Raw genomic sequence first — 56,178 nt, 5'->3', positions numbered from 1 at the left:
ACAAACCCAACGATTCAACAGTCCCCACCAGCCGACTTATGAATCAACTCTTAGGCCGCGCCTTCGCCAAGATAGCGTGCCCAGGAGGGGTCCAACTCCTTGACCGTCGACAGCAATCGCCAGTGCTGGCCGGTCGGTGGCAGCGGCGCGCGGCGCAATACCCAGCCGAGCTCGGCGAGCAGGCGGTCGCCCTTGCGGTGGTTGCATGCCGAGCAGCAGGCGACGCAGTTCTCCCACGAGTGGTCGCCACCGCGGCTGCGCGGTACCACGTGGTCGACGGTGTCGGCCTTCGCTCCGCAGTAGGCGCAGCAGAACCGGTCGCGGTGCATTAATGCGGCCCGGGTCATAGGGACCCGGGCCCGGTAGGGAACTCGCACATAGGTGCGTAGCTGAATCACCGACGGCACAACGATCGACCTGGTCGCCGAGTGGATCAGGGGTCCAGCCGGATCGTCGTGCACCACGTCGGCCTTACCGCAGATCAACATGACGATCGCGCGGCGCAGTGGCAATGCGGTGAGCGGCTCATACGTGGAATTCAGCAGCAGCACCCGCCGGCGATTCCAGATCGATGCGCTTTCGAGGCGGGCGGGCGGGTGAGTCTCGACGCTATGCAGGCATGACGCGGCTGCGGGCCCGGTTACGCCTGCCGCGGCACCGGAACTGCGGTGGCTGCGGCGTTTCTTGCGCTGCGCCATAAATCCTCCGCGGACAGTCCACCATGATTTGCTGCTGACTGCACGCCAATTGCCTCGCGCGCGCCGTGTCGATCCGGTGAACACCTAGGAACTCTCAGCGGTGGCCCACAATGGAAGACGATGGATCAAACAACGGAATCGTTCTATGACGCGATCGGCGGCGCCGATACCTTCCACGCCATCGTCTCGCGCTTTTACCAGCAAGTGGCCGACGACGAAATACTGCGTCCCCTGTACCCCGAGGAGGACCTGACGGGCGCCGAAGTGCGGTTACGCATGTTCCTGGAGCAGTACTGGGGCGGCCCGCGAACGTATTCGGACCAGCGCGGCCATCCCCGGCTGCGGATGCGACACGTCCCCTTTCGGATCACCCCAATCGAGCGCGACGCCTGGTTGCGGTGCATGCACACCGCGGTAGCCTCGATCGACGCTCAAACCCTTGACGACGAACACCGCCGCACGCTGCTCAACTATCTCGAAATGGCCGCCCACTCCCTCGTCAACTCCGCGTTTTGATGGGTGATCAAGGGGCGCAGCCCGGCTCGTGGTGGCAGTCCGCGGTCTTCTACCAGGTTTATCCGCGGTCGTTCGCCGACAGCAACGGTGATGGTGTGGGTGACCTGGACGGCCTGGCGGCGCGGCTGGACCACCTGGTCCGTCTCGGCATCGACGCCATCTGGATCAATCCGGTCACCGTCTCGCCGATGGCCGATCACGGGTACGACGTGGCAGATCCTCGCGACATCGACCCACTGTTCGGCGGAATGGCCGCCTTCGAGCGGCTCATCGCGGCCGCGCACCGGCGAGGCATCAAGGTCACCATGGATGTGGTGCCCAATCACACCAGTTCGGCGCACCCCTGGTTTCAGGCGGCGCTGGCGGCCGGGCCGGGCACCGAGGCACGCGACCGCTATTTCTTTCGCGACGGCCGCGGCCCCGGCGGGCTACTGCCGCCGAACAACTGGGAATCGGTGTTCGGCGGGCCGGCCTGGACGCGGGTGGCCGAACCCGACGGCAGCCCCGGCCAGTGGTATCTGCACCTCTTCGATGCCGAACAGCCCGACCTGAATTGGGACAACACCGAAGTCTTCGACGACTTCGAGAAGACGCTGCGGTTCTGGCTGGAACGCGGCGTGGACGGCTTCCGCATCGACGTGGCGCACGGCATGGCCAAGCCGCCGGGGCTACCGGACAGCCACGACATGAGCGAGGTCTTGCGCCACACCGACGATGACCCGCGCTTCAACCGCCCGCACGTGCATGCGATACACCGCGACATCCGGGCGGTGATCGACGACTATCCCGGGGCGGTAACCGTCGGGGAGGTGTGGGTGACCGACAACGCCCGCTGGGCCGAATACGTGCGGCCCGACGAACTGCATCTGGGCTTCAACTTCCGGTTGGCCCGCACCGATTTCGATGCCGCCGAAATCCACGACGCCGTACAGAACTCCCTGGAAGCCGCGGCACTGGAAGACGCCACCCCGACCTGGACGCTGGCCAACCACGATGTCGGCCGGGAAGTGACCCGCTACGGCGACGGTGAAGTCGGCCTACGCCGGGCGCGGGCCATGGCGATGCTGATGCTGGCCCTGCCCGGTGCGGTGTTCATCTACAACGGCCAAGAGCTCGGATTGCCCGACGTAGACCTGCCCGACGAGGTGCTGCAGGACCCCACCTGGGAACGCTCCGGACATACCGAACGCGGCCGTGACCGGTGCCGGGTTCCGCTCCCGTGGTCCGGCGATACTCCCCCGTTCGGGTTCTCCACCTGTGCTCAGACCTGGTTACCGATGCCCGCTGACTGGAAGGCGCTGACCGTCGAGAAGCAGCTCGACGACCCCGACTCGATGCTGACCTTCTTCCGGCGTGCACTCCGATTACGCAGGGAGCGTGCGGAGTTCGATGGCAGCGAGATCGATTGGCTGTCCGCGAACGACGACGCCCTGATTTTTCGGCGTGGCGGTGGCGGGTTGGTTTGCGCGCTGAACGCGGGCCTACGACCTATGGCGCTGCCGGCAGGTGAGCTGCTCTTGGCCAGCGATCCGTTGACCAACGGCAATTTGGCGCCAGACAGCGCGGCCTGGCTGGTGCCTCAGCGCAACACCAGCCCCAGCTGACCGCGCCGGCGGTACACCGAGCCGTAGCGTGCGTCGACCCGTAACCACGCCGGCAGAATCCGAATGCGGATCATCTCGTCGGTGGCGATCTCCTCAGCCGACTGAGGCACGAAACCCATTGCGGTCAAGGCGAATACGCAACGCATGGGCAGCCCTACAGTGATGTCGGCGGAACTGACCTCGATGACCTCCTGGTCGAGCAATGAAACGGGCGGACCATGCGAACCGGTGTGTTCCTTTGCCAGCTGCGCGCCGCGCTGCGCCAGGTCGACGACCACGCCGGCCGGCACGTCGTCGAGGTGGGTGAAGCCTGATTCCGGCGGCAAGGCGCCACGCCACGCCGAGTCCATCGAGTAGCCGGGATCGATGAAACCCGAACTGTCCATTGCGGCCAGCCCCCGCGCCAGCGCGTCCGCCCCGACCGACATGTCGCCGGGACGCACGCTGCCAGCCACCACTCGGCTGGCCAGCACATCGAAACCCGTTGCCACCCAGGCCGTCAGCAATCCGTCCGAACGCCGGCGGAGCCGGATGATGGCCGAATCGTCCAGCCGCACAGCATGATCCACGAATGTGGCCAGATCTTTGCGGTGGGCCGGATCCCCCAGCCACAAACCGCGCTCGGCTACCGAATCCACCGCTGCAAATACTCCCGGTGGTGTGACGACAAGCGCACCAGTCGCTGCTCCTCGATATGTACCGCGGCCAACTGCGATTCGGCGATGACGGCCGGTTTGGAGTCCGGATCGGCGTTCACCGAACGCACTTCGTAGCCGAGGGTGAAGTCCACCGCCCGCAGCCGCTTGGTCCACATCGTGACCTGCAGCGGAGAATCGGCCAGCCGTAACTGGTCCTTGTAGGTGACCCGGACGTCGGCGATCAGCAGGCCGATGGTGGTGATGTCCGCACCGAACGGCTCTCTGAGGAACGGGACACGCGCCTCTTCGAGGATGGTGACCATGGTGGCGTGGTTGACGTGCTGGTACATGTCGATGTCGGACCAGCGCACCGGCACTGCCGCGACGAACCCGTTGCTCACCCTGACGATCCCCGTCCGCTGGTCCGCGTCATCCGGCGGATCTGGCGGGCGGCCACCGACAACGTCGCGAGATCCATTGTGCCGCTTTCCCGGATCTCGTTGAGGGTTCGGCGGGCCCGCTCCACCCGGGATGCGCTGATGTGTTCCCACTCGGCGATCTTCTGCTCGCCACTCTCGTCAGGCTCGCCGACGGCCAGCACGTCGAAACACAGCGACCGTAACGATGCGTAGATGTCGTCCCGAATTGCCAGGCGCGCCAGGGAATGCCAGCGGTCGGTGCGGGCGAGCCCGGACACCGCGGTCAGCAGCGCGTCGGTGCCGAGTCGATCCATCAACGCGAAATACGTGTCGGCCACTTCGGCGGTGTCGATCTCGGTGATGTCGGCGACGTCGATGATGTCGAGCAGGCTATAGCGGTAGAGCCCGGCCGCGACCCGGTAGGCCAAATCCTCCGGTGCGCCCTGCGAAATGAATTCTCCGGCTTCCTTTTCCACGATCGCCTTGTCGTCACCGCGCAACCACTCCGACATGCGCGGCGTCAGCGCCTTGACCTTCGCGGCGAATCGGTTGATCTCGGCGCCGACGGCCAGCGGCTGCGGACGATAGTTGAGCAGCCAGCGTCCGGCGCGGTCGATCAGCCGCCGGGTGTCCAGGGTCAACCGGTCCGATAGCGCGACCGGCAGATTCTGCGCGCGGATCCGCCGCCAGATATGACCCACACCGAAGATGGCGTCGGTCGCGGCATACGTGCGCACCGCGTCAATCGGCCGGACACCGACATCCTCGGCGATCCGGAAGGCGTAGCTGATGCCGCCGGTGTCCACCAGATCATTGATCAGCATGGTGGTGACGATCTCGCGACGCAGCTGGTGGGAACGGATTTCCGGAGTGAACCGATCGCGCAGTGGCTTGGGGAAGTATTGCGGCAGCCGGGACGCGAAGACGTCCTGATCGGGCAGCTCCGTCTTCAACACTTCTTCTTTGAGGGCCAGCTTCACGTGTGCCATCAAAGTCGCCAACTCCGGCGAGGTGAGCCCGATGCCGATCTCGGAGCGCCGCAGGATCTCTTTTTCCGACGGCAGGGCTTCCAGTTCGCGGTTGACTCCGCGCTCGGCCACCAGGTATTTGATCTGGTCGGCGTGCACCGGCAGCAGGCTGGCGGCGTTGGCGCGGCTGGTGCCCATCAGGTCGTTCTGGTCTTCGTTGTCGGTGAGCACCAGCTGCGCGACCTCGTCGGTCATCGACTCCAGCAGCGCACTGCGCTCCTCGACCTTGACCTTGCCGGCGGTGACCAGCGAGTCGATCAGAATCTTGATGTTGACCTCGTGGTCAGAGCAGTCCACGCCGGCGGAGTTGTCCATGGCGTCGGTGTTGATCCGGCCGCCCGACAGGTCGAATTCCACCCGGCCCAGCGCGGTGACTCCCAGATTGCCGCCTTCGCCGATGACCTTGGCGCGCACCTGGTTTGCGTTGACCCGCACCGGATCGTTGGCCCGGTCCCCCACATCGGCGTCCGATTCGGATTCGGCCTTGATGTATGTGCCGATGCCACCGTTGAACAGCAGATCCACCGGCGCCTGCAGAATCGCGCGCATCAGGTTGGGCGGCGACATTTCCTCGGCCTCGCCGTCGATGCGCAGCGCGGCCCGCACCTGCTCGCTGATGGGAATGGCCTTGTGCTCGCGGCTGTAGACGCCGCCGCCGGCACTGATCAGCGATTTGTCGTAGTCGTCCCAACTGGACCGGGGCAGCTCGAACATCCGCCGGCGCTCGTCCCAGGAAACCGCGGCATCGGGATTCGGGTCGAGGAAGATGTGCCGGTGATCGAACGCGGCGATAAGCCTGATGTGTTTGCTCAGCAACATGCCGTTGCCGAATACGTCGCCGCTCATATCGCCGACACCCACGACGGTGAAATCCTCGGTCTGGGTGTCGACCCCGATCTCGCGGAAGTGCCGCTTGACGGCCTCCCAGGCACCCTTGGCGGTGATTCCCATGGCCTTGTGGTCGTAGCCCACCGATCCGCCGGAGGCGAAAGCGTCACCCAGCCAGAACCCGTAGGACTTGGCGACGTCGTTGGCGATGTCGGAGAACGTGGCGGTGCCCTTGTCCGCGGCAACCACCAGATAGGCGTCGTCGCCGTCACGACGCAGCACTTCCGGTGGTGGGGTGACCTTTCCGGTCGCCTTGTCGACGTTGTCGGTGACGTCGAGCAAGCCGGAGATGAACAGCTGATAGCAGGCGACGCCTTCGGCGCGGGTGGCCTCGCGGTCGGCGCCCGGGTCGCCGGTGGGCAGCGGCGGCCGCTTGACGACGAAGCCGCCCTTGGCGCCCACCGGCACGATGACGGCGTTCTTGACCGCTTGCGCCTTGACCAGACCGAGGATCTCGGTGCGGAAATCGTCGCGGCGATCCGACCAGCGCAAGCCGCCGCGTGCCACCGGACCGAATCTGAGGTGCACGCCTTCGACTCGCGGGGAGTACACGAAGATTTCGAACTTGGGCCGCGGCAGCGGCAACTCGTCGATCAGCTGCGCGTTGAGTTTGACCACTAAGGCATCGCGGCTCCGCGCCGAATCTTTGCGCGTCACAAAGTAATTGGTGCGCAACGTGGCCTGAACCAGGGAAGCGAAGGCACGCAGGATGCGGTCGGTGTCCAAGCTCACCAGGGCATCGATGTCGGCCGCGACGGCCGCTGCGGCCGCTTGGGCGTCACGGCTGACCGGTGAACCCGCCGGCCGCGGATCGAAGAGCGCTTCGAACAGCGTGACCAGTGACCGTGCGGTGGAGGCATGCTCGTTGAGCACCGATTCGATGTAGGACTGGCTGTACGGAAAGCCCGCCTGCCGCAAGTACTTGGCGTAGGCGCGCAGCAGCACGACCTGCTGCCAGTTCAGGCCGGCGCGCATGACCAGCTCGTTGAACCGGTCCACCTCGACGCGGCCCTGCCAGATCGCGGTGACCGCGTCGGCGAATCGCTGCGCTCCCGCTTCGCGCTCGGCGTCGGTCTGGGCAAGCGGGATGGTGGGGTGGGGGGAGATCCTGAATTGGTAGATCCACACCGGCAGGCCGTCGGGGCGGTCGACTGTGAAGGGACGCTCTTCGAGCACCACGACGCCCATGCTTTGCAGCATCGGCAACAGTTGACTCAACGATGCGCTGCGGCCACCCAGGAACCAGGTGAGCTGCGCGACTCCTTGCTCGTCGCGCTCGGAGAACACCAGTTTGACCGAGTCATCGGTGAGTCCGTTGATGATCGCGATGTCGCCGACGGCATCGTCCGGGGTGACGGCCTGCTTGTAGGCCTCGGAGAACGCGGCCGCGTAGTGCTCGGCATCGGCGCGGCTGACCCTGCCACTGGCGGTGGCGCCGATCAGCCGGTCGGCCCAGGTTCGCGCGGCTTCGCTCAGGAGCCCCTGGATTCTTATCCGGTTGTCTTCGGAGATGTCGACCGGCGCCAAAGTCGTATCCTCGGTGGGCAGGCGCACCATGAAATGCATGAGAGCCCAAGGGGATTCACTGACCCGGGCGGTGAATTCCAGTCGCGTCCCGCCGAACTCGCGGACCAGGATGTCCTCGATCTGCAAGCGCACGGCCGTGGTGTAGCGATCGCGGGGCACATAGACCAGGCAGGAAACGAAGAATTGCAGCCGGTCGGCGCGCAGGAACAGCAGTGCGCGGCGTTGGGAGCCCAGATCGACCACGGCTTTGGCCATCGACAACAAGCGTTCGGCGCTCAGCGTGAAAAGCTCTGGGCGCGGGACGGTTTGAATGACGTCGAGCAGCAGCTGACCGGGGTGGCTGGGGTCACTGCCGGCCAATTCGAGTGCTTCCCGAACCCGGCGCGAGATCGCCGGGATTTCCAGGACATCGGCGTTCATCGCGGAAACGGTGAAGAGCCCGACGAAGCGGTGCTCGATGACGCTGTTGCCGCCGTCGAGGTATTCGCGCACCGCGATGGCATACGGGTAGGCGCCGTAGCGCAGGTAACTGCCCACCGCGGCCTGGGCCAACACCAGCAACTTGCCGTCGTCGGTCAGCCGGGGACGGGTGCCGGAGCGCGCGCGCAACACACCCAACCCGCTCGAGCCGTCGCCCAGGACCAGACCGTTTTGGACCCGGCAGGGCTGGTAGCCCAGCAGCAGGAAGTTACCGTTGCCCAGCCAGCGCAGCAACGCGGCGACTTCCTGCCGGTCGGGCGCCGAGTAGTGGCCGTCGGGATCGTTGTCGATTTCTGCGGCCAAATCGGCCAAGGTGTCGATCATCGTTCCCGCGTCGGTGGCGACCCGCTGGACGTCGGCCAACACTTTGGGCAGCAACCGTTCGACCTCGGCAAGGGCCTTGCTGTCGACCGACGGTGAGAGCTGGACGTCTATCCAGGCCTCGCCGGCGTAGGGCGATGATTTGTCGGCTTTGCGTTCGACGCGCAGCAATTCGCCGTCCGGGTCGCGCTGGACATCGAACACCGGAGTCATGATCGCTGTGTAGTCCACGCCGAGCCGATGCAGCAGCACCGTGACCGAATCCAGCAGCATGCTGCCGTGGTCGGTCACCACCTGCAGCGAGGGCCCGCATCCCGTCGCGTCGTCGGGCCGGTAGATGCACACACAGCTATCACCGGCCGGGCGGCAGCTGGCCAGCTGATAGTGCGCGCTGAGCTTGGCGGGCGTTACCAGGGATTCGGCTTTCGCGGGTCGAGCGCCGTCGCAGTCCGGGCCGCTACAACTGTCCAGGTAGGCCTGCGAGACCCAAGTGGGAATGTCGGAACTGTCGGCCAGCGTGGACCACGCCTCGACGTCCTGCTTTGCTCCGGGATCGATCGTCATGCGAACTGCTCCCAACTCACGACGGATACCAGCTCGGTGCTCATGATCGCTGTGGTCCCATTGCCCCGCTCCTCAGCGGCCGTTCCGGCCGCATCGTCGCGGCGCGTGCCCCAATTGCCCCGCTCCTCAGCGGCCGTTCCGGCCGCATCGTCGCGGCGCGTGCCGAACCTGACATTAGTCCCGTGTCAGCCTGCGATGGGTCACTCGGTGCGGACGCGCGGCTTCGATACCAAGCCGTTCCACTTTGTTCTCCTCATAGGCACCGAAATTGCCCTCGAACCAGAACCACTTCGCCTCGTTGTCGTCATCGCCCTCCCACGCCAGGATGTGCGTGCAAGTCCGGTCCAGGAACCAGCGGTCGTGCGAAATGACCACCGCGCAACCGGGGAAGTTAACCAGGGCATTCTCGAGCGAGCTCAGGGTCTCGACGTCCAGGTCGTTGGTCGGCTCGTCCAGCAGGATCAGGTTGCCGCCCTGCTTGAGCGTCAATGCGAGGTTCAGCCGGTTCCGTTCGCCACCGGACAGCACACCCGCCGGCTTCTGCTGGTCGGGCCCCTTGAACCCGAACGCCGACACGTACGCTCGCGACGGCACTTCGGTCTGTCCGACCTGGATGTAGTCCAGCCCGTCCGAGACGACCTCCCACACCGTCTTCTTCGGATCGATGCCGGCGCGGGTCTGGTCTACGTAACTCAGCTTCACCGTCTCGCCGACCTTGACCGTGCCGCTGTCCGGCGCCTCGAGGCCGACGATCGTTTTGAACAGCGTCGTCTTGCCGACGCCGTTGGGGCCGATGACGCCAACGATGCCGTTGCGGGGCAGGGTGAAGGACAGATCCTTGATCAGGGTGCGGCCTTCGAAGCCCTTGTCCAGGTGTTCAACCTCCACGACCACCGAGCCCAAGCGCGGCCCAACCGGAATCTGAATTTCCTCGAAGTCGAGCTTGCGCGACTTCTCCGCCTCGGCGGCCATCTCCTCATACCGCTGCAGCCTCGCCTTGCTCTTGGCCTGACGCGCTTTGGCGCCCGACCGAACCCAGGCCAGCTCGTCTTGCAACCGCTTCTGCAGCTTGGCGTCCTTGCGGCCCTGCACCGCGATCCGCTCGGCCTTTTTCTCCAGGTAGGTCGAGTAGTTGCCCTCGTATGGGTAGGCGCGGCCACGGTCGAGTTCCAGAATCCACTGCGCGACGTTATCCAGGAAGTAGCGGTCGTGGGTGACCGCAAGTATCGCCCCGGCGTAGCTGGCGAGATGCTGTTCGAGCCACTGCACGCTTTCGGCGTCCAGGTGGTTGGTCGGCTCGTCGAGCAGCAGCAAGTCGGGTTTGGACAGCAGCAGCTTGCACAAGGCAACCCGGCGACGCTCACCCCCGGACAAGTTGGTCACCGGCTCGTCGGGTGGCGGGCAGCGCAGTGCATCCATGGCCTGTTCCAGCTGCGAATCCAGGTCCCACGCGTCGGCGTGGTCCAGGTCCTCCTGCAGCCGGCCCATCTCCTCCATCAACTCGTCGGAGTAGTCGGTAGCCATCAACTCGGCGACCTCGTTGAAGCGGTCGAGCTTGACCTTGATGTCACCCATGCCCTCTTCGACGTTGCCCCGAACCGTCTTCTCCTCGTTGAGCGGCGGCTCCTGTTGCAGGATGCCGACGCTCGCTCCGTTGGCCAGGAAGGCGTCGCCGTTGTTCGGCTTGTCCAGACCGGCCATGATCCGCAAGACGCTCGACTTACCAGCCCCATTCGGGCCTACGACGCCGATCTTGGCTCCTGGGTAGAAGCTCAACGTGACATCGTCAAGGATCACCTTGTCGCCGTGCGCCTTGCGGACCTTCTTCATCGTGTAGATGAACTCAGCCATTGCGCGGTATTGCCTTTCTGGTCTATCGGAAATATTCCGCCGACCATCCTAGGCACCGGCCGGCAACGCTAGGCCGAGAGTGGCAACGCGGTGTAGCCGGCAGTGGGCTCGCCGGCCGTCGGATCCGGCTCCGAGTCAGCCCCGGCGGGCCCATCCTGGCCGGAGGTACCCTCCTCGGACAGCTCGGCTGTTACCGGCTGCGGCGCGTCCGACGGGTGGGGACCGGTGTAGCTCGGCTTCTCGATGCGCACGAACACCCGCGACAGATCCGGTCCGACTGAGATCGCACGCATCTCCAGCGACGAACGGCGGTTGCCGTCGCGGTCCTCGTATTCGCTGGTGTACACGTGGCCCGTGACGATCACCGGCGCGCCCTTGCTCAACGCCGCACCCACGCCGCCGACCAGCCGTCCCCAGCAGTTGACGGTGATGAACAGCGAGTTCCCCGGTTCCCATCCGCCGTCGGCGGTCCGGCGCCGCGAATTGCTGGCCACCCGAAACTTGATCAGATCCTGGTTGCCGACCGTGCGGCGCTGGGGGTCATTGACGATGTGACCGATGACGGTCAACGGCGTTTCAAACATTTGCTCAAGATTCCTTTCCCTGAATTGGCCCTCTGGCTTGCTGCCATTCAGCCCCGGGCCACTGACGAACCGACCCGGCGACGGGCCGTGGCGAGGCCAGGCTGTGGATAAAGGCGCGACTGTGGATAATCGCCGTGCTGCCGTACGCCCTACTGGGGTTGGCTTACTTCCCGCCCGTGACGCGCTCTGAACTCGCGAGCGACGAACTGATTGCGCGCAACTTTCCCGACGTAGTCGAAATCTCGCAGGATATCCCGCAATTCGTTGCGGAAGGCGGCGCGACGCTCGGCCAAGTCTGCGGCCGGCGCGATCAGATCCTGATCGACGACGACCTGGCGCGCGGTGGCGAACAGCAGTGTCGATACCGACTCGCTACTGCGGACCCGGCCCTGCGCCACATACTGGCGGCCGACCCCGAGCGCCAGATCCGTCAGCTCCTTTTGACCGATATCAGCCGGGGCATCACGCAGGACGTCGGCAACGATCTCATAGGCTTCGAAGAACACCCGCAACATCGCCCCGGACATCAACGGCCGCTTGGCGTACAGCATCGCGTCGATCTCGTCGCCACCGGCGGCAAGGCTTGTCTCCCAATCCTTTTGCCACGCCATCTCTTCGGCGATGTTTGCCCGGAAGGCCGCCGAATCGGCGAAATAGAAATCGAACTTGAGCAGATCGCGCAGCCGCATCGCCTGGTCCCAGAAGGCCGCCACATGATCGCCGTCGGTGTGGCGGGCGTGCGCCAGCGCGAGTTCGACGATGGAGGTCTCCAGGAACGCATGAATCACCGAGTTGCGATAGAACGCCGCGGCATGTTCATCGTCGGGAGCGATGTACCATACCGGCTCGCGCCCGCTGTCGACACGAGTGACCGGGTGAGCATTGGACAACGCATCCACCGCTGCGCGTACACCTTCGCGGGAGCGCAGCCGTAATGCACTGGTGGACACCGGGGTTTGCTTGCGGTCGAGATAGTCAAGGGAGTCCTGCAACGTGTGGTGCAACTGGCCCAGCGTCAACGCCAACCCACCCGTAGTGAGCAGCAACGCAGAAACCAAGCCCGTTGCCGTCACGGGTGTGGACTGTAGAATCCGCCACGCGACTTCGAACGACATCTTCTGCAGCGCAAGGCGTTTGGCATCCCGGTCCTGCGCCAACGGGCCTTGCGGCGGGCCAAGGTACTCGCGCATCGAAACCGCTTCGGGGAAGCGGACATAGATCTTGCCGTAGTTGCGTTCGCCTTGCGCTTTGATGAAGTTGTACAGCCAGCTGAACCCTTCGGGGGTTTTCTCGGCGCCCTGTGCATAGGCGGCGTACTCGGCGACCTCATGTAGCTGGTCGAAACAGATCGAGACACCTTGCAGCAAGATGTCGTCGCTACGGCCGTCCAGGTACGCATCGGCGACGTAGCTCATCAATCCGAGCTTGGGCGGCAACATCTTTCCGGTGCGTGAGCGGGTGCCTTCGATGGACCAGCTCAGGTTGAACCGCTTTTCGACGATATAGCCGACGTATTCCTTGAGTACGTATTTGTATAGCGGGTCGTCGCCGATGTTGCGCCGGATGAAGATAGTCCCCGACCGCCGCATCAGCGGTCCCATGACGCCGAATGACAGGTTGATGCCGCCGAACATGTGTACCGGCGGCAGCCTGTTCTCCTGCATCGCGACCGGCACCACCGCGCCGTCGATATAGGACCGGTGCGAGAACAGCAATACTGCCGGATGTGTTTCCAGCGCAGCGCGCATGGCCGCAACCTGGTACTCGTCGTAGTCGATCTCCGGATCGAATCCGCGGCTGAGCATCCGTCCCAGGACCGAGATTACGTCGACGGAGACCTGACTCCATCCGGTCGCCAGCTCGTCGAGCATCTTGCCGGCTTGTTCAACGGTGGCGTTGGGAATCTGTTTGAGGCCGGTACGAAATCGCGTTGATGCCAACATCTCCGGCTTCACCAGCCGAGGCGACTTGTATTGCGGTCCAAGAATCCGGTATTCGGCGCGTGCCAGCGCAAGCAACGCCCGACGGGTGACGAACTGGGCGAAATCGCGCGTGTTTTCCGCGACTGTAGTGTCGTGCCACTGTTGGCGAAGTTCGGACACCCAGGCCGACTCGCCGGCCACTACCCGAGCGCGCCGCGGGTCGGTGCGCAGGATGCGACGCTGCTGACGTTGGTTGGGGTGGTAGGGATCTCGCCCGGGTAGCAGCGCGGCGACCTTCTCTGCCCTGGAGCGGTCCGCCGGCGGCAACCAGAAAACCCGCACCGGCACAATCGAGCGATCCTCGCCCGACTCGAGCTGTTCGACCAACGCGGTCAACGCCGTCGGCGGTGCACTGCTCAGCGGCAGCTTCAATATGTCGAATTTCGACTCCGGATTGCGGGCGCGCTGCTGACCCAGCCAATCCATGATCAATTGCATCTCGACGGGAGTTTCCATGGACGCAAGGACCAGCGAGTCTTCGGCGGTGAGGACCGCGCTGGTATCGGCGGCCGGTTTGGTCACGACCGTCCTTGGGGCCTAGCAGTTTCGGTGGCATCTGCGCTGTTGACGACGGGCTGTTGCGCCGCACCGTCTTTGAGCGCCACCTGCGACTCGTTCGGATTCGCCACCGGCGCTGCCTTTTTCGCGGCCTTCTTCGCGACTTTCTTCGCGGGCGCCTTAGCGGCCGTCTTCTTGACGGCCTTCTTTGCCGGGCTCGCAGTCTTTTTCGCGGTGGCTTTCGACGCCGCCTTCGGCTGTGCTTTCTTAGCAGGGGATTTCGCTGCCCGTGCTCTACTCGCCGCTTTCTTCTCCGCGTACAGGTCGACTTCCGGCAACTCATCGACCGGCCAATCGCGCAGCGTGTCCAAATACAATTGGCGCACTTCGGCGATGCGATCCGGCAACGTCTCGAGGGTCCAGTCGTCGACCGAAATCGGCGGAAACACAGCCACATCCACGGTGCCGGGGTTGATCGTGGTCGAGTTTCGAGAGGCGACGATCTCGGCGTTACGGATCACGATGGGCACGATCGGAATCCCCACCGCCATCGCAATGCGGAAGGGCCCCTTCTTGAATGGGCCGACTTCGGTGGTGTCCAATCGAGTGCCTTCGGGCGCGATCACGATCGACAATCCGTTCTTGGCGCGCTCTTCGACGGTGTGCAGCGTCTCCACCGCGGCAACCGGATCGTCGCGATCTACGAACACGCCGTCGAGCACCTTGCCGAGCGTGCCCATGATCGGGTCGTTCTGCAGCTCCTTCTTGCCCACGCCAACCCAGTTGTCGCGCACCAACGCTCCGGCGATCACCGGGTCAACCTGGTTGCGGTGATTGAAAAGGAAGACGGCCGGACGCTGCGCGGTCAGATTCTCGCTGCCGATGACGTTCAGGTGCACTCCGCTGGTCGCCAGCAACAGCTGAGAGAACGTCGAGGTGAAGAAGTTCACGCCACGCCGGCGGCTGCCGGTCAGCACGCCGATCCCTACCGCACCGGCGGCGACGGGAAACATGGTGCTGAAGCCGGCCAGTGTGCGCAACTGCCGCCGCAGGCCCACGCCGCCACGGCTGTTGAACTTCAGGATCGGCCAGCCACGACGCTTGGCGACGGCGGCCATTTTGCCTTCGGGATTGGTCGGGCGCGGATTGCCGACCAGATACATCAGCGCGACGTCCTCATCCCCGTCGGCATAGAAGTAACTGTCCTTCAGGTCGATCCCATGTTCGGCCGCGAAGCGTTGTACCGCAGAGGCTTTGCCCGGCCCCCACAAGATCGGCTTGACGACACCACCGGTGAGCAACCCGTCTTCGTTGGTCTCGAACTTGTTGGTCAGCATGTTGGTGATGCCCAAGAAGCGCGCCACCGGCCCAACCTGAATGGTCAGCGCCGACGAGCTGAGCACGACCGTGTGGCCGCGAGCGACGTGCGCCCGCACCAACTCTCGCATCTCCGGGTAAATGCGGGACTCGATCCGCTGGGCAAACAGCCGCTCGCCGATCTCCTCCAAGTCGGTCAACAACCGTCCGCGCAGCGCCGAGGACGCCTTGCCGATCAGGTCCTCGAACTCGATGCGCCCAAGCGTGTGGTTCAGACCGGCCTGAACCATGCTGAGCAGCTCCCCCACGCCCATGTCCCGGCGCCGCAGCCGCTCCTGGGTGAGGATGACCGCCGTGAACCCCGCCACCAAGGTCCCGTCCAGGTCGAAGAACGCGCCGACCTTGGGCCCGGGTGGGCTGGCCATGATCTCGGCCACCGAACCGGGTAACCGCAGATCCATCGACGGCTTGGCGCGCTGCTCGTCAGCGGAGGTCATGAGCCCGACACCGATCGGGACGCCGAGTCATCCGACGTGAAGGAAGCCGGCACGGCACGCGGTGCCGGGTCACCGGCAAGTGCCAGGATTTCGTCGAAACCCTCCAGTAGACACCGGGCGAACAATTCATCGTTGCGCACCGAAGCCCGGTCGTAACGGACGGTGACGGTGCAGTAGCCGCCGCGCGAAATCAGCACGACCATCATCGCCACCCCGGGCAGTGGCCCAATTCCATACTGGCGCAATATCTTTGCACCCGCGATAAAGGTGTCTCCCGGATACACCGGAACGTTGCTGGCCTGCACGTCCGAGCCGATCACCGAGCCGCTGATGCCTTCGAGCACCGCAGTCGGCAAGACGCTCAGTACCGGCGCGATGGAGCCAATGACGTTCATGGCGGGCTCATCGCGGCGCTGTGTCATCTGGGCCCGGATCTTCTTCATCCGGGCCACCGGATCGACGGTGCCAATCGGTGCCGCCAGGTTCACGCCAGTGAACCGATTCCCGCCGGCGCCGTCGGCGTCGGCGCGCAGATTCACCGGCACCGCCATCGGCAGCGTGCTGATCGGCACGCCGAGCGCCTCGTGGTAACGACGCAGTGCGCCGCACAGGCCCGCGAGGTAAGCGTCGTTGATCGATCCACCGCCGGCCTTGGCCGCCTTGTGCAGCTCGGACAGCTTAATGTCGATGGCCTCGGTGCGGGTGGTCAGACTACGCCGGCGCAATAGCGGTGACGGCTCGGCCGCCCGATTCATCACTCGCATGCTCGACAGGGCGTAGCCCACGATCCCCGACACCGTCGCCGCCGGATCGAAAACCGCGCGTCCGGCCGCTGAAACCGCCCCGGACACCGCCCCCAGGACGCCGCCGACGATGGCGATCGGCAGGTGGTTAATGCCTTGGCGCATCAGGTCATTGGGCGACAGATCCTGCGGAATGGGTTGCGGCGGCGTCGGCCGCAGCGGTGGATCCCGCTCCAGGTCGTAGATCTCTGCGAACATCTCCACGCCGCCGACACCGTCGGTGACCGCGTGGCTGACGTGCAGGAGAGTGGCAGCCTTGCCGTCCGGCAGCCCCTCGACCAATGTGGCCGTCCAGAGCGGTCGGGATATGTCCAACGGTGACTGCAGGATCACCTCGGCGAGGTCGAATACTTCGCGCAGCGTGCCGGGTTCGGACACCCGTACCCGGCGGACGTGGAAGTCGAGATTGAAGTCCGGGTCCACCACCCAGCGCGGCGCCGCGGTCGGCAGCGTCGGCACGACGACCTTCTGCCGCAGCCGCAACACCTTGCGGGAGGCGTTTTCGAACCGGGTCCGGAAACGGTCCCAGTCCGGAGTGGTGTCGAGGAGTTCGAGCGCCATGATCCCCGAACGGGTCCTCGGATTCGCCTCGCCGCGGTGCATCAAATAATCGACCGGGCCAAGTTCGTCGGACAAGCCGACGCCGTCGGCAGACTCAGCCATGGTCATCACCCCGAGCACGACGCGCGAACCCTCTCACCGCCGATCAAGCCTCCTGACTCAGCCCCGACAAAGCAAACGCTCATAGACAATGCCCACCCAACGCTAGTCCCGTTGACGCGGTGGTGAAAGCCGAGCATGAGTGAGGATCGACTCAGTGCGGCACCAGCCGCGGGCCTACTCACGAAAGAGGTTGCCGGTCAATCCAGTTGGACTGACGCGGATGCGTTCTAGCTGGCCGGAGTCGCCGATAGCGCCAACGATTCCATCAGCCCGCGCCGCCCGTAGACCACACCGAGGAAGTCCGCGACCGCGTTGGCAGCCAGCCGTGAGCGCACGGTGGGAGTGATGTCGAATGCGTGGTGGGCGTTCGCCAGCTCGGCATAGGCGACGGTGGTGGCGCCGGCTCCGCGCAGCGCCGCACAGAACGCTCGCGCCTGGCCGCTGGGGACCAGCTGGTCCTTCTCGCCGTGCAGCACGAAGAACGGCGGGGCTTCGCTGTGCGCGTATGAAATCGGCGACGCCGCGGTGAACCGTTCCGGGTCCTCGGCGTAGCGGGCCTTCATCACGAACTGCTCAAGGAAGGGCAGCATCATCTCGTGCATGTTCTCGAAGTCGGTGAAGTCATAGACGCCGTAGTAAGGCGCGACGGCCTGCACGGTGGTGTCGGCCTGTTCGAAGCCGGGCTGAAACTGTGGATCGTTGGGGGTCAGAGCCGCCAGGGACGCCAGGTGTGCCCCCGCTGATCCGCCGGTGATCGCGATGAAATCGGAGTCGCCGCCGTAGTCGCCGATGTTCTCGCGGACCCACGCGATCGCCCTCTTGACGTCGATGATGTGGGCCGGGAAGGCGCAGCGCGGGCTCTTGCTGTAGTTGATGGACACGCAGATCCAGCCGAGTTCCACCATCCGGCTCATCAGCGTGTAGGCCTGGGGACGCTTTCCGTTGACCGACCATGCGCCGCCTGGGACCTGGATGAGCACCGGTGCACGACAGCCGGGAGCCAGATCGGGACGCCGCCAGATGTCGAGCAGGTTGGCCTGACCACGCGGCCCATAGGAGATGTCGGAAGTATGTGCGGCATACCGGCGGTGCGGCCCGGACGGCAATAGGCCGCCCCGACGCATGACGGCCGCCGGGTCGCCGGTCGGGTGACTTACGGCGTCGCGGAAGTCAGATCCGAACGACTCCTCGAGCGCGGCAGTGAGTGCGTGATCGGCGCGCTGGGCGGCCCAATTGGTGGCAACTCGGTGCAGCGACGGCGGGGATACGCGGGACAAGGCGTGGCCGGTCACAACGTGCGGGGGAAATTCCGTCGCCAACCAACCGGCGACCCAACCCAGGGCAAACGGCGAACCGCGGAGCAGCAGGGCGCCGGCCCTGGCCGTATCTCTGGCGTCGGCCGCCAACTGGGCACCTTGCCGCAGCGCGTGGGCACCAGCCCGCGAACACCGCGAAGTCACACTGGCCATGCACATTACAAAGCCCACCCCTCGACGTCAGGCACACGCGTCGTTGCGGTTAACGGCCGATTACTGGCCGGTGTTGTACGTGTGTCGAGGCTCACACCATAACCGATATTTGGCGCAGCGGAAGACTTTTCGAGCCCGCTGTGTCGCGAGAAGTGATCTTGAAGCGCGGTTCGATAGACTGACCTGCGCATTGCCTCCGTAGCTCAGGTGGATAGAGCAAGGGCCTTCTAATCCCTAGGTCGCACGTTCGAGTCGTGCCGGGGGCACAAACGCCTTTTGCCTGTTCAGAGCCTTAATTAGCTAATCTTATGACTTTGCGGTTCCGCCCGCCCGCGCCAAACCCACCTGGGCGGGAAGGGGAACAAACCAGGCGCTCTTCGTTTGCCGCCAAGAGCAGTCCGAAGGTCTGAAACTGCGGGATTTTCCCTTCCGTCAATGTAGCCAGGCTCGCGGTCACTCCCATCCCATATACCGCATCAGCCCCACTGGCCCCAGCTCGCCAAGTCGGGCTCCGACATGGGTGTCACCGGCAAAACGTCGTTAGTTGTCAGTGGTCCATGAGCCAGATTGACAACAGGCTCCCCAGCGTCCGGATGGCGTCCCAACACCGAATTTGGCTGGCCGTTGAGCGGATCGGTCGATTGCTTCGCCGCCTTGGCACAACTGTTAAGGCCAGGGGGTTAGGGCCGCCGGAGTTCACCGCACAGTATTTGCGTTATCGGAGCGAAGACACATGGCCCGAGTGCGGCTTCGCGCCTACGCGACCAGGTGTTTAGCCTGGTGCGCCGTTCGCACCTTGGGTACCTGGGTGGCCGTTAGGTCCTGACGGGAGGGGCGGCCCGCCGTTAGCGCTTCCTCCCTTGCCGCCGGTACCAACGGTGCCGGCATCGCCGCCCGTACCACCCGCGCCACCGGCGCCCGCCGCACCACCGGTTCCCGTGCCACCGCTCAGTAGCCCGCCGCGCCCACCCGCTCCACCGGGAGCGCCAGCGACACCGCCGGTTCCGCCAGTGCCGCCGTTGCCGGCGTCACCACCGGCGCCTCCACCACCGGCGACAGACGTAACCCCAGACACGACGCCGTTTGCGTTGCCACCCGCGCCGGCGTGGCCTCCTGCCCCTCCTACCCCACCGAAGCCGCCGACACCACCGATCCCGGCGTTGCCGCCGTTGCCGCCGTTGCCGAACAGTCCGACGGCCGCGCCACCGTTACCGCCCGCTCCGCCGGCACCGCCAGTGCCGCCGGTGCCGCCGGTGCTACCGGCGGCGCCGTCACCGCCCGTGCCGCCGACGGCCATGATGCCGGAGGAACTGCTGAGGCCGTTGACCGTCGCGCTGCCCGCGTTACCACCGATACCGCCGGCACCACCGACTGCTCCCGTGCCGCCGGCCCCTCCTACGCCACCCACGCCGCCTGCGCCGCCGTTGCCAAACAGCGTTCCGCCAGTACCGCCCGCGCCACCGGCCCCGCCGGCGCTGCCATTGCCGCCGGAGGTCCCTGCGGCACCGGCGTTGCCGGAACCGCCACTGCCGCCCGTAGTAATACCGACGCCGCGCACCGTGGTGGCAATGCCGCCGGCGCCGCCCGCGCCGCCCGTGCTGCCGGCGGCCACCGCCGCGGTCCCGTCGCCGCCGTTACCGCCGATGGCGGTGCCGTTGAAGTCGGTGATCGTCCCGGCACCACCAGCACCCCCGGCAGCGCCAGCACCGCCCGCGATCGAGGCGCCACCATTGCCACCGTCACCGCCCTTGGCGACGACGCTCGTACCACTGTAGGACGTCGCGCTGGCGCCTTCGCCGCCGGTTCCGCCCGTCGGAGTCAGGACGCTGCCCGACGAGCCGGTCCCGCCGGCCGCGCCAGTCTGGCTGCCCCCGCCAGCGACATCGGCGGGGCTGGTCCCTGGGCTGGCAGCGGGCCCGGCGGTGGGGTTGACGCCCGTTGCCCCCGCTAGTCCGGCGCCTCCGGTGCCACCGGCGCCTCCGGCGCCCATTAGACCGGCGTTGCCGCCGTTGCCCCCCATAGCTCCAATGCCGCCGTTTATGCCGGCCACGCCGACACCACCGGTCCCGCCACCACCGCCGTTGCCGTACAGCCACCCGCCGGCTCCACCCGCGCCACCGGCGGCGCCGGCGCCGCCCGTTCCGCCCGTACCGCCGTTGCCGATGAGGCCCGCGGCACCGCCTGCACCGCCGGGCTGGCCGGCGCCGCCGGCCGCGCCGTTTCCGCCGTTTCCGAACAACAACCCGCCCGCCCCGCCGGGCTGGCCAGGCGACGTCCCGTTGGCGCCGTTGCCGATGATGGGACGTCCCAACAGCGTCTGTGTCGGCGCATTCACCACGCTCAGCACACTCTGCTCCAGGGTTTGCATGACCGACGCGTTGGTAGTCTCAGCGGCCGCATATGACGCGGCACCGGCGGACAGCGCTCGCACGAACTGATCGTGAAACGCCGCCGCCTGGCCGCTCAGCGACTGATACCCCTGCGCATGCGCACCGAACAGCGCCGCGATCGCCGCCGACACCTCGTCTGCGGCGGCGGCCAACACTCGTGTCGTGGGCAACGCCGCCGCCGTGTTCGCCGAACTGATCGTCGAGCCGATATTCGCCAGCTCGGTCGCCACCGCCGACACTGATTCCGGCACCGTGACCACAAACGACATGCCCAATCTCCCATCTAGTGAAGGACTTCCCGGCGATAAGCGCCTACCGCCGGGTCCGGACAACAGCGACAAGCAGCAGCGTATGCCCAAACGGCGATTTCCATCGCGACTCTGGCGCGACTCATCAAATCCCGCAGTGTGCAAGAGAACTGGGCTTTTTGACGGCTTTCGCGAATTTCATCCGCGAAGGCAACCGATCCGATAACGTGCAATGCGGGTCGGGGGGCCCAAATCTTCTGGAGGCCATTTTTGTGGGGGAACCGTACGGGTAGGGCTTCTGCACCAAGCGCCGAGCCCAGCCACGGTGAGCACGACTTGCACGTCGGGCGGACACTTACCAGATGAACTCCAACCAGCAGACGACGTTCGACCTCGGCACCAGCCTTGCGCCGTATGCCAGCGCGATCATCTTCTTTTGGCTGCTGAGCGCGATCGTGGCGGCTGCGGTTGCGCCGCGCGGACGAGAAACGACGTTCTTTTTTCTCACCCTGGTGTTCCTCGGTCCGCTAGGCGTGGGATTCGCTGCCGTCGCAGCTCCCCGCGAACCCGACACCGCGATGCCGGGCCGCGCGGGTCTGGTCTGTCCTCGTTGTGCGGCCACCCAATACATCAAGGCCGGAGCGCAAAGCTTCGACTGCTGGCGTTGCGATCAGAGTGTGGACATCGAATATCCGCGATTCGGCGGTCCGCGCGTGGAAGCCGCTGCCAAGACGAAGATCCCCGAGGGGCGACGCAAATTCATCTGCCCGCGCTGCGGCGCGGCCCAGAACGTCCCCGAGAACGACTCGAGTTATGAGTGCTGGCAATGCGGCGACCATCGGGTCGTGCAGTCCAAGAAGATTGCCAAAGCGGCAAAGACGACTCCACAAACCAAGTCAGGTAAGTAAGCCCACGGGGTCGACACGTAGGGTTGCCCGATGGCCGAATCCGATCTCGTGTTGTACAGCGTCAGCAACCGCGTCGCGCTGATCACCGTCAACGACCCGGACCGCCGCAACGCCATCACCGAGAAGTCCTCGGCGCTGCTGCGCGCCGCGGTGGAACGGGCCGAGGCCGACACCGACGTCCACGCGGTGGTGCTCACCGGTGCGGGCAAAGCCTTCTGCGCCGGCGCAGACTTGAGCGCCCTCGGCGGCGCCGGGGCCGGCAGCGAGACCGAGCCGGGATTGTTGCGGATCTACGACGGATTCATGGCCGTCGGCAATTGCAGCCTGCCGACCATCGCCGCGGTCAACGGCGCCGCCGTGGGCGCCGGTCTGAACCTCGCCCTGGCCGCCGACGTGCGCATCGCCGGGCCCGCCGCATGGTTCGACCCTCGATTCCAGAAGTTGGGCATCCATCCCGGCGGGGGTGCGACCTGGATGCTGCAGCGAGCGGTGGGGCCGCAAGTGGCCCGCGCGGCGTTGCTGTTCGGAATGCGTTTCGATGCCCAAGCCGCGCTGCGGCACGGGTTAGCGCTCACGGTCGCCGACGATCCCGTCGCCGCTGCCCTGGAACTGGCCGCCGGACCCGCCGCGGCTCCGCGCGAGGTCGTGTTGGCTACGAAAGCCACGATGCGCGCCACCGCCAGCCCAGGCTCGCTGGACAACGAACAGCACGAGCTGGCCATGCGCACCGAAATCGGTCCGCAGGCCAAATCGCTGCAATCCCCCGAATTTGCGGCCCGATTGGCTGCCGCGCAACGCCGGTAGCCGGCTTAGAGGTCCAACAGCGCGGTCTCGGGCGATTCGATGAGATCGCGTAGCTCACAAATAAAACTCGCCGCTTGGGCGCCGTCGGCAATGCGGTGGTCGAACACACACGTCAGTGTCATCGTCGGTCGCACGACGACCTCATCGCCGACGGCGACCGGGCGCGGCTTGATCGCCCCCATGCCCAGGATCGCGGCTTCGGGGTGGTTTATCACCGGCACGCCGTCGTCGGCACCTAGTGCCCCGAAGTTCGTCACGGTGAACGTCGAACCTTGCAGCTCCCCCGGCATCAGGCTGCCTGCACGCGCTCCATCGATCAACTCTGCCGTCCGGCATGCCAATTCGCGCAGCGTCTTGTGCTGAGCGTCGTTGATCACCGGAACCAGCAAACCGCGTTCGGTGGCCACGGCGAAGCCCAGCCGGACGTCGCGGTGCACACGTATCTGCGGCCCGTCGGCTGAGTCGACCCAGGCCGAGTTGAGAATCTCGTTGTGCTTCAGCGCAATAACCAATAATCGCAACGTCAGCACAAACGGCGTGATTTCGGGCAGGGCAGGGCGAAGGCGGTCACGCAACCGCAGCAATTCGGTGCAAACGACTTCAACGCTGACCTTCGCTGCCGGTATTTCCTTGTGCGACAACGTCATTTTCTCGGCCATGCGCGCCTGCACCCCGCGGACCGAGCGGACGTCGACGCCACCATCCTGCGCAGCGGCCAGCACGTCGGCTCGGGTAATGACCTTGTCGCCGCGCTGCAGCGCGGCCAAGTCGACCAGCAGCTCCTTGGCCAGCTTGCGCGCCGGCGGCGCGGCCTTCGGCCGGCTCACCCGCCGGCTGGTGTCGACGCCGGAATCGGCGCCGTAACCGACCAGCGTGGGCACCGTGGCTTGCCCATTGGGCCCACCGGACCCAGCGGGCGCGATGCGCACCAATACCGCGCCAACTTTGATCACATCGCCTGGCGCGCCGCCCAATTCGACGATTCGCCCGGCATAGGGGCTCGGGATCTCAACCTCGGCCTTGGCGGTCTCCACCGAACACAACGTCTGGTTGAGTTGTACCTCGTCACCGACGGAAACCGCCCAATAGGTCAGCGTCACCTCTTCCAGACCCTCGCCGAGGTCGGGAACCCGGAAAGACTTGACCCGGTCGTCGGTGCTCATGGCAGCGCCAGTGCGCGTTCGACGCAGTCCAGCAACCGGTCCGGACCCGGTAGCCACAGCTTCTCCAGCCGGGCCGGCGGGTAGGGAGTATCAAAGCCGCAGGCGCGCAACACCGGAGCTTCCAGCTCGTAGAACATCTCTTCCTGGATGCGCGCGACCAGACCAGCACCGTAGCCCAGGCTGCGCGGCCCCTCGTGCATCACGACGCAACGCCCGGTTCGACGGATCGACGCGGCGACCGTATCGAAGTCCAACGGAACAAGCGACCGCAGGTCGATGACCTCCATGCTCCAATCCCGTTGCCGCTGAGCCTCTTCCGCGGTGGAAACCGCGGTCCCGACCAGGCTGCCGTACGTTACGACGGTGACGTCGGTACCCGGCCTGCGCACCATCGCCTGCCCGATCGGCGGTTGGGGCGCAGTGGTATCGACGAATCCACGACCCTGATAGCGCCGCTTGGGCTCCAGATAGATCACCGGATCCGGACAGGCGATCGCGTCCCGCAGCAACCAGTACGCGTCGCCGGGATTGGACGGGACCACCACTTTCAGGCCGGCGGTGTGCGCCCAATAGGCCTCGGTGGACTCCGAATGATGTTCGGCCGCACCGATTCCGCCGAATGACGGGATCCGCACCGTCACCGGCATGTTCACCTCGCCGCGGGTACGGCTGCGGTACTTGGCCAGATGACTGACCACCTGATCGAAGGCGGGGTATGAAAAGCCGTCGAACTGAATCTCGGGCACCGGCACGAAACCACGCAACGCCAGTCCGACGGCGATGCCGATCAATGCGGACTCGGCCAACGGCGTGTCAAAGCACCGCTGCGCGCCGAAGGTTTCGGCCAGGCCCTCGGTCACCCGGAACACCCCGCCCTCGACACCGACGTCCTCACCGAACACCAAAACCCGGTCGTCAGCGGCCATCGCGTCATGCAGCGCACGGTTGATCGCGGCCACCATGGTCAGCTGCTGCGCCTCACTTGCCACCGAGGTCGTGAGCGTTTCGTCCGAACGAGCGGGAGGATCGATGATCTGCGTCATGCCGGCCTGCTCACTCGGTCCTGGCCAACTCGGCCCGCAGCTGTTGGCGCTGCGCTTCCAGACCGGGCGTGATCTCGGCGAACACCGCGGTGAACACGTCGTCGACGTCGAAATCGGTTGCCCCGAACACGGCGTCGCGCAGTTCGGTGCGAGCCCGCTTACCGTGCGCGGCCACCCGATCCGCCAAGCGCTCTGACCACAATCCCTGGTTTTGCAGGTAGGTGCGGTAGCGCGGAATCGGATCCAATTCGGTCCAATGCCGCACTTCCTCCAGGCTGCGGTAGCGGGCCGGGTCGTCGGCGGTGGTGTGCGGGCCCAGGCGGTAGGTGACGGCCTCGACCAAGGTCGGCCCGCCGCCACCGCGGGCGCGCGCGGCAGCCTCGCCCATCACCGCGTAGCAGGCCAGCACGTCGTTGCCATCCACCCGGACGCCGGGCATTCCGTAGCCGATCGCCTTGTGCGCGATCGAGGGTGCGGCGGTCTGTCTGGACACCGGCAGCGAGATGGCCCACTGGTTGTTCTGCACATAGAACACACAGGGCACGTTGAACACGGCGGCAAAATTCAGCGCCTCATGCACATCACCCTCGCTGGTGGCGCCGTCGCCGAGGAATGCCACCGTTACCGAAGCCTCACCCAGGCGTTGCGCGGCCATCGCCGCGCCGACGGCATGCAACGCCTGGGTGCCGATCGGAATCGACATCGGGGCACAGCACTTCTTGGTGAATTCCAGCCCGCCGTGCCACGTTCCACGCCATGCCGCGCCGACGTGCCCGGGCGGGATACCGCGTACCAGGTAGGCACCCAGCTCCCGGTATTGCGGGAACAACCAGTCCGTCTTGAGCAACGGGGCCGTCGCACCGACTTGTGCGGCTTCCTGCCCCCGGCAGGACGCGAAAAGCGCCAATTCTCCTTGGCGCTTGAGGTTGATGAACTCGATATCCAGCTCGCGAGTTACCACCATCATCTCGTAGAGCCAGCACAGCGTTTCCGCGGGAAGGTCGTGCCGATAGCGGTGTTCGGCGGTAGACGTGCCATTGGGAGCGATGAGCTGCACCGGCTCGAGGTCGACAGTCATCGGCTTTGGAGAATTCTCCGCCATACCGCCTCCCAAGTTCGGAGCCACAACGCGGTCACGCCGTCAGCAGATGCCGTCCTTCCGGTAACGAATCACCAGTCAACTGCGTTCCATCCTTCGCGTCGGCACCCGCGGTGCGGCGACCGCAGCAAATTCCCAGCCGGGAACAACCGCGAGCCGAAGTCGACCGCCAGTTGCACGAAAGACTTCGCTCGCCGCAACACTGGCGCTGTTGCCCATTATGCCCCCAAATGCGAAGACACCGCGGCGAATCGCGGAACCGCAAAGACCGTGTCGAATCTGTTATGGACACTCGGCCGAGACCGCATCGAAAGCGCCGGGGCAGGACGCCGGCTCCAGCGAACCAGCAACCGTCACTCGGAAACGGGTTCCCCGGCCCTGCGCAACATCATTTCGGCGTGCCGTAGCACCGGGGCATCGACCATCTGCCCTTCGAACGCGAACACCCCACGCTCGTTTCGGGATGCAGCCAGCACCCGTCGCGCCCAGTCCAGCTTGTCCTCGGCAGGGCGATACGCCTTGCGCACCACCGGAACCTGGCTGGGATGGATGCACACGGTGACGTCGAAACCCACCGTCGCGGCGTCGACCGCCTCGGCCTGCAGGCCATCGATATCGCGGATGTCCAGGTGCACGGCGTCCAGGGCAAGGCGGCCGAACGCCGAAGCCGCCAGCAGAATCACCGACCGGACGTGGCGAGTGACATCCCGATAGGCGCCGTCGGCCCGGCGGCTGGAGCTGCCGCCCAGGGTGGCGATGAGATCCTCGGCGCCCCACATCATCCCCACGGTGTTATCGGCGGCGGCGATTTCGGAGGCGAACACAGCTCCGCGTGCGGTCTCCACCAGCGCGATGACGTCGCGCGGGGCAAGGCCCGTCACCTGCGCCGCGGACTCCGCCTTAGGCAGCATCAGTGTCGTGTATCGAGTACCGGCCAAGGCCTCCAGATCGCGGGCCTGATCATCGGTGCCACCCGCGTTGATCCGCACGACAGTGCGCTCGGGATCCAGGGGCGTGTCCTGCAGGGCTTTGCGCGCGGCCGGTTTCTCCGCCTCGGACACACCGTCTTCGAGGTCGAGGATGACCACGTCGGCGGCGGCGGCCGCTTTGGCGAACCGCTCGGGGCGATCGGCCGGGCAGAACAACCACCCGGGACCGGCATCACGCAGGCTCATCGTGCCTCCTCATTTACTGGGCTGCTTCTGCACCAGCGTGGTGCGCACCGCCCGCGCGACGATCTCGCCATCCTGGTTGCGCCCGGTGTGCTCGAGCGTGACTATCCCCTCACCTGGCCGGCTCTTCGATTCCCGCTTGCCGGTGCAGACGGTCTCGGCATACAGAGTGTCGCCGTGAAATAGCGGCTTGGGAAACGCGACCTCGGAGAAACCGAGGTTGGCCACAATGGTGCCCAGCGTGAGCTGCGAAACCGACAACCCGACCAGGGTTGAGAGGGTGAACATCGAGTTGACCAGCCGCTCCCCCCGAAAGCCCGGCTGTTCGGCCGCCCACGCTGCATCGAGATGCAGCGACTGGGTGTTCATCGTCAGCGTGGTGAACAAAACGTTGTCGGCTTCAGTGACGGTGCGGCCCGGCCGATGCAGGTAGGTCGTGCCGATCTCGAACTCTTCAAACCATAAGCCGCGCTGGACAATTGCCTTATCTGTCACGACAGCCCCAGTGATCGCGCGATGAGCATCAGCTGCACCTCGGTTGTGCCCTCACCGATTTCGAGAATCTTGCTGTCCCGGTAGTGGCGGGCCACCGGGTACTCGTTCATGAAGCCGTATCCCCCGTGAATCTGTGTGGCATCGCGGGCGTTATCCATCGCCGCTTCCGAGGAGACCATTTTGGCGATCGCCGCCTCCTTCTTGAATGGCTTGCCCGCCAACATTTTCGCCGCGGCCTCATAGTAGGCGGTGCGCGCCACGTGCGCCCGTGCCTCCATCCGCGCGATCTTGAAGCTGATCGCCTGATACGAGCCGATCGGCTGCCCGAACGACTGACGCTCCTTGGCGTATTTGACACTCTCGTCCACACAACCCTGCGCCACCCCGGTCGCAAGTGCGGCGATCGCGATGCGGCCTTCGTCGAGGATCGACAGGAAGTTGGCGTAGCCCTTTCCGCGGGCGCCAAGCAGGTTCTCCGCGGGGACGCGCGCGTCATCGAAGCTCAGCGGGTGGGTGTCCGAGGCGTTCCAGCCGACCTTGTTGTAGACCGGCTCCACGGTGAATCCCGGTGTGCCGTTGGGCACGATGATCGTCGAGATCTCCTTCTTGCCGTCCGCGACATTTCCGGTGACCGCGGTAATGGTCACCAGTGAGGTGATGTCGGTGCCCGAGTTGGTGATGAATTGCTTGCTGCCGTTGATGATCCACTCATCGCCCTCGAGACGAGCCGTGGTGCGGGTGCTGCCGGCGTCCGAACCGGCGCCCGGTTCGGTGAGCCCGAAGCCCGCCAGCGCGCGGCCGGCGATCAGGTCTGGCAACCACTTCTGTTTCTGTTCCTCGTTGCCGAACCGGTAGATCGGCATCGCACCCAGGCCCACCCCGGCTTCCAGCGTGATCGCCACCGACTGGTCGACCTTGCCCAGCTCTTCCAGTGCCAGCGCCAACGCGAAGTAGTCGCCGCCCATGCCGCCGTACTCTTCGGGGAACGGCAGGCCGAACAGACCCATTTCGCCCATCTTGACGACGACCTCGTACGGAAAGCTGTGCTCCTCATCGTGTTTGGCCGACACCGGCGCAACCACGGTGCGTGCGAAGTCGGCCACCGTATCGCGCAGCTCTTCGTATTCCTTGGGAAGGGTTCCCGCGAGAATCGTTGTCGTCATGATTCGTCCTTGATCCGGGCCAGCACCTGATCGACCTTCACTTGATCGCCGACCGACACCAGCATCTCCACATTCCCCGAAACCGGGGCCGCCAGCGCGTGTTCCATCTTCATAGCCTCGACGACCACCACCACGTCGCCCTCGGAAACCTCGGCGCCGGAATCAACCTGCACGGCGATCACGTTGCCGGGCATGGGGCTGATCACTTCGGCCTGGCGCTCACCCACCGCACGGTGAATCTTGTGCTCCTCGGCTTCGCGCAGGTGCCAGGTTCCGCGTTCGTCGGCGATCCACAGGTGCCGATCGGCCTCAGCCCAGCGATACGCCCGCCGCACTCCGCCGATCGTCACCTGCATCCGACCCGGGGTGACTTGTGTACTCGCCGAGGCGATTTCACCATCGCCGACCTGCACTCTGGCGGCATCGGGTGGGCCCCACACCGACACCGTCTCACTGCGCAGCGGCGTTTGCATCTCGGTGCGAACCGGCGCCGCACCGCCGCCCACGCGCCATCCGGTCGGAGCCGCCCACAAATCACCGCCGGCCCGGCGTGCCAAAGCCCACTGCCGGAAGAGCCCACCGGCTGCCAGCACGTCGTCGGGTGCGGGCAGCGGTGCAAAGTCGGCCAGGCGCTCGTCCAGCAACGCCGTGTCCAGATCTCCGGCACGCACACGTTCGTCGGCCAGCAGGAAACGCAGGAACTCCACGTTGGTCTGCACGCCCAGCACGGCGGTCTGTGCCAGCGCCTGGTCCAAGCGCTGCAGCGCCTGATCGCGGTCGTCGCCGTGGGCGATCACCTTCGACAGCATCGGGTCGTAGTCGCTGCCGACCACCGTGCCGGCCAACAGCGAGGAGTCCACCCGCACTCCGGCGCCCGAGGGCTCCAGCACGTCCAGCACCCGGCCGCCGGTGGGCAGAAAGCCACGGGCCGGGTCTTCGGCGTACACCCGGGCCTCGATCGCGTGCCCGCGCAGTTCGATGTCGTCCTGCGCGAAGGCCAGCTTTTCACCCGCACCCACCCGCAGCTGCCACTCGACCAGATCCAGACCCGTGACCGCCTCGGTGACCGGGTGTTCGACCTGCAGTCGGGTGTTCATCTCCATGAAGAAGAATTCGTCGGGCCGTTCGGCGGAGACGATGAATTCCACGGTGCCGGCGCCGACGTAGTCGACGCTGCGAGCGGTATTGCAGGCCGCGGCCCCGATCCGCGCGCGGGTGGCCGCGTCGAGCAGCGCCGACGGCGCCTCCTCGATGACCTTCTGGTGGCGCCGCTGCAGGCTGCACTCCCGCTCGCCCAGATGCACAACGTTCCCATGGGCGTCCGCGATGATCTGCACTTCGATATGCCTGGGCCGCAACACAAATCGCTCCAGGAATAATGTGTCGTCGCCGAACGAGGACGCAGCCTCCCGCCGCGCGCTGATGAGCGCGTCACGCAGCTTGGCCGGTTCTTCGACCAGCCTCATGCCCTTGCCGCCCCCGCCCGCGGAGGGCTTGATCAGCACCGGGTAGCCGACCTCGTCGGCCGCCTTGACAAGTTCGTCGTCGGCGAGGCCGGGCTTTGCGACGCCGGGAACCACCGGAACATCGAAGGTGGCGACGGCGTTCTTGGCGGTGATCTTGTCGCCCATCACCTCGATGGCGCGCGACGGCGGGCCCAGAAAGACCACCCCGGCACGTTCACAGGCCGCCGCGAAATCGGCGTTCTCAGAAAGGAATCCATAGCCGGGATGGATTGCTTGGGATCCGGTGCGCACCGCGGCGTCCACCACTTTGCCGATATCGAGGTAGCTCTGTCGCGCCGCGGCCGGCCCCAGTCGCACCGCGACGTCGGCTTCGAGGACATGGCGCGCTCCGGCGTCCGGGTCGCTGTATACCGCGACCGACCGGATGCCCAGCCGGCGCAGCGTGCGGATCACTCGTACCGCGATCTCGCCGCGGTTGGCCACTAATACGGTGTCAAACATGAATCACATCCGGAAGACGCCGTAGGAGACCTGCTCTAGCGGCGCGTGCGCACATGCCGAAAGAGCAAGCCCGACAACAGTTCTGGTGTCGACAGGGTCGATAATGCCGTCGTCCCACAGCCGGGCGGTGGAATAGTAGGGGTTGCCCTGGTCTTCGTACTGTTCACGGATGGGCGCCTTGAACGCTTCCTCTTCGTCGGGCGACCACGGCTTGCCGGCGGCGGACAGCTGCTCACCGCGCACGGTGGCGAGCACGGATGCCGCCTGCTCCCCACCCATCACCGAGATCCGCGCATTCGGCCACATCCATAGGAAGCGAGGCGAATAGGCCCGTCCACACATCGAATAGTTGCCTGCGCCATAGGATCCGCCGATCACCACGGTCAGCTTGGGTACCCGTGCGCAGGCCACCGCGGTGACCATCTTGGCGCCGTGCTTGGCGATGCCGCCGGCCTCATAGTCGCGGCCGACCATGAAGCCGGCAATGTTCTGCAGGAACAGCAGCGGGATCTTGCGCTTGTCGCACAACTCGATGAAATGGGCGCCCTTCAAAGCGGATTCACTGAACAGCACGCCGTTGTTGGCGATGATGCCGACCGGATGGCCGTGGATGCGGGCGAACGCGGTCACCAGTGTTTTGCCGTATTTGGCTTTGAACTCGCTGAATTCGCTGCCGTCGACCAGTCGAGTGATGACCTCGTGTACGTCGTAGGGCACCCGCGGGTCCGGCGGTACGACGTCGTAGAGCTCGGTCGGCGAGTGTTTGGGTTCGACCGAACGCGTTATGTCCCACTGGGCCGGCTCGCGTGGTCCGAAAGTGGCCGCGATCGAGCGGACGATGCGCAGCGCATCCTCGTCGTCGTCGGCCAGATGGTCGGTGACGCCGGATACCCGCGAGTGCAGGTCACCGCCGCCGAGGTCCTCGGCCGAGACGATTTCCCCAGTCGCGGCTTTGACCAGTGGCGGACCGCCGAGAAAGATTGTGCCCTGTTCACGAACGATCACGGCTTCGTCGCTCATCGCCGGAACATAGGCGCCGCCCGCCGTGCACGACCCGAGCACCGCGGCCACCTGCGGAATGCCCTTGGCGCTCATGGTCGCCTGGTTGAAGAAGATCCGGCCGAAGTGCTCGCGGTCGGGGAACACCTCATCTTGGCGCGGCAGGAAGGCGCCGCCGGAGTCCACGAGGTAGATGCACGGCAGCAGGTTCTGCAGTGCCACCTCCTGGGCGCGCAGATGCTTCTTGACCGTCATCGGGTAATAGGTGCCGCCCTTGACCGTTGCGTCGTTGGCGACGATCACACATTCACGCCCGGACACCCGGCCGATCCCGGTGATGATTCCAGCACCCGGCGACTCGTCGCCGTACATGCCGTTGGCGGCCAACGGAGCCAGTTCGAGGAAAGGGCTGCCCGGATCCAGCAGCCGGTCCACCCGTTCCCGCGGCAGCAGCTTGCCGCGGCTGACGTGGCGTTCCCGGGCGCGTTCATTACCGCCCTGCGCTGCGGTGGCAAGCTTGTCGTTCAACTCCGCCACGAGCCGGCGGTGCTCGTCGGCGAAGGAGGGCGCGATAGTCGTCACTGGGTTGCCAGATCCCGAAGTACAAGCGGCGGTTGGGTTTTGGCGACCACCTCTTCGACGGACACATCGGGGGCGGTTTCGATCAGGTGCAGGCCGTCGTCGCAGATGTCGATGACGGCAAGCTCGGTGACGATGCGGTTGACGCAGCCGACGCCGGTCAACGGCAACGTACAGCGTTCGAGGATCTTCGGGCTGCCGTCTTTGGCGGCGTGTTCCATCATCACGATGACCTTGCGCGCGCCGTGCACCAAGTCCATCGCGCCGCCCATGCCTTTGACCATCTTGCCGGGGATCATCCAGTTGGCCAGGTCGCCGGTCACCGAAACTTGCATGGCTCCAAGCACGGCCACGTCCAGGTGGCCGCCGCGGATAATGCCGAACGAGGTCGCTGAACCGAAGAACGCGGCGCCGGGCAGCGTGGTGACGGTTTCCTTACCCGCGTTGATCAGATCGGCGTCCACATCCTCGCGGCGAGGGTACGGGCCGACACCGAGGATGCCGTTCTCCGAGTGCAACACGACGTGGACGCCGTCGGGAATGTGATTCGGGATCAGGGTGGGCATCCCTATGCCGAGGTTGATGTATTGGCCGTCTTCGAATTCCGCCGCCACCCGCGCGGCCATCTCGTCGCGCGTCCAGCTCATATTGCGCCACTCTCCCCCGCAAGCGGGAGGTGCCCCCACCTCATCGTCGTCGGCGTGATCACCGAACCGTCTCCTTCTCGATCTTCTTCACGGGATCGGGCACATGCACCACTCGCTGCACGAACACCCCGGGCGTGTGCACGGTGGCCGGATCTATTTCTCCCGGCTCGACGAGATGTTCAACCTCTGCGATCGTGATCCGCCCGGCCGGAGCGCATTCCGGATTGAAGTTGGCTGCCGCGTAGCGGTACACCAGGTTGCCGTGGCGGTCGCCCTTCCAGGCGTGCACCAGCGCGAAGTCGGTACGGATGCCACGCTCGAGAACATAGGTGACGCCGTCGAATTCGCGGGTCTCCTTGGGCGGCGACATCACCGCCACCTCCCCTGAGGCGTCATACCGCCAGGGCAGACCCCCATCGGCGATCTGAGTGCCGACTCCTGCCGGGGTGTAGAACCCGGGTATGCCCATACCGCCGGCGCGCAACCGCTCGGCCAGGGTTCCCTGGGGGGTTAGCTCGACTTCGAGTTCACCGGACAGAAACTGACGGGCGAACTCCTTGTTCTCACCCACATACGATGAGACGGTTCGCCGAATTCGCTTGTTTTCCAACAGCACTCCGAGGCCGACACCGTCGACTCCGCAGTTGTTGGATACCGTCTCCAGGTCGGTGACACCGCTGTCCACCAGCGCTGCGATCAGCGCTTCGGGAATGCCGCACAACCCGAAGCCGCCGACCGCCAGGGACGACCCGTCGGTTATGTCCGCCACCGCCTCAGCGGCGGTAGCTACCACCTTGTCCATTTACCGCATGGCCTCCGGTTCAGTTAATCCAGATTAACTGGATCCGAGGATACCATCGCCCTCGCGGCGCGTCCAGGGACAGCACGTCACTGGCTATCGCGCAAGTATTCGATCGCTTGCTGCCGCATCTCCACCTTGCGCACCTTGCCGGTGACGGTCATGGGGAACTCGTCGACGATCCACAGATACCGCGGGATCTTGAACGCTGCGATTCGGCCGGCGCAGAATTCGCGCAGTTGCTCAACGGTGAGCTCCGGCGCACCGCCACGCAGCTTGACCACCGCCATCAACTCCTCCCCGTACTTGGCGTCCGGCACTCCGATGACGTGGCCGTCGGCGATATCGGGGTGGCTGTGCAGGAACTCCTCGATTTCGCGTGGCGAGATGTTCTCGCCTCCCCGCACGACGATGTCCTTGATCCGTCCGGTGATCTGGATGTATCCGCACTCATCCATCGCGGCCAGGTCTCCGGTGTGCATCCAGCCGTCGGCGTCGATCACCTCGGCGGTGCGCTCCGGCTCATTCCAGTAGCCCGCCATCACCGAATACCCGCGGGTGCAGAACTCGCCGGTCACGCCGCGCGGCACCGTCTGCCCGGTGAGCGGGTCAACCACCTTGATTTCGAGGTGCGGCACTACTCGGCCAACGGTGGCCACGCGGCGCACCAGTGAGTCGTCACTGCGGGTCTGGGTAGAAACGGGCGAGGTTTCGGTCATGCCGTAGCAGATCGAAACGCCTGGCATATGCATGCGGTGCATCACCTTGCGCATCACCTCGACCGGACAGGGGGCGCCGGCCATGATTCCGGTGCGCAGGCTCGTCAGCTCGTACTCGGCGAAATCCGGCAGCCCCAGCTCGGCAATGAACATGGTGGGCACACCATAGAGGCTGGTACACCGTTCATCCTGCACCGCTTGCAGAGTGGCCGCGGGATCGAAGCGGGCCGCCGGGATCACCATGCAGGCGCCGTGGCTGGTGGCCGCCAGATTGCCCATGACCATGCCGAAGCAGTGATAGAACGGCACCGGAATGCAGATCCGGTCGTGCGCGGTGTAGTCGAGCAGTTCGCCGACCAGGTAGCCGTTGTTAAGGATGTTCCGATGGCTCAGCGTGACGCCCTTCGGGAAACCTGTTGTGCCGGAAGTGTATTGGATGTTCACCGGATCGGTGCTGTCCAGTGTCGCGGCAATGTTCTGCAACGTCATCGGGTCGGCGTGGGCCCCGGCCAGCTGCTCCCAGTCATCGCTGTCCAACAGCACCACGTCGCGCACGCCGGGGCAATGCGGCACCACCTCGGCCAGCATCCTGGCGTAGTCGGCATCCTTGAAGCCCGCGGCGGCAATCACCATGACAACCCCGGATTGCCTTAGCGCATAGTCCAATTCACGCGCGCGGTAGGCAGGATTGATGGTCACCAGCACCGCGCCGATCTCAGCCGTCGCGTACTGAACCAGGACCCACTCCCACCGGTTCGGCGCCCAGATTCCGACTCGATCGCCAGGCCCGATTCCGGCCCGCAGCAGTCCGGTCGCCAGGCGGCGTACGGCGGCAAGCAGTTCGGCATACGTCCACCGCCGCGCGGCCCGAACGTCGACCAGAGCGTCCCGAGTCCCATACCGCGCCGCGGTAGCGGCGAGATTGGCACCGATCGTCGTCGCCAACAGTTGCGGTTCGGCCGGACCGCGTTCATATGAGAGGGGACCTGCTGTGGCCACGGTTCCTCCGCCTGGCGCCCCCCACGCGACAAACTCGAGTTAACAGCGAATAACTCGTGCTACGTTAGTGACGATTAACCGAAGTGTCCAGAACGGGTTGGGACGGAGGCCGTCATGACCGCACCCGACAGCCGGCCGGGCCAGCCCGAGGCCCCAAATCGTCGCAGCCAGTTGAAGTCCGACCGACGACAGCAACTCCTGTCGGCCGCCGAGCGGCTGTTCGCCGAGCGCGGTTTCCTCGCGGTGCGACTGGAGGACATCGGTGCCGCAGCCGGCGTCAGCGGTCCGGCCATCTACCGCCACTTCCCCAACAAGGAGTCACTGCTGGTCGAGTTGCTGGTGGGAATCAGCGCCCGGCTGCTGGCCGGCGCGCGCGACGTCACGGCACACAACCCGGATCCGACGGCAGCGCTGGACGGCCTCATCGACTTCCACCTCGATTTCGCACTCGGGGAACCCAACCTGATTCGTATCCAGGACCGTGACCTTGCGCACCTGCCCGACGCCGCCGAACGCCAGGTCCGCAAAGCCCAGCGGCAATACGTCGAGGTCTGGGTGGGCGTGTTGCGCGAGTTGCACCCCGAGCTGGCCGAAGCCGATGCCCGGCTGATGGCGCACGCCACCTTCGGCCTGCTGAACTCGACACCACACAGCATGAAGTCGGCCGACACCAAGCCGGCGCGCACGGTTCGTTCCCGCGCCGTCATGCGGGCCATGACGCTCGCCGCGCTGACCGCAGGCGGCAAGTAAGCACCAGCGGAGCAGTCCGCCAGCGCTGCCGCGCGAGTCTTGGGTACCCTGCAATCCATGAGGTGGACATGAACGATCCACGTCGGCCCCAAAGGTTTGGTCCCCCTCAATCGGGGGCGGGACCGGTCGGGCCGCAGGGTTACTACAATCCGCCGCCCATCGATCCGGCGTACGCCGGCCAGGCGCCCTACGCGCCCACCTATGGCGGCACCGTCCCGCCGTGGGCGCCGGGCCCCAACGACACCAACCCGACCCAGCAGTTGCCGCCGTACTGGATGCAAGACCAGGGCACGCCGGGTTCCGGCCCACCTGAGGAGCCCCCGCCACCGCACGGCCCCAAGACACCGCGCTGGTTGTGGGTGGCCGCCGGCGCGGCGGTGTTGTTGGTGGTCGGGCTGGTCATCGCGCTGGTGATTGCGAATATGTCGGTCAAGGATCAAACGGCGGTCGAGCCGTTGCCGCCGATGCCGACGCCGAGTTCGACACTTCCGACCATGACCAGGACTACCCCTGCGCCCAGTGTCACCTCGACGCCGACGACCACAACCGAGTCGGGCACGCCCACCGCAACCACCCCGGCTGGCGCCATGCAGACCGTTGTCTACAACGTCACCGGCGAAGGCCGCGCCATCAGCGTCACCTATTTGGACACCGGGGACGTGATCCAGACCGAGTTCAACGTGGCGCTGCCGTGGAGCAAAGAGGTCAGCCTGTCGAGGTCGACAGAACACCCGGCGACCGTCACGATCGTCAACATCGGCCACAATGTCACCTGCTCGGTGACCGTGGCCGGAGTGCAGGTACGCCAGCGCACCGGAGTGGGCTTGACGATCTGCGACGCCCCGACTAACTAAGCCGTTTCGGCCACCACCGTGGCGCCGTGCCGCGGCACGCGCACCGCCAGCATCGCCACCAGGCCCACGAACAGCACCAGGCAGATCCCGCCCAGGCCGGCGCGAACCGCGTCGAACACGTCGACGAAAACGGAGAACAGCCAGGGCGCCAGGAACGCCACCGCCCGGCCCGTCATCGTGTACAAGCCGAACGCCACCCCCTCCTTGCCGTGCTGGGCCATGCGCAGCAACAGGGCGCGTGCCGATGACTGCGACGGTCCGATGAACAGACACAGCAGCAGCCCGCACACCCAGAACGCGAACGACCCGGACAGCGCCATCAAGGTGAGCGCCGACGCGAGGATCGCGGCCAGCGACACGACGATGACCGGTTTGGATCCCACTCGGTGGTCGACGAATCCGCCCACCGTCGCACCGAGCGCGGCTACCACGCTTCCGGCGACACCGAACATCAGCACGTCGGCCTGGGTGAGTCCGTAGACGTTGACGCCGAGCACCGCCCCGAAGGCGAACATCGCCGCGAGCCCGTCCCGGAAGATCGCACTGGCGATCAAGAAGTAGACGAGGTTGCGGTCGCGGCGCCATTCGCCGGTGATGTCGGTCCACAGCTTCCGGTAGGCGCCGCGCACGGTGGTGGTCGAGTGGGCGACCGCGCCGGAATCGGGTAGTCGGTGGGCCACCAGCAGCAGCGGCAGGGCCAACAACGCCAGCCACGCCGCGGCCATGAGCATCGCCGCGCGCACGTTGAGGCCGTCCTGAGCCGGCAGCTGCAGCAGCCCACGCACGTCACCTCGACCCGAGACGAAACCCAGATAGACCAACACCAGCAACAAGACGCTTCCGGCGTAACCCGCCGCCCAGCCGAACCCGGAAATTCGCCCTGCCGTGGCCGGCGTCGAAAGCTGCCGCAGCATGGCGTTGTAAGGCACGCTGGCCAGGTCGCTGCACGCTGCCGTCAGCGCCAGTAAGGCCAGCCCTGCCCACAGGTAGCCGGGGCTGTCGTGGATGAGGAACATTGCGCTGGTCAGCGCGACCGTTACCCCGGTCAAGACGCCCAGCGCCACCCGCCGGCGATGCGGGGACTCCACCCACACTCCGACAACCGGCGCCAGCACCGCGATGGTGATCCCGGCAAACGCGCCGGCCCGGCCCAGCCAGCTTTCCGGCGTGGCGCCGCCCGGCGTACCCACGCCCACGCTATTGGTCAGGTAGACCGAGAACACGAACGTCGTCACGATCGCGTTCAGACCGGTGGAACCGCAATCCCACAGCGCCCAGGCCACGACGCGAGATCGCGGGTTTCGCCGAGGCTGCGATTTTGCAGGCCCGTTCTCGCGGTTTGTCTGCGGATTCGCAGGCTCGACGGGACCCGGCCCCGGGTAATTCATGCCCGGCACTCTAACGGGATCGGCAGGGTTCCCGCTTCCGGTGCATGTTTACGATCATGCTCATGCCCATTCCCGCTCCCAGTCCTGACGCGCGTGCGGTGGTCACCGGTGCTTCGCAGAACATCGGCGAAGCCCTGGCCACCGAGCTTGCCGCGCGCGGGCACAACCTGATCGTCACCGCGCGCCGCGAAGACCTGCTCAACGACTTGGCGGCCAGGCTGACCGACCAGTATCGGGTCACCGTCGATGTGCGACCCGCCGATCTCGCCGACCCGTCCGAACGAGGAAAGCTGTGCGAGGAATTGGCCGCGCGGCCCATCTCGATCCTGTGCGCCAACGCGGGAACCGCGACGTTCGGCCCGATAGCGACACTGGACCCGGCGGGCGAAAAAGCTCAGGTGCAGTTGAATGTCCTTGGCGTGCATGACCTTACGCTGGCAGTGCTGCCCGGCATGGTCGAACGAAAGGCCGGCGGAATCTTGATTTCCGGTTCAGCCGCCGGCAATTCGCCCATCCCCTACAACGCCACGTATGCAGCCACCAAGGCGTTCGCGAACACATTCAGTGAATCGTTGCGCGGCGAACTGCGCCGCTGCGGTGTGCATGTCACGGTGTTGGCCCCGGGGCCGGTGCGCAGCGACCTGCCCGCCGACGCCGAACGGTCGCTCGTGGAGAAGCTGGTACCCGACTTCCTGTGGATTTCGACCGAGCACACCGCGCAGATATCGCTGGATGCCTTGGAGCGCAACAAGATGCGCGTGGTGCCGGGTCTGACGTCCAAGGCGATGTCGGTGGCGAGCGGCTACGGGCCCCGTGCCGTCGTGGCGCCGATCGTCGGCGCCTTCTACAAGAAGCTCGGCGGCGGTTGAGGCCGGATCACTTCCGGCGACGCCGACCGCTGCCGAACAGGTTGCGCATCGCCTCTCGCACCCCGGTGTTGATGGCGCTTTTCACCGTCGGATTCTTCAGCACCTGCTCCCACATGGCGGGACCTTGCGGCTCCGCGGGCGCAGGCATCGGCGGCACCTCGAGTTGGTCGGGCCACGGCAGCGGGTCGTATTGCCCGCGCGGCTGCGGGGTTTCCTGCTGCGGCGGGACCTGTTGGGGCACTTGAGGTTCCGGGGCCTGCTGGATCGTCTGGCCATATTTGGCCTGCAGCGGGCTTGATTTGGCTGCGGCAGCAACCGCGTCGGTACCGATGGCGGCCATGAGCGACCGGGGCACTCGCATCCGTGTCCAGGCGACCGGCGTCGGTGCGCCCTTCTCGGACAGCACGGTGACAATCGCCTCACCGATTCCCAGCGAGGTCAACGCCGACTCCAAGTCGTAGACATCTGTTTTCGGATAGGTGCGCACGGTCTTGCTCAGCGCCTTCTGGTCATCGGGAGTGAACGCGCGCAATGCGTGCTGCACCCTGGCTCCGAGTTGGGAGAGCACGTCGTTGGGCAGATCGGTGGGCAGCTGGGTGCAGAAGAAAACGCCGACGCCCTTGGAACGAATCAGCTTGACCGTCTGCTCGACCCGCTCGAGGAACGCCTTGGAGGCATCGGTAAACAACAGGTGCGCCTCGTCGAAGAAGAAGACCAGCTTGGGCTTGTCCACGTCACCGATCTCAGGCAGGACTTGAAACAGATCCGCCAGCACCCACATCAGGAAGGTGGAGAAAATGACCGGACGCAGCGACTGCCCGCTGAATTCGAGCAGCGAGATGACGCCGTGGCCCTGGTCGTCTACACGCAGCAGATCCTGTGGGTCCAGCTTCGGCTCGCCGAAGAACGTGTCGCCGCCTTCTGCTTCGAGGTTTACCAGCGACCGCAGGATGACGCCGGCCGTCGTCGATGAGACCCCGCCCAGGGATTTCAGATCGGCCTTGCCCGCCTCACTGGTCAGATGACTGATGGCGCTGCGCAACTGGTCCAGGGTGACCAGCGGGCGGTTGTTTTCCTTCGCCCAATGGAAGATCAGCCCCAGCGTTGACTCTTGAGTGGCGTTGAGCCCCAACACCTTTGATAGCAGAACCGGGCCGAAGCTGGACACGGTGGCGCGTACCGGAACACCGATGCCATCGGTGCCCAGGGACAAGAACTCCACCGGGAAGGTGGTGGGTGTCCAGGTGTCGCCGGTGTCCTTGGCGCGCGCGGCGGTCTTGTCGTTGCCCTCCCCCGGCCGCGCCAGGCCGGACAGATCGCCCTTCACGTCGGCCATCAGCACGGCCACCCCGGCAGCGCTGAGCTGCTCGGCGATCAGCTGCAGCGTTTTGGTCTTGCCGGTCCCGGTGGCCCCGGCGACCAGCCCGTGGCGGTTGACGGTGGCCAGCGGGATACGTATCTGCGCTGTCGGATCGGCTTGGCCATCGACTACGACGGTGCCCAATTCCAGCGCTTGGCCGGCGACGGCATAACCGGCCGAAATCCGCTTGGCAGGACCGTCTTGCCCTCCCGCTGCCGATTCAGTGCTCATCAGTTCCCCTCGCAGTGCGGCAAAGCATCACACTACTTGTCAGGGGAATCCACGGGCAGGGCCGCGCATGGGCTTACGCTGAGCGCTGTGCGTGACGAATTGGTGTGGATCGACTGCGAGATGACCGGTCTCGATCTGGGCTCGGACAAGTTGATCGAGATCGCCGTGCTGGTCACCGATGCCGATCTGAACATCCTCGGCGACGGGGTGGACGTGGTGATCCACGCCGAAGAAGCCGCGCTGTCGTCGATGATCGAGATCGTCGCCGACATGCATTCGCGATCAGGGCTGATCGACGAGGTGCGAGCGTCCACGGTCGACCTCGCGACGGCTGAGCAGATGGTGCTCGACTACATCGGCGAGCACGTCAAGCAACCCAAGACCGCGCCGCTGGCCGGAAACTCGATCGCCACCGACCGGTCCTTCATCGCCCGCGACATGCCCAAGCTCGACGGGTTCCTGCACTACCGGATGATCGACGTCAGCTCGATCAAGGAACTCTGCCGGCGCTGGTACCCGCGGATCTACTTCGGCCAGCCGCCCAAGGGGCTCGCGCACCGGGCGCTGGCTGACATTCATGAGTCCATCCGGGAATTGCAGTACTACCGGCGCACCGCGTTCGTACCGCCGCCCGGCCCGTCTACCAGCGAAATCGCGGCCGTGGTCGCCGAAATTTCCGGCGCGGAGACCACGCCGGACGATATTGATTCGGCCGACGAGCGCCCAAGCGGTTAATATCGACGTCGCCGCTCGTTGCGCCTCTCGGGGCCGGCCGGTGGTCATGGTGGGTGTAGTTCAGTTGGTAGAGCGTCAGGTTGTGATCCTGAATGTCGCGGGTTCGAGTCCCGTCACTCACCCCATGAGGTCAGAGGGTATTTCTACCCTCTGACCTTTCGGCTTTCGGCCGATCGTGCGGCGACGAATCAGTCGCCACCGCAGTTGGGGTTCGCGGGCTGCGACGGCCACGCGCAGGCCTTGACGTCGGTGACGCCACCGGAGCCGCCGCCGCTGAACACGCCGTAGCTGCCGGCGTGGGTCCCGGTGAAGGTGGCGCCGCCGGCTCCTCCCCAACCGCCTGAACTCGCGACGGTCACCGTCCAGCCCTTGCCCTCAAGCTCGGCCTTGTACGCGTCCAGAACACCCATTGCCGATCCGTTGACCATGAAGTGCATCCGGATGCCGTTGTTGGCAATGGCGGCCGGGCCGTCGGTGTGCTGGGTGTTCGCCGGTGTGGGTATCAGCGATTGCAGCTGCGTTGCCGTGCCGGCTGGCTGGCCGCCGTCGGCGTGCCCCGGCGCCGCGAGACCGACGGCGCTCGCGATGATCGCCGTGGCCAGCAGCGCACCGGCCATGCCGCGGATCTGGAATTTGGTGTTGGCTGAAGTGTTCATGGCATTGATCATTCGTCGTGCGACGACGCCCCAGTAGCAGCCGCGTTCTTGCAGGGATACAAGTGCGTCTTGTACCCCAGGACACCCCATGCGCAGCGGACCAAGGGCCTCGTCGAACCATCTCGGCTCCAAACCCTTGTCATCTGCGCTAGCGTGTTACCGCAAACCCGGATGAGCTGCGGGTTCAGCACATTAGTTGTGGGAGAGCGCCCGCATTGCAAGGTGAACGGACCGACGACGGCGTCGACGCCATGGGCGACTGGGCTGTCGGGTACGTCAAACGCCACCCAGTCGCCTCCCTCACCACGGTCGGCGAACAGTTCGTCCTCGCCGTACGCACTGTTCAATACTTCTTTTTCGATCTCGTCACCGGCCGCTTCCAATGGCAGGAGTTCGTCCGGCAGGGCGCGTTCATGGCCGGCACGGCTGTGGTGCCGACGATCCTGGTCTCCCTGCCCATCAGCGTCACCCTGTCGATTCAGTTCGCGTTGCTGGCCGGCCAGGTCGGCGCCGTCTCACTCGCCGGCGCGGCCAGCGGACTCGCGGTCATCCGCCAGGGCGCCTCGCTGGTGGCCGCCATCCTGATGGCCTCGGCCGTCGGATCCGCCATCACCGCCGACCTCGGCTCGCGAACGATGCGCGAGGAAACCGATGCCATGGAGGTAATGGGCGTATCGGTGATCCGCCGACTGGTCGTGCCGCGCTTCGCGGCGGCGATCATGATCGGCGTCGCGCTCACCGGGGTCGTGTGCTTCGTCGGGTTTTTCGCCAGCTACCTGCTCAACGTGTATTTCCAGGATGGTGCGCCGGGCAGCTTCGTGGCCACGTTCGCGTCGTTCGCGACGACCGACGACATGATTCTGGCGCTGCTCAAGGCGATGATCTTCGGCGCCATCGTCGCCGTCGTGTCGGCGCAGAAGGGCCTGTCCACCAAGGGCGGCCCGACGGGTGTCGCGAATTCGGTGAACGCGGCCGTCGTCGAATCGATCCTGGTGCTGATGATCGTCAACGTCGCGATCAGCCAGCTGCACATCATGTTGGCGCCGCGGACGGGGCTGTGACGTGGCCGTCTCCTCGTACCGACCGCTAGCGCCGATCACGGACCTGCTGACCCAGGTCTACCGCCGGATTACCAGGCCGATCCTGCGGGTCGGCCACATGCTGGTGTTCTTTCTCCGCGCCCTCGCCGGCGTGCCGATCGCAATGCGCCACTACCGCGGCGAGTTCCTGCGCCTGCTGTCGAACATCACCTGGGGCAACGGCTCGATCGTGGTGGGCGGCGGCACCGCCGGGGTTGCGGTCGTGCTCGGTATGACGGTCGGCGCACTGGTCGGCATCGAGGGCTACAACTTCCTTGAGCTGCTCGGCCTTGGTCCCGCCACCGGCTTCATCTCGTCGCTGGTCAATACCCGCGAGCTGGCACCGTTGATGGCCTCGCTCGCGTTTGCTATGCAGGGTGGCTGCCGGTTCACCGCGCAGCTGGGGTCGATGCGAATCGCCGAAGAGATCGACGCCATGGAATCCATTGCCATTCGCCCGATTCCGTTCTTGGTGACCACCCGGCTGATGGCGTCGGTGATCGCGATGATCCCGCTGTATGCGGCATGCCTGGCGATCGGCTACTTGACCACCCAACTGGTAGTCACCGTCAGCAGCGGCGGCTCCAATGGGTCCTATTTGCATTACTTTTCGTTGATGCTGGCCGGCAAGGACATTGCCTTCTCGTTGCTCAAGACCGTCATCTTCGTGTGGATCGCGTCCACCATCCAGTGCTACTACGGCTTCTATGCCAGCGGCGGACCCGAGGGTGTCGGGGTGGCCGCCGGACATGGCATGCGGGCCAGCATCACCGTCGTGATCATCGTCAACATGCTGCTCACCATGGCGCTGTGGGGCGCCGACTCCGGCGCCAGGTTCGGTGGTTAGCGCCGATGCCCAATTCCTTTGAGCTGGACGGACGTGGCCCGTCGGACCGCCAGCTACTGGTCTGCGGGGTCGCGGTTGTGATCGTTTCCGTGCTGCTTGCCGTCACGCTGCTGGCCAAGTCCACCGGCCGGTTCAACGACTACGTGCGCGTAGTGGCCGATCTGGTGAACGTCGGCGACGGCCTTCCGCAGAAATCCGATGTCAAGTACCGCGGCGTGCTGGTCGGCATGGTCGACGACGTCGTTCCCGCGGCGAACGGAAAACCCAACTACGTCCGGATCAACCTCAAACCCGAATACGCGAAGTCGATCCCGTCCGCGGTGACCGCGCGGGTGGTACCCAGCAATGTCTTCGCCGTGTCGTCAGTTCAGTTGGTGGGCAACGGCCCCGGGGGCGCCATCCATGCCGGCGCGCACATCCCCGAAGACACGCAGCTGCCGACGGTTCTGTTTCAAACCACCGTCACCAAGCTGCGCAACCTGCTCGCCGCGGCCGGGCGCGGCCGAGACGACAATTCGCTGGGAATCCTGGCCGCGCTCGCGGCCGCCACCGATCATCGCCGGGTAGTGCTGCTCAACGATGCCGCGCAGCTGAATCGCCTTATGGATCAACTCAATTCGATCGTCGCGACCGACACCGGCCCCTCAACGGTATCGGCGCTCATCGACGCGACCCGCGGGCTGCAGGCGACGGCACCGGATCTCGTCGATGCGCTACATCAGGCCGTCGAACCGATGCGGACCTTCGCCCAGACACGCGAGCAGTTGGCCGCGCTACTCACCGGCGCCGACAACACGATCGGCACCACGCAGCAATCGCTGAACAACCACATCGACCAGCTCATCAAGATCACCACCGACTTCACCCCGGTGCTGGGTGTCCTGGCGCTCAAGTCGAACAACTTCCTGCCCGCCGTCGTCAAGCTGGACAACCTGGCCACCAAGTTCATGGACGAGGTCTGGGTGCCCGAGAACGGCACCGGAAACATGCGCGTGAACCTCTCGTTCACGCCCAGCTACTCCTACACGCGTGCGGACTGCCCCCGCTACGGCGAGCTCAAGGGTCCCAGCTGTTTCACCGCGCCGCTGGTTCCGGTGCGCCCTGATCTCCCCGAAGTGCTGTTGCCGCAGAACTACCAGCCGCCCCTGGATCTGGCTCCCCCGCCAGGGACCGTTGTCGGGCCCGACGGCAACCTCGTTGCCGTCGGCCCACCGCTGATCAACCCCAGCCCCAACCTGACCGATCCCAATCCGCCGCTGCCGCCCTGGGTTTCGCCGTCACCACCGGTGCCCGGGACAGCTGCGCCGTCGTCGTTCGGAGGGGGTGTCGGCGGGGCTGTCGGCGGCAACATCGGCGGCAATGTCGGGCCCGTCGGCAGCGAGCAGGAACGCAACGCGCTCGCGGTGATCACCGGCCAGCCTCCCAATGTCGCCACCGAGCTGCTGCTGGGCCCCCTCGCTCGCGGAACCACTGTGTCGAGGTCCAAATGAAATCCCGCGGCGCCTTTATCGGGCTTTCGGTGTTCATGGTCGTCGCGACGACGCTCACCTGGATGGTGTATGTGAGCCTGCGCCGCGACGTGGCCGGCAAGACGGCGCCGTATTCGGCGGTCTTCAGCGACGTGTACGGACTGCGCGAAGGCGACGACGTCCGGATGGCCGGGGTGCGGGTTGGCCGGGTCGAAAAGGTTGAACTGGAAGGCAAATTGGCCAAAGTTTCGTTCGTGGTGCAGGACGATCAGCGGCTGTTCGGCAACACCGTCGCCTCGGTGACTTACCAGAACATCGTCGGGCAGCGTTACCTCGGTCTGTCGTTGGGCAAGGAAGGCGGTCCACAGCAGCTGCCGCCGGGAAGTGTCATCCCGCTACAGCGAACCGAACCCTCCTTCGACGTCACCGCACTACTCAACGGCTACGAGCCGCTGTTCAGCCTGCTCAATCCGCAAGACGCCGACAACCTCACCAAAGGCGTCATCGAATCGCTGCAGGGCGATAGCTCGTCGCTGGCCACGCTGATAAGCCAGACATCCACTCTCACCGAGACATTCGCCGGACGAGACCAGGCCCTCGGCGATGTGATCACCAACCTCAACAGGGTGATCTCCAACCTCGCGCAGCAGAACAACAACCTCGACGGTGTCATCACCCAGACCCGCGACGCAGTGGCCGTCCTCGACAGGCGCCGCCCGGAGCTGGTCGCCTCGACCGGCTCCTTGGCAAGGGTGCTGGGCCGGCTATCGGTCGCGGCCCGCGACGTGTACCCGGCGTTGGCCGAATTCATCTATCGCCAGCCAGGTTTCGCCCGTCACATCCTCAGCGTCGAACCTCAGGTGGCGTTTTTCGGCGACAACATGCCGCTGATGCTGAAGGGGCTCACTCGCGTCGGCAACGGCGGCGCCTACGGCAACGCGTACGTGTGCGACGTCAACTTCCTCGGGTTCTTCCCGGGCCTCAACGATGTGCTGCCGATCATCGTCAATGCGGCCACGCCGGGAAACAAAGCGTGGCACAGCCCTAAGTGCAGGAACAATGGCTAAGGCGTCGATCGCAGTTCGACTCAAGCGGCTCAAGACGCGTCCGCTGGAGAGTTACAACAAGACCTGGCTTGGGTTTATCGCCGTCGCGGTGGTTGCGGTGGTGATCGCGGGAATGCTGGTCGTCCATCTGGTCGGCGCCGGCTACCGGCATTACACCGCCGAGTTCATCCAAGCCGCCGCACTGCGGCCCGGGAACCCGATCGCGATTGCCGGCATCCCGGTCGGCACCGTGACCAGCATGAAACTCGTCGGCGACCATGTCGAAGCGGGCCTGAAGGTTCGCGACGACATCGTGCTGGGCAAAGACTCCAAGGCGACGATCAAGGTCACCACCATCCTCGGCTCCCGATATCTCGCACTGGAACCCAACGGACTGGATTCCCTGCCGCACAACACTTTTGATATCGCCCACACCGAAGTACCCTACGATCTGCAGACCGCGCTGAAGGATGCCACGACCACTTTCGAGCAGGTCGACTCCGACCGGTTCGCCCAATCGCTTGCCGTGCTCGGCAAGCAACTGGAACGACTGCCGCCGCTGGTGCCACAAGCCATGACGAACATCAACACGCTGTCGTCGATCATCGCGCAGCGGCGCGACCAACTGGGTCAGCTGCTCAAGAACACCGAACAGGTCACCAACACCTTGCGCCGTCAGCAAGCCAACATCGGCAACCTGGTCACCCAGGGCCAGGACCTGATGGGCCAATTCGTCGCGCGCCGAGCCGTTTTCCACGCCATGATGCAATCGCTGAACAGTCTCGTGGAGATCCTCGGCAGGATCGTCGTCAGAGACCGGTCGGGGGTGGACGCGCTGGTCAAAGACATGCACGAGTTCACCGATCTGATGGCCAAACACGACGACCTGCTGCGCAACCTGATGCAGGTAAGTCCGGTCTTCTTCCGCGAGGTGGCCAACATCACCGGTGACGGCAACGCGATCAACTTCAATGCCCCCAGCGGCATGCTCGTCGACTCGTGGATGTGTGCCATCAGTGGCCGGGCCCAGCAGTTCGGGATGATCCCGTATTTCAAGGACTGCAAGTGAAAACCCGGTTGCTGGCTGTCGTTATCGCCGCGGTATTGGTGGCGGCCGCGATAGGCGCCGGCTGGTGGTATCTGGGCGCCAAGGACGACCCGATGACTGTCACAGCCCAATTCGACAGCGCCTCAGGCTTATACGAAGGCAACGCGGTGGCGGTGCTGGGCATGCCGGTGGGCAAAGTCGTCAGAATCGTCCCGAAGGGCGGCTACGTCGAGGTCGAGTTCACCGTCGACCGCGACGTCAAGGTTCCGGCCGACGCCCAGGCCGTCACCGTGTCGACGTCCATCCTCACCGATCGACAGATCGAGCTCACCCCGCCCTACCGCGGCGGTCCAGTCCTGCAGAACCACGACACCATCGGGCTGACCCGCACCAAGACGCCCGTCGAATTCAGCCGGGTGCTCAGCGTTTTGGACAAGGTGGTCAAATCGCTCGAAGGCGACGGCCGCGGCGGCGGCCCGATCGCCGATGTGCTCAACGGCGGCGCCGCAGTTGTCGACGGGAACGGCGGCCAGATCAAGGGAGCACTCAACGAACTGTCCCGGGCCCTGCGGCTGAGCAGCGACGGCGGCGCACAGACCCGCGAGCAGATCACCACGATCGTCAGGAACATCAGCTCGTTGTTCGACGCCGCCGCCGCCAATGACGCAAAGCTGCGCGAATTCGCGTCAACCATCCACCAGGTCAGCCAGATCCTGGCCGACGAGGATTTCGGTAAGGGCAGCACCGGCCGAAAACTCGATCAACTGGTGCAGCGGGCCGGAGACCTGCTCGACGCCAATCGCGACGCGCTGAGGCAGACCCTGCTCAATACCGACACCACCTTGAAGACGGTCGCCGATCAGCAACGTGACATCGCCGAGATACTCGATCTGGCCCCGCTGGTCGCCGACAACGGCTACAACGCGATCGACCGGGCCAACGGAACCGTCCGGGCGCACTTCCTCACCGACAGAATGGTATTCGACAGCCAGGTGATGAAAGAGGTCTGCAACATGATGGGTCTGCGGCAATTGGGCTGCAGCACCGGGACCCTGCAGGACTTCGGGCCCGATTTCGGGCTCACCTACGTGCTGGACGGCATGGCAGCCATGGGGCAGAAATGACTGCCCGCGGTAAGGCTGCCGCGGCGATCGCGGCCACTGTGGTTTTCACTTCCGGTTGCGCCACCAATGGCCTTGCAAGCCTGCCCCTTCCGGCTCCAGGGCTCGACTCGGATGGATACACGCTGACCGCGGTGTTCTCCAACGCGCTCAACCTGCCGATGAATGCGAAGGTCAAGCTGGCCGGCGCCGACGTCGGTCAGGTCGAATCCATCGTGGCGCGTAACTACACCGCGGTTACCACGCTGCGCATCGTCAACGGTGTGCAACTACCGCGGGGCAGCACCGCTGAATTACGCACCGCCACACCACTCGGCGACGTGTTCGTGGCCCTCAAACCACCCGCACCGTCCGCTGCCGCCGAGCCGGCTAGGCCGATGCTGAAGAACGGCGACACCATCGGCTTGGATTCGACGGGAGCGGCAGCGACGGTCGAGTCCGTGCTGAGTTCGGCGGCCATCCTGGTGAACGGCGGAGCCGTACGCAATTTCACCAACATCATCAACGGCCTCGGCAAAGCCACCGGCGACCAGGGTGAGGCGTTCGGCGATCTGGTGCACAAGTCCAACCAGTTGCTCGGCACGCTCGACTCCCGGTCCGCGCAGATCTCGACCGCGCTGTCCGAATTGTCGGGTCTGACTGAACAACTCGACGCTAAGGACCAGACCATCAGCGAGCTGATGGCGGCGGCCGGCCCGGCCACCGACGCTTTGGCAGCCAACACTGCCGAGCTGTCCACTCTGGTCGAACAGGTCGGCGACACCACCCGCCTGCTGGCCCGGTTTCCCTCGATGGCAGGTACCGACACCAGCGGCCGCAGCATCATCGGCGATCTGAACACGATCGCCGGGGCCGCCAACGACGTCGCGGTAAGCCCCGACACCAGCTGGCTCCCACTGAACCGGATGATCCCGCCGATGGTCAAAACGACTGCAGGGGGCTCGATTTCGGTGCGCGCAAATGTTGACCGCCTGGTGCTCGGATCCATACCCGACATCGGATTCCCCGGCGACATCGGCCTGCACGGACCACACCGCTACAACTGGAATCAGTTCATCGGCTCGCTGAAGTACACCCTGTGGCGCCTGCAAGAACGAGTGGTGGGGCGGGGGCCTGGCTCACCGCAGATCCCGTTGATTCCGGACCCGAACTTCCCGGGCGGCATCGAGCTGGCTCCAGGACCGCCGCCATGATCGCCACCGCCGCCAATGCCCTTGTCGCCGTGGTTCGTGCGGGCCACCGGCGCCAGACTTGGCTGTCGGTGGCCGGGCTGCTGCTCACCCTGGTCGTTGCGACCGCCTACCTGTTGGCCGGTGCGTTGCGGGTGACGCCGTTCGCGTCGACCTACCAGGTCACGGTGCAGTTACCGGAATCGGCTGGGCTGCTGCCCAATCAGGATGTTGCGCTGCGCGGGGTCCGGATCGGGCGAGTCGAGTCGCTGCAGATCACCGACCGCGGCGTGAACGCGGTCGCCAAGATCGCCTCGCAGGTGAAGATCCCGGCGTCGGCCGTCATCCACGTTTCGGCGCTGTCGGCGGCCGGCGAGCAATTCCTCAATTTCGAAGCCGCCTCCGATGCGGGGCCGTATCTGCGCGACGGCAGCGTCCTGGGGCTGGACCGGGCCACCGTCCCGGTCAGCTTGGCGCAACTGCTCAGCGACGCCGACGGACTGCTGGCCCAGGTCGATCCGCGCAAGATCGAGCTGATCAAAAGGGAACTGAGCATGAGCAAGGAGGGGCCGCGCAAGTTGGCCGCCATTGTGGACGGTGGCACGTTCCTGCTTTCCACGCTCGATTCGGTCCTGCCGCAAACCACCAGCATCATCAAGACCAGCCGGGTGGTGCTGACGCTGGCTGCCGACAAGAACGCGGGGCTGGCCGCCGCCACCGTCGGCCTCAACCGGACCCTGGCCGGCATGGCCGGCATGCAAGGCGGCTACCGGTATCTGCTTGACCAGACCCCGCACACGCTGGCCGGAGTCGACAACTTGTTCGCCGACAATTCCGACACCATGGTGCAACTGCTGGGCAGTATGGCCACCACCTCCCAGCTCCTCTATCTGCGGGTGCCCGCGCTCAACGCGCTGTTTCCTGACTACCGCGGATCGGTACTGGACGCCCTGGCCAGCGCCTTCCACGACCACGGCGTCTGGGCAACCGCAGAGCTCTATCCCCGCTATGCATGCGACTACGGCACCCCCTCCTACATTCCCTCGGCCGCCGACTACCCCGAGCCGTTCATGTACACCTACTGTCGCGACGACGATCCCGGGGTCTTGATCCGGGGAGCCAAGAACGCGCCGCGACCAGGCGGAGACGACACCGCCGGGCCGCCACCGGGAGCCGACCTGGGCCGCAGAACCGACCCAACACCGAAGGGCCGCTTCACAATTCCCACCCCCTACGGCGGTCCGCCGCTGCCGATCGAACCGCCGCACTAAGACCCACCCCACTAGGAGATGATTGTGGTTGCCATGACCGAGAAGGACACCGAGACCGAGGCCGAAAAGCCCGAAGCCCCAACCGAAGACGTCGAACCTGAAACCGAGGCCGACGAAAGCGACGAAGAGCACAGCCCGCTGCTCGGCAAGCGGGACAAAGCCGAACGACGTAAGCGACCTTGGAAGCAGTATCTGCGCCGCAGCGTGCTGCCGGTGTTACTCGTTGCCTCACTTACGGTTTCGGGTTTGCTGGGCTGGTGGCAGTGGCAGGAGCACCAGGTCAAGATCGCCGGCCAGCAGGCCCAGCAAGCGGCCGTCACTTACGCCCAGGTGCTGACCAGCATCGACTCCAACAATGTCGACCAGAACTTCCGTCAGGTACTCGACGGCGCGACCGGTGAATTCAAGGACATGTACACCCAGTCCAGCGTGCAGCTGCGCCAGCTGCTGATCGACAACAAGGCGACCGCGCACGGCGTGGTAGTGGACTCGGCGATCGCTTCGGAGTCCGCGAATAAGGTTGTGGTGCTCGTGTTTATCGACCAGACCGTGACCAACATGGCAGTGCCGGATCCGCGGATCGACCGCAGCCGGATCAAGATCACCATGGAGAAGATCGACGGCCGCTGGCTGGCCAGCAAGGTCCAGCTGCTGTGATCGGCAGGGTGATCGCGGCGTCTTTATTGCTGGCGATCTCGGGGGTCACCACCCCGGCCACCGCGCACGCGTCGGCCCCGTCGTTCTGCGGCGAGCTCGGTGGCGACTGGGACGGCCAGTACTGCCGTACCTCGGTGACCTCCGAACGGGGCGCCGTGCGCGACATCAAGGTCGCCGTGCCGGCCGACCTCGTCGACAACCCGACCACCAGTGCAACCATCCGCGACTACCTGCGCACCCTCGTCAACAACTGGAAGACCGTCGGCGCCCGCATGGCCGCCGACAGCTTCGGCGAGGAGAACTACCAGGTGTTCCAGCACGGCAACCTGCTCAGTGCGGTGTTCCACGAGGACTACCACGCAGACGGGCCCAGACCCAACAACGCGTTTCGCACCTTCACCTTCGACATGGGACGCGGCCGGCGGCTGCAACTAGCGGATCTGGCGCCGCTGAGCGCGATCCCGCAACCGGCTGCCCCGTTCATCGAGTCCGCACTCGATCAGGCTGCGCCCCCACACGATCCGGGAACCTATCCATTCGTCGCCGACCGGTGGACACCGGACAAGGTCTATTCAGGTGCGTACCGGGCGTGGGCGTTGACACCTGACGAACTGATCCTCTACATGCCCGACTACCCGGTGGCTCACGACGAGCCGATCAATTTCACCCCGGGAGCCATGCAGTGGTCCATGGACGGCGGTGCGGTCGAAGCGCACATCCCGCTCTCGGCGCTGAATGGGCTGCTGCGCTTCTAAACTCGGCAATCAGCTCTAACTCGGGCCCGCCGCGTTACCGGCACGCCACTGCTCCCAGGGGATGTTCCAGTCGCCCAGTCCCTCGGTCCCCGGCAGGGTGCCTCCTACCGTGTTCATCACCTCGACCACGTCGCCGCGCTTGATGTGGTCGTAGAACCACTGCGCGTTGCTGGGATTGACATTCAGACAGCCGTGGCTGGTGTTGGTGTGCCCCTGGGCGCCCACCGACCATGGCGCCGAGTGCACGAAGACTCCGCTGTAGGAAATCTGGGTGGCCCAGTCCACGTCGGTGCGATATCCGTTGGGCGAGTTGACCGGTACGCCATAGGTCGACGAGTCCATGATGATGTGCTTGAACCGCGCGCCGACGGTGTAGATGCCGTTCGCCGTCGGGGTGCTGTCCTTGCCCATGGACGTCGGCATGGTCTTGACGACCTCACCGTTGACCCGAACGGTCAGCATCTTGGTGTTGTCGTCGGCAGTGGCAATCACCTCGTCGCCGATGGTGAAGTGCACCTTGACGTTGTCCTCGCCGAACATCCCTTCACCGAGGTCGGCGCCGTAGGTGTTGACCGCCACGTCGACAGCCGTACCCGGCTTCCAGAAATGCTCTGGCCGCCAGCGCACTTCACGCTTGTTCAGCCAATAGAAGGCGCCCTCGACGGGCGGATTGGTGGTGATGACGATGGCCTTCTCGGCGGCTACCCGGTTGGCGATGTTCTCGTCGAACCGGATGGCCACCGGTTCACCGACTCCCACTACCTCGCCATCGGTGGGCACGACGTAGGGCATCGTCAGGTGCGCGGGAGAACTGGTCTGGAAGGTCATCTGACGGTTCGCGGCACCGCCGAGTCCGAGCGCCTTGGCGTTCAGCGTGTAGCGCCGGTTGTAGCCGAGCGGCTCGGTGGTCTGCCAGTGCAGCCCGTCGGGGCTGAGCTGGCCGTTGATCGTCTTGCCGTTGTCGTTGACCATGGTGACCGCGGCCAGCACGCCATCGGCGACGTTGACGGTGACCGGTGCGTCCACCGTCACACCCACGGCGCCGTCGGTCACCGATGCAGTGAGCTTGGGGACCAGCAAATCGGCAAACGGGGTGCCCTTGTCGACGATGACCTTCGCCTGCGGCGGTGTACCACCGCTGCTGCACGCAACGGCGAACACAGCAACCGGTATCAAGGCCGCAGCCAGCCACGATCGACGTCTACGCAAAGGCGTCATCAAGTGACCTTCCGGATAGTCTCGCTTACTTTGGTCACCGCTGACCATGGATTGTTGCCAGTATTGTAGTGCCTTGCAGCCGTAGTCCGCGGAAAGCTGGCGCGATTCACCCCGGTGCCGTGCCACATCTCACCTGGAATTTCGCGCGGTGGCGCAATGCCTGTTATTGTCGCAAAGCGGTCTCTGGCCGGCCAAAGGCGCCGTTAGCTCAGTTGGTAGAGCAGCTGACTCTTAATCAGCGGGTCCGGGGTTCGAAACCCTGACGGCGCACTTCACATTTTCAAGGGCAAGCATTGTTTGCCTTTCGCCGCCGGCTGTCACCGTGGTTTCAGATGCTGCTGCTGTCCGCGGCCCTAAATCGGCGACCAAGACCTTTCCGCCACTCCGATACGGCAACACCGGAGATCGAGAAATTCGTGCGATCCTCAGGACGGGGTTGACCTCTTTACCGGGTGAGGAAAGCGGGGGACGTCGTTGGATGCCACGCCCTCGCCGGCGCCCTGGCAACAGCCGAACGGCCCGCAGGGCGGCCTACCGCTTGGACCGCAAGCCCCGTCCATAAATCTCCCCAAGGGCGGCGGAGCGATCCGCGGCATCGGCGAGAAGTTTGCCGCGAATCCGACCATCGGCACCGGCTCCATGAGCGTGCCGATCGCCTGCAGCCCAGGGCGCGCGGGCTTCGGGCCTCAGTTGGCGCTGACCTACGATTCGGGCGCCGGGAACGGCGTATTCGGGCTGGGCTGGCGCCTGCAGCTGCCGGGAATCACTCGCAAGACCGACCAGGGACTGCCGTGCTACAACGACGCGGACGAAGCGGACGTCTTCATCCTCTCGGGCGCCGAGGACCTGGTCCCGGTTCTCGAGCGGGAGAACGGAAACTGGCGCCGACAGTCGCTGCCAACGCGGTCGGTTGGGGGCATCCCGTACCGAATCCAGCACTATCTCCCCCGCATCGAGGCGTCGTTCGCGCGCATCGAACGGTGGACGAACCTCACCGACGCCACCGATATCTTTTGGCGCTCCATCTCCCCGGACAACATCACCACCTGGTACGGCCGCACCGACGAATCGCGCATCTGCGACCCGGCGCATCCCGAACGCATCTTCAGCTGGCTTATCTGTGCCACTTACGACGACAAGGGCAACGCGATCAGTTATGGCTACAAGCGCGAAAACGACCGCCACGTCGATACAACTAAGGCCAGTGAACACAACCGGGACGTGACGGCGAACCGATACCTCAAGCGGATTCGATACGGCAACCATGACCCCTACCTGCCGACTCTGCGTGAGCACGAGCCCTGGCCACCACTTCCCGGTGATGACAAGTGGTTCTTTGAGCTTGTATTCGACTACGGGGACCACGACGACGATGCGCCGGTTGCGCTGGACACACCCGAATGGTCGGTTCGAGCCGACCCGTTCTCGGCCTACCGCAGCGGCTTCGAGATCCGCACGTACCGCCGATGCCGGCGAACGTTGATGTTCCATCACTTCCCCGACGACGCCGACGTCGGCGCCGACTGCCTAGTGCGGTCCACCGACTTCAGCTACCTGCCTGCCGAGGCAGTGGATCGCTCGGGCCTCTCAAAGCTCGTGGGTGTCACGCAGCGCAGCTACCAACGCAGCGGGCCCGGCTACCGATCCCGCTCGCTGCCGCCGATGACGTTCGCCTACACCGAGGCCGTCGTCGCGTCCGAGGTTCGGGAGCTCTCGGCGGCAAGTCTGGAGAATCTCCCTGCCGGTCTGGACAACGTGGCGTACCGATGGGTCGACCTAGACGGCGACGGCTTGCCCGGCGTCCTCGCCGAACAGGGCAGCGCCTGGTTCTACAAACCCAACCTGAGCCCCGTTAATGTGGTGTCGCACAACGGCGAATCGCACGTCGAAGCCGCGTTCGGCCCGGCGCAGCTGATCACGCAGAAGCCGGCGGTGACGCTGGCATCTGGTGCGCAATTCCTCGATCTGGCCGGCGATGGCAAGCCCGACGTCGTGCAGTTCGCGGCACCGGCCGGCTTCTATGAACGCAACACCGACGCAAGCTGGGAGTCGTTCGTCGCTTTCCACGAGCTGCCCAACCGCGACATGCGCGATCGCAACCTGCGATTCATCGA

The 56,178-nt window shown here is 65.4% G+C and carries 45 protein-coding genes and 3 tRNA genes (1 of these 48 cut by a window edge); 22 read left to right on the top strand and 26 right to left on the bottom strand.

Translation table 11 applies throughout. The annotated features are described in order from the left end of the window. Positions 1-50 precede the first annotated feature (50 nt). Positions 51-698 carry an HNH endonuclease gene (locus BST12_RS12220; protein WP_083113388.1) on the bottom strand — a complete coding sequence of 216 codons (648 nt, stop codon included), beginning with the start codon at positions 696-698 and terminating at the stop codon, positions 51-53. 120 nt (positions 699-818) lie between these two features. On the opposite strand from BST12_RS12220, the gene BST12_RS12215 reads away from it, so the two are divergent. Together BST12_RS12215 and BST12_RS12210 are read left to right on the top strand one after the other, a co-directional pair. Next, entirely contained in the window at positions 819-1,214 is a 396-nt protein-coding gene (locus tag BST12_RS12215) for a globin (RefSeq protein ID WP_083113387.1), read from the top strand. After that, on the top strand, positions 1,214-2,818 hold the full coding sequence (locus BST12_RS12210) for a glycoside hydrolase family 13 protein (RefSeq protein ID WP_083113386.1): 1,605 nt from the start codon (positions 1,214-1,216) through the stop codon (positions 2,816-2,818). The genes BST12_RS12215 and BST12_RS12210 overlap by 1 nt, the downstream gene beginning before the upstream one ends. Here BST12_RS12210 and BST12_RS12205 read toward each other — a convergent pair. The 9 genes from BST12_RS12205 to lipQ form a co-directional block, all read right to left on the bottom strand. Then, the gene (locus BST12_RS12205) at positions 2,794-3,456 is read right to left on the bottom strand and encodes a DUF8010 domain-containing protein (RefSeq protein ID WP_083113385.1); all 663 of its coding nucleotides are present in this window, start codon (positions 3,454-3,456) and stop codon (positions 2,794-2,796) included. The two genes, BST12_RS12210 and BST12_RS12205, sit on opposite strands and share 25 nt — an antisense overlap. Continuing rightward, complete coding sequence (locus BST12_RS12200) at positions 3,444-3,857, bottom strand: acyl-CoA thioesterase (RefSeq protein WP_083113384.1); 414 nt, start codon at positions 3,855-3,857, stop codon at positions 3,444-3,446. Before BST12_RS12200 ends, BST12_RS12205 begins: the two co-directional genes overlap by 13 nt. After that, a complete protein-coding gene (locus BST12_RS12195; RefSeq protein ID WP_083113383.1) occupies positions 3,854-8,683 on the bottom strand; it encodes an NAD-glutamate dehydrogenase in 4,830 nt (1,609 codons plus the stop codon). The genes BST12_RS12200 and BST12_RS12195 overlap by 4 nt, the downstream gene beginning before the upstream one ends. Positions 8,684-8,857: 174 nt before the next feature. After that, the gene (gene ettA, locus BST12_RS12190) at positions 8,858-10,534 is read right to left on the bottom strand and encodes an energy-dependent translational throttle protein EttA (RefSeq protein ID WP_083113382.1); all 1,677 of its coding nucleotides are present in this window, start codon (positions 10,532-10,534) and stop codon (positions 8,858-8,860) included. Between the two features lie 68 nt (positions 10,535-10,602). Further along, on the bottom strand, positions 10,603-11,118 hold the full coding sequence (locus BST12_RS12185; protein WP_083113381.1) for a single-stranded DNA-binding protein: 516 nt from the start codon (positions 11,116-11,118) through the stop codon (positions 10,603-10,605). Between the two features lie 149 nt (positions 11,119-11,267). Continuing rightward, positions 11,268-13,622, bottom strand: a complete 2,355-nt coding sequence (locus BST12_RS12180) for a glycerol-3-phosphate 1-O-acyltransferase (protein ID WP_083113380.1) — start codon at positions 13,620-13,622, stop codon at positions 11,268-11,270. After that, the gene (locus tag BST12_RS12175) at positions 13,619-15,412 is read right to left on the bottom strand and encodes an HAD-IB family hydrolase/lysophospholipid acyltransferase family protein (protein ID WP_083113379.1); all 1,794 of its coding nucleotides are present in this window, start codon (positions 15,410-15,412) and stop codon (positions 13,619-13,621) included. The genes BST12_RS12180 and BST12_RS12175 overlap by 4 nt, the downstream gene beginning before the upstream one ends. Further along, positions 15,409-16,884, bottom strand: coding sequence for a WS/DGAT/MGAT family O-acyltransferase (locus BST12_RS12170; protein ID WP_083113378.1), 1,476 nt, complete (start codon positions 16,882-16,884; stop codon positions 15,409-15,411). The genes BST12_RS12175 and BST12_RS12170 overlap by 4 nt, the downstream gene beginning before the upstream one ends. A 221-nt stretch (positions 16,885-17,105) precedes the next feature. Then, the gene (lipQ, locus tag BST12_RS12165) at positions 17,106-18,353 is read right to left on the bottom strand and encodes an esterase LipQ (protein WP_083113377.1); all 1,248 of its coding nucleotides are present in this window, start codon (positions 18,351-18,353) and stop codon (positions 17,106-17,108) included. A gap of 186 nt (positions 18,354-18,539) precedes the next feature. Between lipQ and BST12_RS12160 the strand changes: the two genes are divergently transcribed. Then, a tRNA-Arg gene (locus BST12_RS12160) sits at positions 18,540-18,613 on the top strand. Positions 18,614-19,119: 506 nt separating this feature from the next. Here BST12_RS12160 and BST12_RS12155 read toward each other — a convergent pair. Continuing rightward, complete coding sequence (locus BST12_RS12155) at positions 19,120-21,006, bottom strand: PE family protein (RefSeq protein WP_083113376.1); 1,887 nt, start codon at positions 21,004-21,006, stop codon at positions 19,120-19,122. A 341-nt stretch (positions 21,007-21,347) separates the two neighbouring features. Between BST12_RS12155 and BST12_RS12150 the strand changes: the two genes are divergently transcribed. Both BST12_RS12150 and BST12_RS12145 read left to right on the top strand, forming a co-directional pair. Further along, entirely contained in the window at positions 21,348-21,893 is a 546-nt protein-coding gene (locus tag BST12_RS12150; RefSeq protein ID WP_083113375.1) for a hypothetical protein, read from the top strand. Positions 21,894-21,923: 30 nt separating this feature from the next. After that, entirely contained in the window at positions 21,924-22,697 is a 774-nt protein-coding gene (locus tag BST12_RS12145; RefSeq protein WP_083113374.1) for an enoyl-CoA hydratase, read from the top strand. Between the two features lie 5 nt (positions 22,698-22,702). Here the strand turns inward: BST12_RS12145 and BST12_RS12140 are convergent, their stop codons facing one another. From BST12_RS12140 to BST12_RS12090, 11 genes are all read right to left on the bottom strand, one after another. Continuing rightward, the gene (locus BST12_RS12140) at positions 22,703-23,860 is read right to left on the bottom strand and encodes a dihydrolipoamide acetyltransferase family protein (RefSeq protein WP_083113373.1); all 1,158 of its coding nucleotides are present in this window, start codon (positions 23,858-23,860) and stop codon (positions 22,703-22,705) included. Continuing rightward, positions 23,857-24,903, bottom strand: coding sequence for a 3-methyl-2-oxobutanoate dehydrogenase subunit beta (gene bkdB / locus BST12_RS12135; protein ID WP_083113372.1), 1,047 nt, complete (start codon positions 24,901-24,903; stop codon positions 23,857-23,859). The genes BST12_RS12140 and bkdB overlap by 4 nt, the downstream gene beginning before the upstream one ends. A gap of 10 nt (positions 24,904-24,913) precedes the next feature. Further along, positions 24,914-26,005, bottom strand: a complete 1,092-nt coding sequence (gene pdhA, locus BST12_RS12130; protein ID WP_083113371.1) for a pyruvate dehydrogenase (acetyl-transferring) E1 component subunit alpha — start codon at positions 26,003-26,005, stop codon at positions 24,914-24,916. Positions 26,006-26,355: 350 nt separating this feature from the next. Then, complete coding sequence (locus BST12_RS12125) at positions 26,356-27,177, bottom strand: HpcH/HpaI aldolase/citrate lyase family protein (RefSeq protein WP_083113370.1); 822 nt, start codon at positions 27,175-27,177, stop codon at positions 26,356-26,358. A gap of 9 nt (positions 27,178-27,186) precedes the next feature. Beyond that, complete coding sequence (locus BST12_RS12120) at positions 27,187-27,684, bottom strand: MaoC family dehydratase (RefSeq protein ID WP_139801635.1); 498 nt, start codon at positions 27,682-27,684, stop codon at positions 27,187-27,189. Further along, complete coding sequence (locus BST12_RS12115; RefSeq protein WP_083113368.1) at positions 27,666-28,832, bottom strand: acyl-CoA dehydrogenase family protein; 1,167 nt, start codon at positions 28,830-28,832, stop codon at positions 27,666-27,668. The genes BST12_RS12120 and BST12_RS12115 overlap by 19 nt, the downstream gene beginning before the upstream one ends. Continuing rightward, positions 28,829-30,799, bottom strand: a complete 1,971-nt coding sequence (locus tag BST12_RS12110; protein ID WP_083113367.1) for an acetyl/propionyl/methylcrotonyl-CoA carboxylase subunit alpha — start codon at positions 30,797-30,799, stop codon at positions 28,829-28,831. Before BST12_RS12110 ends, BST12_RS12115 begins: the two co-directional genes overlap by 4 nt. Positions 30,800-30,802: 3 nt before the next feature. After that, on the bottom strand, positions 30,803-32,380 hold the full coding sequence (locus tag BST12_RS12105) for a carboxyl transferase domain-containing protein (RefSeq protein ID WP_083113366.1): 1,578 nt from the start codon (positions 32,378-32,380) through the stop codon (positions 30,803-30,805). Next, complete coding sequence (locus BST12_RS12100; protein WP_083113365.1) at positions 32,377-33,024, bottom strand: CoA transferase subunit B; 648 nt, start codon at positions 33,022-33,024, stop codon at positions 32,377-32,379. Before BST12_RS12100 ends, BST12_RS12105 begins: the two co-directional genes overlap by 4 nt. 58 nt (positions 33,025-33,082) lie before the next feature. Then, complete coding sequence (locus tag BST12_RS12095) at positions 33,083-33,826, bottom strand: CoA transferase subunit A (protein ID WP_083113364.1); 744 nt, start codon at positions 33,824-33,826, stop codon at positions 33,083-33,085. Positions 33,827-33,912: 86 nt separating this feature from the next. After that, positions 33,913-35,541, bottom strand: a complete 1,629-nt coding sequence (locus BST12_RS12090; protein ID WP_083113363.1) for an AMP-binding protein — start codon at positions 35,539-35,541, stop codon at positions 33,913-33,915. Positions 35,542-35,655: 114 nt separating this feature from the next. On the opposite strand from BST12_RS12090, the gene BST12_RS12085 reads away from it, so the two are divergent. Next, entirely contained in the window at positions 35,656-36,291 is a 636-nt protein-coding gene (locus BST12_RS12085; RefSeq protein ID WP_083113362.1) for an SACE_7040 family transcriptional regulator, read from the top strand. Between the two features lie 68 nt (positions 36,292-36,359). Further along, on the top strand, positions 36,360-37,145 hold the full coding sequence (locus BST12_RS12080; RefSeq protein WP_083113396.1) for an MmpS family transport accessory protein: 786 nt from the start codon (positions 36,360-36,362) through the stop codon (positions 37,143-37,145). Here BST12_RS12080 and BST12_RS12075 read toward each other — a convergent pair. Beyond that, positions 37,142-38,428, bottom strand: a complete 1,287-nt coding sequence (locus BST12_RS12075; protein WP_245850263.1) for an MFS transporter — start codon at positions 38,426-38,428, stop codon at positions 37,142-37,144. The genes BST12_RS12080 and BST12_RS12075 overlap by 4 nt on opposite strands. Positions 38,429-38,595: 167 nt before the next feature. On the opposite strand from BST12_RS12075, the gene cmrA reads away from it, so the two are divergent. Beyond that, the gene (cmrA, locus tag BST12_RS12070) at positions 38,596-39,402 is read left to right on the top strand and encodes a mycolate reductase (protein WP_083113395.1); all 807 of its coding nucleotides are present in this window, start codon (positions 38,596-38,598) and stop codon (positions 39,400-39,402) included. A gap of 7 nt (positions 39,403-39,409) precedes the next feature. On the opposite strand, the gene BST12_RS12065 is transcribed toward cmrA, so the two are convergent. Next, complete coding sequence (locus BST12_RS12065; protein ID WP_083113360.1) at positions 39,410-40,993, bottom strand: helicase HerA-like domain-containing protein; 1,584 nt, start codon at positions 40,991-40,993, stop codon at positions 39,410-39,412. Positions 40,994-41,080: 87 nt separating this feature from the next. Here BST12_RS12065 and orn point away from each other — a divergent pair, with 87 nt between their 5' ends. Further along, complete coding sequence (gene orn, locus BST12_RS12060) at positions 41,081-41,728, top strand: oligoribonuclease (protein WP_083113359.1); 648 nt, start codon at positions 41,081-41,083, stop codon at positions 41,726-41,728. A 49-nt stretch (positions 41,729-41,777) separates the two neighbouring features. After that, a tRNA-His gene (locus BST12_RS12055) sits at positions 41,778-41,853 on the top strand. 63 nt (positions 41,854-41,916) lie between these two features. On the opposite strand, the gene BST12_RS12050 is transcribed toward BST12_RS12055, so the two are convergent. Further along, positions 41,917-42,384, bottom strand: a complete 468-nt coding sequence (locus BST12_RS12050; RefSeq protein WP_139801634.1) for a hypothetical protein — start codon at positions 42,382-42,384, stop codon at positions 41,917-41,919. Between the two features lie 251 nt (positions 42,385-42,635). Here BST12_RS12050 and BST12_RS12045 point away from each other — a divergent pair, with 251 nt between their 5' ends. From BST12_RS12045 to BST12_RS12000, 10 genes are read left to right on the top strand one after another with little or no spacing between them, the layout of a single operon-like run. After that, positions 42,636-43,445 (top strand): MlaE family ABC transporter permease, encoded by an 810-nt coding sequence (locus tag BST12_RS12045; RefSeq protein WP_083113393.1) that lies wholly within the window; start codon positions 42,636-42,638, stop codon positions 43,443-43,445. 1 nt (position 43,446) lies between these two features. Continuing rightward, the gene (locus tag BST12_RS12040; protein WP_083113358.1) at positions 43,447-44,310 is read left to right on the top strand and encodes an MlaE family ABC transporter permease; all 864 of its coding nucleotides are present in this window, start codon (positions 43,447-43,449) and stop codon (positions 44,308-44,310) included. A gap of 5 nt (positions 44,311-44,315) precedes the next feature. Continuing rightward, the gene (locus BST12_RS12035; protein ID WP_083113357.1) at positions 44,316-45,800 is read left to right on the top strand and encodes an MlaD family protein; all 1,485 of its coding nucleotides are present in this window, start codon (positions 44,316-44,318) and stop codon (positions 45,798-45,800) included. Further along, positions 45,797-46,846: an MlaD family protein gene (locus tag BST12_RS12030; protein WP_083113356.1), complete on the top strand. Its 1,050-nt coding sequence runs from the start codon at positions 45,797-45,799 to the stop codon at positions 46,844-46,846. Before BST12_RS12035 ends, BST12_RS12030 begins: the two co-directional genes overlap by 4 nt. Further along, positions 46,839-47,894 carry an MlaD family protein gene (locus tag BST12_RS12025; protein WP_083113355.1) on the top strand — a complete coding sequence of 352 codons (1,056 nt, stop codon included), beginning with the start codon at positions 46,839-46,841 and terminating at the stop codon, positions 47,892-47,894. Before BST12_RS12030 ends, BST12_RS12025 begins: the two co-directional genes overlap by 8 nt. Beyond that, positions 47,885-48,997 (top strand): MCE family protein, encoded by a 1,113-nt coding sequence (locus tag BST12_RS12020; RefSeq protein ID WP_083113392.1) that lies wholly within the window; start codon positions 47,885-47,887, stop codon positions 48,995-48,997. The genes BST12_RS12025 and BST12_RS12020 overlap by 10 nt, the downstream gene beginning before the upstream one ends. Beyond that, on the top strand, positions 48,994-50,187 hold the full coding sequence (locus BST12_RS12015; protein WP_083113354.1) for an MlaD family protein: 1,194 nt from the start codon (positions 48,994-48,996) through the stop codon (positions 50,185-50,187). Before BST12_RS12020 ends, BST12_RS12015 begins: the two co-directional genes overlap by 4 nt. Next, positions 50,184-51,434 carry an MlaD family protein gene (locus tag BST12_RS12010; RefSeq protein WP_083113353.1) on the top strand — a complete coding sequence of 417 codons (1,251 nt, stop codon included), beginning with the start codon at positions 50,184-50,186 and terminating at the stop codon, positions 51,432-51,434. Before BST12_RS12015 ends, BST12_RS12010 begins: the two co-directional genes overlap by 4 nt. Before the next feature lie 18 nt (positions 51,435-51,452). Beyond that, positions 51,453-52,091, top strand: a complete 639-nt coding sequence (locus BST12_RS12005) for a tetratricopeptide repeat protein (protein WP_083113352.1) — start codon at positions 51,453-51,455, stop codon at positions 52,089-52,091. Next, entirely contained in the window at positions 52,088-52,846 is a 759-nt protein-coding gene (locus BST12_RS12000; protein ID WP_083113351.1) for a mannan-binding family protein, read from the top strand. Before BST12_RS12005 ends, BST12_RS12000 begins: the two co-directional genes overlap by 4 nt. A gap of 15 nt (positions 52,847-52,861) precedes the next feature. Here BST12_RS12000 and BST12_RS11995 read toward each other — a convergent pair whose 3' ends face one another. Next, a complete protein-coding gene (locus BST12_RS11995; protein ID WP_083113391.1) occupies positions 52,862-54,064 on the bottom strand; it encodes a L,D-transpeptidase in 1,203 nt (400 codons plus the stop codon). Between the two features lie 197 nt (positions 54,065-54,261). Between BST12_RS11995 and BST12_RS11990 the strand changes: the two genes are divergently transcribed. Continuing rightward, positions 54,262-54,334, top strand: a tRNA-Lys gene (locus BST12_RS11990). Between the two features lie 204 nt (positions 54,335-54,538). Then, positions 54,539-56,178: the beginning of a SpvB/TcaC N-terminal domain-containing protein gene (locus tag BST12_RS11985; protein ID WP_083113350.1), read on the top strand. Its footprint extends 6,232 nt past the window's final position; the window shows 1,640 of its 7,872 coding nt (coding positions 1-1,640); its start codon is at positions 54,539-54,541; its stop codon lies beyond the right edge, outside the window.

The organism is Mycobacterium angelicum (assembly GCF_002086155.1).
In the GTDB taxonomy this organism is placed as follows: domain Bacteria; phylum Actinomycetota; class Actinomycetes; order Mycobacteriales; family Mycobacteriaceae; genus Mycobacterium; species Mycobacterium angelicum.
The sequence above is the reverse complement of the archived record's forward strand: the minus strand, read 5'-3'. Positions and strand labels throughout refer to the sequence as shown.

Excerpts from the sequence above, each read along its gene's own strand:
- BST12_RS12220 (WP_083113388.1), bottom strand. The coding sequence starts at position 698 with ATGGCGCAGCGCAAGAAACGCCGCAGCCACCGCAGTTCCGGTGCCGCG.
- BST12_RS12215 (WP_083113387.1), top strand. The coding sequence starts at position 819 with ATGGATCAAACAACGGAATCGTTCTATGACGCGATCGGCGGCGCCGAT.
- BST12_RS12210 (WP_083113386.1), top strand. The coding sequence starts at position 1,214 with ATGGGTGATCAAGGGGCGCAGCCCGGCTCGTGGTGGCAGTCCGCGGTC.
- BST12_RS12195 (WP_083113383.1), bottom strand. The coding sequence starts at position 8,683 with ATGACGATCGATCCCGGAGCAAAGCAGGACGTCGAGGCGTGGTCCACG.
- ettA (WP_083113382.1), bottom strand. The coding sequence starts at position 10,534 with ATGGCTGAGTTCATCTACACGATGAAGAAGGTCCGCAAGGCGCACGGC.
- BST12_RS12185 (WP_083113381.1), bottom strand. The coding sequence starts at position 11,118 with ATGTTTGAAACGCCGTTGACCGTCATCGGTCACATCGTCAATGACCCC.
- BST12_RS12175 (WP_083113379.1), bottom strand. The coding sequence starts at position 15,412 with ATGACCTCCGCTGACGAGCAGCGCGCCAAGCCGTCGATGGATCTGCGG.
- BST12_RS12170 (WP_083113378.1), bottom strand. The coding sequence starts at position 16,884 with ATGACCATGGCTGAGTCTGCCGACGGCGTCGGCTTGTCCGACGAACTT.
- lipQ (WP_083113377.1), bottom strand. The coding sequence starts at position 18,353 with ATGTGCATGGCCAGTGTGACTTCGCGGTGTTCGCGGGCTGGTGCCCAC.
- BST12_RS12155 (WP_083113376.1), bottom strand. The coding sequence starts at position 21,006 with ATGTCGTTTGTGGTCACGGTGCCGGAATCAGTGTCGGCGGTGGCGACC.
- BST12_RS12150 (WP_083113375.1), top strand. The coding sequence starts at position 21,348 with ATGAACTCCAACCAGCAGACGACGTTCGACCTCGGCACCAGCCTTGCG.
- BST12_RS12145 (WP_083113374.1), top strand. The coding sequence starts at position 21,924 with ATGGCCGAATCCGATCTCGTGTTGTACAGCGTCAGCAACCGCGTCGCG.
- BST12_RS12140 (WP_083113373.1), bottom strand. The coding sequence starts at position 23,860 with ATGAGCACCGACGACCGGGTCAAGTCTTTCCGGGTTCCCGACCTCGGC.
- bkdB (WP_083113372.1), bottom strand. The coding sequence starts at position 24,903 with ATGACGCAGATCATCGATCCTCCCGCTCGTTCGGACGAAACGCTCACG.
- pdhA (WP_083113371.1), bottom strand. The coding sequence starts at position 26,005 with ATGGCGGAGAATTCTCCAAAGCCGATGACTGTCGACCTCGAGCCGGTG.
- BST12_RS12125 (WP_083113370.1), bottom strand. The coding sequence starts at position 27,177 with ATGAGCCTGCGTGATGCCGGTCCCGGGTGGTTGTTCTGCCCGGCCGAT.
- BST12_RS12115 (WP_083113368.1), bottom strand. The coding sequence starts at position 28,832 with ATGACGACAACGATTCTCGCGGGAACCCTTCCCAAGGAATACGAAGAG.
- BST12_RS12110 (WP_083113367.1), bottom strand. The coding sequence starts at position 30,799 with ATGTTTGACACCGTATTAGTGGCCAACCGCGGCGAGATCGCGGTACGA.
- BST12_RS12100 (WP_083113365.1), bottom strand. The coding sequence starts at position 33,024 with ATGAGCTGGACGCGCGACGAGATGGCCGCGCGGGTGGCGGCGGAATTC.
- BST12_RS12095 (WP_083113364.1), bottom strand. The coding sequence starts at position 33,826 with ATGGACAAGGTGGTAGCTACCGCCGCTGAGGCGGTGGCGGACATAACC.
- BST12_RS12085 (WP_083113362.1), top strand. The coding sequence starts at position 35,656 with ATGACCGCACCCGACAGCCGGCCGGGCCAGCCCGAGGCCCCAAATCGT.
- BST12_RS12080 (WP_083113396.1), top strand. The coding sequence starts at position 36,360 with ATGAACGATCCACGTCGGCCCCAAAGGTTTGGTCCCCCTCAATCGGGG.
- cmrA (WP_083113395.1), top strand. The coding sequence starts at position 38,596 with ATGCCCATTCCCGCTCCCAGTCCTGACGCGCGTGCGGTGGTCACCGGT.
- BST12_RS12065 (WP_083113360.1), bottom strand. The coding sequence starts at position 40,993 with ATGAGCACTGAATCGGCAGCGGGAGGGCAAGACGGTCCTGCCAAGCGG.
- BST12_RS12050 (WP_139801634.1), bottom strand. The coding sequence starts at position 42,384 with ATGAACACTTCAGCCAACACCAAATTCCAGATCCGCGGCATGGCCGGT.
- BST12_RS12045 (WP_083113393.1), top strand. The coding sequence starts at position 42,636 with ATGGGCGACTGGGCTGTCGGGTACGTCAAACGCCACCCAGTCGCCTCC.
- BST12_RS12035 (WP_083113357.1), top strand. The coding sequence starts at position 44,316 with ATGCCCAATTCCTTTGAGCTGGACGGACGTGGCCCGTCGGACCGCCAG.
- BST12_RS12030 (WP_083113356.1), top strand. The coding sequence starts at position 45,797 with ATGAAATCCCGCGGCGCCTTTATCGGGCTTTCGGTGTTCATGGTCGTC.
- BST12_RS12025 (WP_083113355.1), top strand. The coding sequence starts at position 46,839 with ATGGCTAAGGCGTCGATCGCAGTTCGACTCAAGCGGCTCAAGACGCGT.
- BST12_RS12015 (WP_083113354.1), top strand. The coding sequence starts at position 48,994 with ATGACTGCCCGCGGTAAGGCTGCCGCGGCGATCGCGGCCACTGTGGTT.
- BST12_RS12010 (WP_083113353.1), top strand. The coding sequence starts at position 50,184 with ATGATCGCCACCGCCGCCAATGCCCTTGTCGCCGTGGTTCGTGCGGGC.
- BST12_RS12005 (WP_083113352.1), top strand. The coding sequence starts at position 51,453 with ATGATTGTGGTTGCCATGACCGAGAAGGACACCGAGACCGAGGCCGAA.
- BST12_RS11995 (WP_083113391.1), bottom strand. The coding sequence starts at position 54,064 with ATGACGCCTTTGCGTAGACGTCGATCGTGGCTGGCTGCGGCCTTGATA.